Here is a 57,187-nt window from a genome sequence, read left to right on the forward strand (position 1 = left end):
GACGACGCTGACCGCCAGCATGTTGAGCGGCACGATCCCGTCGAACGCGAAATCCTGCGCGCGGGTCTCGCGAATGCGCTCCTTCGGGCCGCCCAGCGCTTCCAGCACCGTCAGCGAACTCGCGCCGAGGCCGCGTTCCGACAGAAGCGCAGCGACCGCGGCCGGGGTCGATTCATCCCAGGAGAGTGCCAGGATGCGCGCGCCCGGCTGCAGCAGCGGGATGATGCGTTGCAGAGCCCGCCCGTGCAGGGAGACAAGCGCACATTCCTCCTGCGGCCAGCGCATCCGCGTGCAAGCCATCGAAAACGCTGACAATTGCGGGATAACCCGCATTTCCTCCGGGGCGAGCGCCTTGGTCAGCCCGGCGCCGATGCCGTAATGGAAAGGGTCGCTGGTCGCCAGCACGCAGACCGCGCGGCCGCGCTCCGCCAGGATCGCCGGCAGCGCATTCCGGAAGGGTTGGGGCCATGCTCTGGCCTCTCCGGGCACGTCGCCGATCAGTTTGAGATGGCGCTCTCCACCGAAGACTATCTCCGCTTGCTTCAGGGCGGCGAGCGCATCGGCACATAGCCCGGAAGGGCCATCCTCGCCGAGTCCGACCAGGGAGAGCCATGGGCCGGCCGGTCCCGTGCTCGACAGTTCACCGGTTTCGCGCGAAAACTGATTCATGACGGTCCTCATCCTAGGCGGCACGAGCGAAGCGGCTGCACTTGATCAGCTTCTGGCTGAGCAGGTCCCCGAAATCCGTGCCGTGATCTCCCTGGCCGGCCACACTTCCGACCCCAGGCCGCTTTCGCTGCCGAGCCGCATCGGCGGCTTCGGGGGCATTGCCGGCCTGCGTGAATATCTCGTCGATGAAGGCGTCGTCGCGGTCATCGATGCGACTCACCCCTTCGCCGCCATCATGCCCTACCACGCCGAAGCCGCCTGCAAGGCCGAGGGCGTGCCGCTGCTGGCGATCCGGCGCGAAAGCTGGCGGCCTCAGGCCGGCGATCGCTGGCGCAGCGTGCCCGACATCGGGGCCGCCGTCGAGGCGCTGGGCGCGGAGCCGCAGCGCGTCTTCCTGACCATCGGCCGGCTCGAGCTGCCGCAATTCTTTGCCGCCCCGCAGCATCGCTATCTGATCCGGGTGATCGAGCCGGTTGGCGAGCTGCCCTTGCCGCATGCCAAGGTCCTGCAGCAGCGCGGCCCCTTCGAGGCCGAGGCCGAGGAGAGGCTGATGCATCGGGAGGGCACGCAGATCCTGGTCAGCAAGAATGCCGGCGGCCCGATGACACTCGGCAAGCTCGTCGCGGCGCGCAGGCTCGGCCTGCCCGTCGTCATGATCGAGCGGCCGCCCAAGCCCGATGTCGAATACGTCACCCATATCGATCAGGTTCTGCCCTGGCTGGTGGCGCAGGGGCTCTTCGTCACCGAACGCGGCGTATAGACGAACGGCGCCTTTCCCTGGCGTGCGATCAGCCGCGTTGTGCTCGCCCCGATCATCACCAGCGTCGCCATGTCGGCCGAGCCGGCAGCCGCATGGGCTTCGGTCAGGGTCAGGATGCGCAGCGCCTCGTCGGCCCGCCCGATGGCGCGCGCGAACAGCACCGGCGTTTCCGGCGGCCGCGCGGAGAGAGCGAGTTCCAGTGCCTTGCCGAGCTGCCAGGGGCGCGCCTTCGAGATCGGATTGTAGAGGCAGATCACCAGATCGGCGCGCAGCACCGCCTCCAGCCGGGCGGTGACGACCTCCCAGGGCTTCAAATTGTCGGACAGCGAGATCGCGCAGAAATCGCCGCCGAGCGGGGCGCCGGCCGCCGCCGCCGCCGCCAGCATCGCGGTGATGCCGGGCTCGACGCTGATCGCGAGCTCACGCCAGCCGGGCTCTCCAGCCTCGACGGCCTCGAATACGGCCGCCGCCATGGCGAAGACGCCGGGATCGCCGCCGGAGACCACCGCGACGCGCTTACCCGCAGCGGCCAGTTCCAGCGCGTGCCGCGCCCGGTCGATCTCGACGCGGTTGTCGCTGGCATGCTTGCTCTGGCCGGTCCGAGCGGGGATGCGGTCGAGATAGGGGCCGTAGCCGATGAGATCGCTGGCCTGATCGAGCGCCGCCTGCGCCGCCGGTGTCAGATAACGCGCTTCCCCGGGCCCAAGGCCGACGACGGTGAGCGAGCCGCTCACAGCCGCCGCCCTTCGCCGGGCACCAGGATCATCGAGAAGTAAGGCGCCTCGTCATCGGGCTTCTCGGCCAGCCGCACCACGCGCTGGTCGGCCATGGTGGCGCGCTCGACATAGATGGCGCGGTTGATCAGCCCGGACGCCTTCAGGGCACGCCGGACCTTCGGCAGGTTGCGGCCGAGCTTCATGATCACCGCCGCATCGGTGTCGACGAGGCGGCGCGTCAGCTCGCCCTCGGCGAGCGTGCCCGGCAGCACGGTCATTACGTCGTCGCCCCAGGTGATCGGAGCGGCTGCGCGCGCCCAGGCGCCGGCCATGCCGGTGACGCCCGGCACCACCTCGGTCGGGAAGCGCTGGGCGAGGCGCCGCCAGAGATGCATGAAGGAGCCGTAGAAGAACGGATCGCCGTCGCAGAGCACCGCGATGGTGCGGCCGGCCTGCATCTCGTTCGCGAGCCTTTCGGCGGCGGCGTCGTAGAAGGCGGCGATCGGGCCGCTATAGCCTTCATCCTCGACCGGCACCTCGGTCGTCACCGGGAAGGCGAGCTCGATCTCGCGGGCGGCGTCGGGCGCGATGATCGCATCCGCCGTGACGCGGGCATTGCCGCGCCGGCCGCGCTTGCAGAAATGCACGAGACGGTCGGCCTTCAGGATGATGTCCCGGGCGCGCACGGTCATGTAGTCGGGGTCGCCCGGGCCGAGGCCGACGCCGAAAAGCAGGGTGCGGGGGGCTTGTTCGCTCACCCTCTCACTCCTTCACTTGCGCCAGCGCATTGACCGCCGCCGCCGCCATCGCCGAGCCGCCGCGCCGGCCATGCACCACGAGGAAAGGCACGCGCCCGTCCAGCGCCAGCGCCTCCTTCGATTCCGCCGCGCCGACGAAGCCGACGGGGATGCCGATCACGGCTGCCGGCTTCGGCGCGCCGGCATCGAGCATGTCGAGCAGGCGGAAGAGGGAAGTCGGTGCGTTGCCGATCACGACGATGCTGCCCTCCAGATGCGGCCGCCACAGCTCCATAGCCGCCGCCGAGCGGGTCGTGCCCATCTCCTCAGCCAGCTTCGCCACGGCGGGATCGGCGAGCGTGCAGATCACCTCATTCCCCGCGGGAAGGCGGGCGCGGGTGACGCCGTCGGCGACCATGCGGGCATCGCAAAGGATCGGCGCGCCCTTGGCCAGGGCGGCTTCTGCGGTCGCCGCGAAATCCGGCGACATCGCCACGTCCTTCGGCAGGTCGGTCATGCCGCAGGCATGGATCATCCGCACGACGACGCGTTCGGCCGTGCCGGAAAAGCCGGACAGGTCGGATTCGGCCCTGATGATGGCGAAGGAGCGCTCGTAGATCGCGGCTCCGTCGCGGAGATAGGCGTGACGCGTATTCAAGCTTTCATTCCTGGTGGTGCGGCGCGGCCATGAGCTGCGCGCGGATGTCCTGACCCGGTTCGAGCCGGCGCACAAGTTCCGGCAGCGTCAGATGTGCGATCGGCCTGTCACGGGTGCCGCCGGCGAGGATGACGTCGTAGCCGGTCTCGCCGGCCAGGAGGGTGAGATCGGCGGCCCCCTGGCGAGCACAGGATTTGACGCAGCCCGAGACATGCAGCGTCAGCCCGTCCGCCAGCAGGGGCGCGAGCACTTCCGACAAAGTCGCGGCATCGGCGAGCGTTGCCGCGGCCGCGCGGTCGCAGGCTGGTGCGCCGGCACAGGCCGAAACGGGCAGGCGCGGATCGCGTGGGGAGAGCACGAGACCTTCCTTCGCGAGGGCTACGGCGAGCTCCCCGGCGACAGCGCGCGAAAGTCCGCAGAAGCCGAGACCGCGCCAGGGAGAGAGCCGTATCTCTTCGACCGCGAAACGCTCGGCGAGACCCGCGAGCGGCGAAAAGCCTGTGGCATCGCTGCGGCCGAAGGGCAGGGCGGCGAGGACGGCGAAACGCCCGTCCCGCTCGGCCATGATCCCGACTGGGGCAGGGGATGGGCGTGGCGCCGGGGCCGGCATCGGCGTGAGGCCGCTGGCGAGCGCACTCAGCGCCATGTCGTCGAGCTCGCGCATCCGCCGGACCTCGCCGCGCTTTACGCGCTCCTCGGCAGCGAAGCCGGCGAGCAGCATCGCGGCGATCGCAGGCGCGCTATCCGGGGCGATCGGCCCGAACCAGAGCCCGCCCGGTAGGCCGAAGACAACGGCGTCGGTAGCGACGGCGCGCAAGCGCAGATCGGCCGAAAAATTGTCGAGGGCGAGCGCGCCGCCGCCATCGACCACGATCGAGAACTTGGCCGGCAGTCCCGCGACGCCGCGGCCGGCGCCTTCGATAGCTGCGGCGAGACCGGCAGCATCGAGCAGTTCGCCTGCTTCGCGGCCGGCGAGCGGCGAAGCGAGCACCAGCCTGTGCGGCCCGTCCCCCATCGCTTCGTCGACCAGCCCGGCGTTCAGCAGCTCTGCGACCAGAACCGGATGCGCTTCTTCGCGCACGCCGCGCAGCTGGAGATTGCCGCGTCCCGAAATCTCGATCTGGCCGTTGCCATGGCGGGCCGCCAGCGCCCCGACGAATGCGAGCTGTGTCGGTGAAAGCGCTCCCCGCGGCGGGTGGAGCCGCACCAGCCAGCCATCGCCGGTCTGCATCGGCCGCAAGGTGCCGGGGCACCAGCCGCGTCGCATGGTTTCGGGGGCGGGCAGGCTCATTCTGCGGCCTCCTGCTCGGCTGCGAGCAGCGCCGCGGAATTCAGACGGCTGCGCCAGAGCCCGCGCGCCTGCGCCTCGGCGAGGCGCGAGCGGATCGAGGCGGCGGCCGGCGCATTGGCCTCCTCCAGGGCTCGCCAAACGGCCGGATCGCCGCAATAGGCCTGGAACACCGCATCGAACAGGGCGTCGGAGACGGCGTCCGTGCTCGCCGCGTAGACGAAGAGCGCATCGACCGCCTCGGCGAGTTCGGCCGCGCCGCGCCAGCCATGGGCGAGATGGCCCCCGATCCAGCGGGGATGGCAGAGCCTGCCATGGACGATGCGCGAGACATCCTCGGCGAGCGTCCGCGTCTTCGGCGCCTGCGGATCGGAGGTGTCGAGGCTGTAGGTCACGGCCTCCCCGCCGAGCGCCTGCATCGCCGCGACGAAGCCGCCGATCGCATCGGCAGCGCTCGTCGCCTCCAGTATGTCGCGCCCGGCCGTGTCGCTGGCATGGATGAAGGCATCGGCGCCCGTGACCCGCGCCGCGAAGCCGGCATCGGGCCGCCCGGCTCCGTCCGCGCCGCCATAGGCATGGCCGCTGGCGGCGAGATAGGCCTTGCCGAGTTCGTCGCGCGAACGCCAGTCGCCATCGAGCGCCCGGTCGGCCATGGCGGCGCCATAGCGGCCGGGCGCTGCGCCGAAGATTCGGGCGCCGGCCTCGCCGCGCCGGCGCGCGGCGGCGGGCTCGTTCCACTCGTCGGGCTCGTCGAGCGCCGCGACAGCCCTGGCGGCGGCGTCGAGCAAGGCGATCTGCGCCGGAAACGTATCCCGGAAGGCGCCGGAAATGCGGATCGTCACGTCGAGCCGCGGCTGCGCGAGCTTGGCCTGCGGTGTGATCGCAAACCCGGTTACGCGGGTCGAGCCATGGTCCCAGATCGGCGCCACGCCCATCAGATGGAGCGCATGCGCGATGTCTTCACCGCCGGAACGCAGGGTAGGCGAGGCCCAGAGATCCATGACGATGCGGCGCGGATAGTCGCCCTGCTCCTGCAGATGGCGTGCGACCACGGCCTCGGCCGCCAGCGTTCCCAATCTGGCGGCGGCGCGTGTCGGCACGGCGCGTGGATCGAGCGTCGAGAGGTTGCGTCCGGTCGGCAGTACGTCCGGCCGGCCACGCTGCGGCGCCCCGGCCGGGCCGGGCGGCACGAAGCGGGCAGCGAGCGCCTTCAGCAGGTTGCGACGCTCGTTCGCAGCCGATTCCGGATCGGCTTCCGAGCTGCCGAAGACGTGTAGACCGTCGCGGAACTGCATCTCGGCGAGGTCGCAGAGATGCGCGTCGAGCGCCGCGAGCGCGCTCGGCATGTCCTGGTCGGCCGTGACGCCGCAGGCGGCGGCGAGCCCGCTCGCCTGCGCCCGGTCGAGGATCTCGCGCGCCACGATAGCGGCGCGGCGCGGATCGAGCACCTGCGCCTGTGCATATTCCTCGACAAGGTCGCGCAGCAGGGCCGCCTCGCCGGAGGCCTCGCTCGCCGCGAGCGGCGGCGGCAGATGGCCGAGCGTCAGGGCCGAAAGCCGGCGCTTGGCCGGTGCGGCTTCGCCGGGATCGTCGACGACATAAGGGTAGATCACCGGCAGCGCGCCGATGGCGAGGCGGGGCCAGCAGGAGCGAGAGAGCGCCACCGCCTTGCCGGGCAGCCATTCCGTCGTGCCGTGGGTGCCGAGATGGATCAGGGCATCGGCCCGCTCGACCTCCCGCAATCCGAGATAGAAGGCGAGATAGGCGTGGCTCGGCGGCGCATCCGGGTCGTGATAGCGCGCCTTGCGGTCGGGCGTCGTGTCGCGGGCCGGCTGCAGCGCAATGGAAAGCTTGCCGAAGCGCAGCATGCAGAAGCGGAAGGCGTCGCCGTCGCAGGATGGGTCGGCCTCGGGTGCGCCATGGCTGGCGAGAACGGCGTCGCGGGCGGCCGCCGGAATGGCGACCAGCCAGGCGCGATAAGCGGCGAGCGGAACGGAGAAGTCGGCGGGGCCTTCGGTGAGGGCGGACATCAACCGCCAGCCCTCGTCCTGAGGAGCGGCCGATGGCCGTGTCTCTAAGGATGTGCCAGAGGGGACTGGACCTTCCTTCGAGACGCCGCTGCGCGGCTCCTCAGGAAGAGGGCTGAGGGCAGTAAGCACGTCGCGGGCGACGTCATAGCCCGCCCCCGCCAGCAATTCCCGGATCGCCAGAGCGCTCGCCGGCGTGTCGAGGCCGACGGCGAAGCCGGCGCGGCCGCCGCGTGCGGGATAGTCCGACATCACCAAAGCGAGCCGCCGCTCGCCGGCCGGCTTGCTTCCGAGTGCAGCCCAGTTGGCGGCGAGATCAGCGAGCGCGGCGACGCCGTCCGCATCGGGCGCGAGGCGGCGCAGGCTGAGGCCGGTCGCGGGATCGGCGATCTCCTGCTTGAAGGCGACAGGGATCGCGCCGAGCCTGCCGTCGAATTCCGGCAGCGCCGCCTGCATGGCGAGGTCGGCGGCGGAAAGCCCGCGCGGCGAGGCTTCCCAGGCTTCGCGCGCGCTGCCGACCGGGACAGCCTGCAGGATCGGGCAATCGGCCGCGTCGAGCACGAAGCCTTCGCCTTCGCGGGCCGAGAAGGCGGTGGTGGTGACGATCAGCGCCGGCTTGCGTGCCGAGATCAGTTCGGCGAGCTCGGCCGCGACGGCCTCGTCCTTGAGGCTGGTCAGGGCGAGCGGAAGCGGGGCGAGGCCGCGCGCGGCGAGGGCCGCCACGATCGCCTCGACCATGGCGGTGTCGCCGGCGGCGACGCCGGAGCGATAGACGAGCACGGGGACGAGAGGCGCGTCGGCCGGCAAGGCGGCGAGCGCCTCGCGGCAGGGCAGGGGGGCGGCGTTGGGGCCGAGGGCGAAGATCGGCGGGAGCGGGACGGGGGAGGCATTGGATGTGTCGCGTGACCCCTCATCCGTCCCGGCTTCGCCGAGCCACCTTCTCCCGCAAGGGGAGAAGGACGAGGCGGCGGCATCAGCTCCCTTCTCCCCTTGCGGGAGAAGGTCCCGGCAGGGGGATGAGGGGTCGCGCTGCGCTTGCAGATAATCGTTGATGCGCCTCAGCAGCCGCCGCATGTTCTCGGAGCCGCCACCGGCCCGGAAATAGCCGAGCAGCGTGGCTGCGAAATCCGGCGGCACCGTGCCGTATCCGGAAAGCCGTTCATCCTCGCGGTCGTCGCCGGGCAGCACGGCGAGCGCCACGCCCTTCTGCCGGCAGGTGGTGCCGACCTGCTCGATCCCGTAGCGCCAGCTGTCGAGTCCGCCAAGGCAGCGCAGCAGCACGAAACGCGAGCGCTTCAGCGTCTTTTCGATCAGCAGGTCGATCGAGAGCGGATGCTTGAAGCGCCGCAGCGGCACGAGGCGAAGCGTGAGTGCCGCGCCTTCTCCGTCATGCTCGCCCTTGCGGCGAGCATCCACGTCTTGAGCACTGGTCTCGCCAAAGGAAGACGTGGATGGTCGGGACAAGCCCGACCATGACGAACAGGCCGTCACTACCGCCGATAGATCGCTGTCGCTGAAGGAAAGCAGGACGACATCGCCCGACGGCAGGGCCAGGTCGACGGCGTCCTCGCCGTCGTCGAGCCTCACCTCGCTGGTCGGAAGCAGATGCATCGCATCACTTTCTGAACACGCTGGCCGGAAGGCTCAAGGAAGCCTGCCGGCCAGCGTCGATATCAGCCCTTGAGGGCGGCTTCCACGGCCTGCCGGTCGAACCCCTTGAGGCCGATGACGACGAGCCGGCCGTCACGGGCCTCGTCAGCCTCCCAGGCCCGGTCGTAATGGTGGCCGATGCGCCGGCCGACACCTTGCACCACGAGCCGCATCCGCTTGCCGGGGACGGCGGCAAATCCCTTCAGGCGTAGCACGCCCTCGGCCTCGGCGGCCTTGGCGAGGCGGGCGACCAGCTCCTCCGGCGAGGCGGCCTCCGCTAGCGGCAGGGCGACGCTGTCGAAATCGTCATGGTCGTGGTCCTCGCCCTCGCCATGATGCGAGGGACGCGCCGCAAGATCGGCTTCGGCGGCGGCGCCCAGGCCGATGATCAGGGCGGGCTCGACCTTGCCATGGGCGGTCTCGACCACCTTGATCGCCTTGGGCAGATGCTCGGCGATCTCGGCCTTGACGCGCTCGCGCCCTTCCGCATCGACGAGGTCGCTCTTGTTGAGCAAGATCAGGTCGGCGCAGAGGATCTGGTCCTCGAAGACCTCTTCCAGCGGGTTGTCGTGGTCGACTGACTGGTCCTGAGCCGCCTGGGCCTTCAGGGCTTCGGGATCATCGGCGAACTGGCCTTCGGCGACCGCCGGCCCGTCGACCACGGCGATCACGCCATCGACGGTGACGCGGCTGCGGATCGCCGGCCAGTTGAAGGCTTGGACCAGCGGCTTCGGCAGAGCCAGGCCCGAGGTCTCGATCAGGATGTGCTGTGGCGGGTTCGGCCGGTCGAGCAGCTTCTCCAGCGCCGGCACGAAATCATCGGCGACGGTGCAGCAGATGCAGCCATTCGGCAGTTCGACGATGTCCTCCTCCGAGCAGCCCTCGATGCCGCAGCCGGCGATGAAGGAGCCGTCGAAGCCGAGATCGCCGAATTCGTTGACGAGCACGGCGAGGCGCTTGCCGCCGGCATTCTCGAGGAGATGGCGGACGAGGGTTGTCTTCCCGGCGCCGAGGAAGCCGGTGATGATCGTGCACGGCACCTTGCCGAGCGCGGGGTTCTGCGGAGCGTTCATTCGCTTGATCCTTGTTGGCGCGGCAGAGGTGGCACGCGCGCGACCACGCCCTTGCGGAACGAGGCGGGTCTTTCTTTCCAGGGAACGATACCGTTGGCGCTGGCGGCAAAGCTCTCCGCCGCGCCGGCGATCTCGTCGAGATGGCTGTCGGTGTCGAGGTCACCGATCAGATAGGTCCATTTGCCATCGGCCGCGAGCGCGATGGTGCAGGGCCGCTTGCAGACGGCGAGGCATTCGACCGGGATGACGGCGATGCCGCTCCCGGCCATGCGTTCGCCGAGCGCCGCCGCGAGCGCGATACCGGGCTGGTCGTAGCCCTCCGGCAAATCCTCGCGCTGGCGCCGGCAGACGGTGCAGACATGGATGGTGCAGCCCGGCTCTTGCCGGGCATCCGTCGCGAGGGCGAGATCGCCTTCGAGCATGAGAATACTTCCTTGGGCTGGCGCGGCCGCTTCCGGCCGCGCGAGGCGTCAGGCTGCCGCGGTGGCGGCGCTGCGGCGCGCGGCCCAGGGCCAGAGCACGCCGACGGCGAAGCCGGTGGCGAGCCAGAGCGCGGCCTGGATGGCGAGCGAGAGCGCCGCGAAATGCGCCGCGATCTCGGCCGGGACCCTGCTCTCCGGCGCGGCCGGATGCGGCGCACCGATCAGATGCGGCAGCAGCAAGGCGAGCACGGCGAGCGCCCTTGCCCAGGAGGCCTCGACCCGCAGGAAGACGAAAAGTGCTCCCGCGGTGACGGCGGCGGTCATCAGCCACCAGAGCTGCCGGTGCTGCAATTCGGCAGCGGCGGCGCCAGGCAGTTCCGGCGCGAGCCCCATCGCCGGGGCGAGCCCGAAGGCGAGGAAGCCGCAGACGGCCCAGGCCAGTGCCCGGCGTTCATCGATCCGCTCATTGACCGCGATCATGCCAGCGAGCAGCAAGGCGGCGAAACCGATCGCGGTGCCGATCGTCACCAGGCTGGTGAAGGCGGTGCGCTGGAAGCCGTCCTGCGGCTTCCATTCATGCTCGTCTCCAACTCCCTTGTCGCCATGCGCGGCCGGGCCGTGCGCGAGATGGATGCGGGCTTCGCCGTTGAAGGCGGCTTGCATCGGCGCCGGCTGCGCGCGGAGCGCCGCCTCATAGGTTTCCGCCTTGAGGATCAGCGGCGTCGTGGTGACGTGCTGGAGCGCCGAGATCAGCAGCCCAGCCAGAAGCCCGGCCAGAAGACTGACCGTGAGAACACGTGTGACCATGATGCTTCCCCGTCAGTGGCAGGGGAAGGCGAGGCCGTGGCGGGCGTCATGCGCCGCGTTGTGGACATTCGCGGAGGCCGCGAAGCCGACGGTGTAGACCAGGACGAAGCCGAGGATCAGCGCGGCGGCGACGGCTTTCGCGCGCTCGGAGACGCTGGCCTGGCTGGTGACGGTAGCCGTATTCATCTTGCTTCACTTCCTGGCCACCCCACCGGCAGCCTGTTGGACGACATCGAAAGACGGCAGGTCTCCTGGCTCGCGGCTTGATGTCCTGCTCCGCCTTCCCGGGGAAACCCAGTGGCCGATGGCACAGGACGCGCCGCTTACAGTTGCGGGGGCAGCCGCGGTATCGCACCGCGTTCCCTTTTCACCTCGTCTCCGAGGCACCGTCGCCACGATCATTAGCCATCCGGCCGGCGCTGTGCAATGCAGGGCAGCGTCATTCACGGCCGGAGCTAATGCGGAGAGCCGGGAAACTCCTGAACGAGATGCTCGGGGCGAGCCTGAGCATGATGCGGAGACCGCAAGCATGACTCTTCTTCCGCTCACCCTCGTCCTCGGCGGCGCCCGCTCCGGCAAGAGCCGGCATGCCGAGGCGCTGGTCGAGGCCCTGCCGGCGCCCTGGGTCTACATCGCCACCGCCCAGGCCTATGACGACGAGATGCGCGCCCGCATCGCCGAGCATCGCGCCCGCCGCTCGCAGGACTGGCGGACGGTCGATGCGCCGATGGCGCTCCCGGAGGCGCTGCGTGCGGCCCCGCCGGGGCAGCCCGTGCTGGTCGATTGCCTGACGCTCTGGCTGACCAATCTCATCCTGGCCGAGCGCGACGTCTCCATCGCGACCGGCGAGCTCATGGCTGCCTGCCGTGAGGCGCAGGGGCCGATCGTGCTGGTGTCGAACGAGGTCGGCCTCGGCATCGTGCCGGAGAATGCGCTCGCCCGTCGTTTCCGCGACGAGGCGGGGCGGTTGCACCAGCGGCTTGCGGCGCAGGCCGACCGCGTGGTCTTCATGGTCGCCGGTCTGCCGATGCAGGTGAAGTAGCAGAGAAAAGCCATGACGATCGATGACGGCGACGCCGCCCGCCACAAGGCGAAGATGGAGAAGCGCAAGGCGGTCCAGGATGCCGAGGTCGCCGGCAAGACGCTGGAGAAGGGCCTGCTGATCGTCAATACGGGCCCCGGCAAGGGCAAGTCGACCGCCGCCTTCGGCCTGATCCTGCGCGCACTCGGCCATGGCTGGCGCATCGGCGTCGTCCAGTTCATCAAGGGCGCCTGGTCGACCGGCGAGCGCAAGGCGCTCGACGCCTTCGGCGATCAGGTCTCCTGGCATTCCATGGGCGAAGGCTTCACCTGGGAGACGCAGGACAAGGCCCGCGACATCGCCGCCGCGACCCGTGCCTTCGAGAAGGCCAGGGAGCTGATGGCCGACGAGAGCATCCGGCTGCTGGTGCTGGACGAGCTCAACATCGCGCTGCGCTACGATTATCTGCCGCTCGCCGAGGTCGTGGCGATCCTTCAGGCGCGCCGACCCGATCTCCACATCGTCGTCACCGGCCGCAACGCCAAACCCGAACTGATCGAGGCCGCCGACCTCGTAACCGAAATGACGCTGGTGAAGCACCATTTCGCCGCCGGCGTGAAGGCGCAGGAAGGGATCGAGTTCTGAGCGCCGCTCAGGCAGCCAGCACTGCGAGGCTGCCGAGCCCCGCCAGCCCCCAGAGCAGCAGGCAAGACTTCCGGTAGAGCCCGAGCGCCCGCCTGATATCGGCTGCCGTCGCCTCGGCCCGTCCATCGCCCATCCAGCCATCCTCGACCCTGACGGCGCCATAGACGCGCGGCCCGGCGAGCCTGAGGCCGAGCGCTCCGGCCATCGCCGCCTCCGGCCAGCCGGCATTGGGCGAGCGGTGTCGCCTCGCATCGCGGCGCACGGCGCGCCAGGCGGCGGAGGCATCGGCCTGCCGGTCGAGCGCCGCCGCTCCGACTAGCATTAGGGCGGTCAGCCGCGAGGCCGGCAGGTTGACGAGATCGTCGAGCCGGGCCGCCGCCCAGCCGAAGGCGAGATGACGCGGCGATTTATGCCCGATCATCGAATCCGCGGTGTTGATCGCTTTGTAGAGCACCGCGCCCGTCAGGCCGCCCATGCCGAGCCAGAAGGCCGGCGCGACGATCCCATCGGAGAAATTTTCGGACAGGCTCTCGATCGCGGCGCGCGCCACGCCGGCCTCGTCGAGGCTTTCCGGATCGCGCCCGACGATCATCGAAACCGCCTTGCGTCCGCCCGGCAGTCCACCGTTTTCAAGGCCTTCGGCAACGGCGGCGACATGTTCGTGCAGGCTGCGCTGCGCCAGCAAGGTCGAGGCGAGCAAAGCGAGCGGCAGCAGCGCGAAGGCGCCCGCGAGGCTGCAGAGCCAGAGCAAAGCGAGGCTCGCCGCCAGCGTCACGCAGAGCAGGATAGCGAGCGCGAAGAGGCCGGCGAGGCGCCTTGCGGCAAAGGCGGCGCTCTCGCGGTTCAGCCCGCGGTCGAGGCGCGCGATCAGCGCGCCGATCCAGGTGACGGGATGGCCGATCCATGCGTACAAGCGCGCGGGATAGCCCAGCGCCGCTTCGATCAGCAGGGCGGCGAGCAGCAGCGGCAAGGTGTCGGGGAAGATCATGGCGGATGGGCTTGGAGCGGGAGAGGCGATCTGGCATGGCGGCGATCTCGCCACGGCCAAGGCGCTGTTTCCCGATGCGCCGGAGCCCTGGATCGATCTCTCGACCGGTATCAACCCCTTCCCCTATCCGCTTCCGGAGCTGCCGTTAAGCCTGTGGCAGCGCCTGCCGGGTGCGCGCGCGGAGGCGGCGTTGCTGACGGCCGCACGCGCCGCCTATCGCGTTCGGCCGGAAAGCGGCGTGGTCGCGGCCCCCGGCACGCAGATCCTGATCGAGCTCTTGCCGCGCCTCGTCCCGCAGGCACGCGTCGCGGTGCTCGGCCCGACCTATGGCGAGCATGCGCTGGCCTGGCGCAAGGCCGGCTGCGAGGTCCGCGAGATCGCCGATCTCGCCGAGGCCGGTGCGGCCGATGTCGTGGTCGTGGTCAATCCCAACAATCCCGACGGCCGCGCCATCGGCCTTGCGGCGCTGACGGCCCTGGCGGCGGAGCTTGCGGCTTGCGGCGGCCTGCTGGTGATCGACGAGGCCTTCGCCGATTTCCAGCCCGGCTTCAGCCTCGTCCCGGCGCTGCCGCCGGCAGCGCTGGTGCTGCGTTCATTCGGCAAGGCCTATGGGCTGGCGGGCCTACGGCTCGGCTTCGCGATCGGCGAGGCGAGGCATGTCGAGGCGCTGTGCGGCATGCTCGGCCCCTGGGCCGTGGCGGGCCCCGCACTCGAAATCGGTGCGCAGGCGCTCGGCGATGCCGGCTGGCTCACAGCGCAGGAGCGGGCGCGCGGCGAGGATGCGCGCCGGCTCGACGCTTTGCTCGCCAGGCGTGGGCGGGTCGTCGGTGGCACCGCGCTCTATCGCTTGCTGGAGACCCCGGATGCACCGGAGCTGTTTGCGCGGCTCGGGCGGGCCGGCATCTATGTCAGGCGTTTCCAGTCCGATCCGTCCCGCCTGCGCTTCGGTCTGCCGGGCGATGAGGCGGGCTGGGCGCGGCTGACCGAGGTGCTTGCCTGATTCAGGCCGGCTTCGCCGCTGGCGGTCGCGTCACGATCACTATGCCGACGACGACGAGCGCGAAGCCGAGCGCGTGATAGAGCGCGAGCCTCTCGCCGAGGAAGAGCGTGGCGAGAATGGCGCTGAAGATCGGCAAGAGATGCATGAACATGCCGGTCCGGCCGGGGCCGAGCACCGCGACCGAACGGTTCCAGAAGATATAGGCCAGGATCGAGGGGAAGATCGCGAGATAGAGGATCGTCCCGGCGCTGGCGGCGTCCAGCGTGAAGCCGCCGAGGCTCCGGTACTCCCAGGCGACGAGCGGCAGGTGGAACAGGACGCCGAAGGCGACGGTGACGCCGAGCAGCGCCATCGGCTCGAGCCCGAGCGGCCGCCAGCGGATCAGCACCGTGTAGAGTGCCCAGAAGCTCATGCCTGCAAGCACGAGCAGGTCGCCGGGATTGGGCGAGAAGCTGCGCAGCGCCGTAACATCGCCGCGAGCGATCACCACAGCCGCGCCTGCGAGCGAGACCGCGATGCCGAGGATCTGCCTGGGTGCCAGCTTTTGCTTCAGGATCAGGAAGGCGAGCAGGAAGGTCGCGATCGGCAGGAGCGAGTTGACCAGCGCGGCGTTGACCACGGTGGTGTGATGCAGCGCCGCGTAGACGAAGCAGTTGAAGGCGGTGACGCCGACCGCGCCGAGCAGAGCGAGGAAGGGCAGGTTCGTCCGGATGCGCGGCCATTGCGCCCGGATCGCCGGCAGGCAGAAGGGCAGCAGGATCACGAGCGCCACCGCCCAGCGCCAGAACGACATCTGGAACGGCGGGATCGCGTCCCGCATCGCCCGGGCGAACAGGAAGTTGCCGGAAAAGAACAGCGGCGGCAGCGCCGCCAGCCACCAGGCCGAGGCCGGGATCGCCGGGCTCCCGGCAGGGACGGTCCCTGCAGTAGCGGTCTTGGCCGATGTCGTGGTCAAGCCTTCACCGTCCGCAGTTCCGTATAGCGGCCGAGCCAGACATTGATGCCGACGGCCAGCATGAAGACGATCAGCAGCAGTGCGTACATCTTCGGCATGTTGAAGGTCGCATAGGTCTGGATCACGGCATAGCCGAGGCCCTGATTGGCGAGCTTGGTCTCGGCCAGCAAGGTGCCGATGATGGCGACGCCGAGGCCGATCCTGATGCCGTTGATCACCGGCGCCCGCATCGCCGGGAGATAGACCTTCGAGACCATCTGCAGGGAGGTCAGGCGGAAGCTCAGTCCGACGCGGATCAGCACCTTGTCGATCTCGCGCATGCCGCCGGCGACGCTGATGGCGACCGGGAAGAAGCAGGAGAGCGCGCCCATCGCCACCTTCGAGCCGGGACCGACGCCGAACCACATGATCAGGATCGGGAAGAAGATGATCTTCGGGGTCGGCCCGAGATAGTGCAGGAAGGGCTCATAGGCCTGCGCCAGGAAGCGGCTGCGCCCGAGCGCCATGCCGGTCAGGATGCCGGCCCCTCCGCCGATCAGGGTCGCCAGCGCGACCTCGCCGGCGGTGACGCCAAGATCGGCATAGAAGCGCCGGTCGAGCAGGACGAGGCCGAGCTCGCGCAGGATACGGGTCAGCGAGGGCACGACGTCCTTGTAGAGCAGGCCGGACTGCGCCATCGCCTCCCAGAGCAGCAGCACGGTTCCGATGATGGCGAGGCGCGTCATCAGCACGGCGCGCGCTTCGCTGTTGGCGGCGTTCGCGGGCGAGATTGGCGTCGTGGCCGTCATCGTCATGGGGAGCCCAATCTCCAGTCTTCCTGCTGTCGGATCGGTTCGATCGACATCTCCGTCATTCCGGCGCTGCGCTGTTTCGCAGCGGTCGGAATGACGCAGAAGGCTTGCTGCCGCCGGGACCTCATCAGCGCGGCGGGATCTGGATCAGCTCGGACAGCTGTTCCTTGGTCAGCGGCTGCGCGGTGTATTTCAGTGTCACCGCGTCGGGAACGATGGTTTCCAGGCCGACGATCTTGTCGGGGTCGATCGCCGCCTTCGGGAAGAAATCGTCGCGGACGCGCTTGGCGATGGTCTCGGGGATGCCGACGAAATCGGCATAGTGCTTCAGCGCCGCCGGGTCGGAATACATGGCGTCGACGGTCTCACGATAGGCCTTCATGAAGCGCTCGATCACCGGCTTCTTCGCCTGCATCGTCGCGGTGTTGGTGACGAGCAGCCGCACCGTCTGGCTCTTGAAGGCCTGGGTGTCGTTGCCGGTAGCGATGACGCGGATCTCGCCCTTGTCGAGCTGCTGCAGGCCGAAGGGCGGCGCCGACCAGCCGACATCGATCTGGCCGGACATCACCTGCGTCAGCGTCGCCGCCGGGCCGCCGGTCGCGGTCGGGCGCGGCTTGATGTTGTTTTCCTTGATGTAGGCGTTGACCACGCCATGGGTCGACGAGCCGTTCGTCGAGTAGGCGACGGTCTTGCCCTCGAAATCCTTCAACGTCTTGATCGGCGAATCCGCCTTCACGTACCAGAACAGGTCCTGGCCGCCGGTGGTCTCGGCACCGATGATCCGGATCGGCGCGCCCTTCGAATAGGCGCCGAGCGCGCCCATGATGCCGACCGCGACGCCGATGTCGACGCTGTTGGAGAGCACCGCCTGCTGGGTCTCGCCGCCGCCCTGAGTGTAGAGCATTTCGAGCTCGAGCCCGTGCTTCTTGAAGATGCCGAGCCTGGTGCCGACCTCGGAGACCGAGGTGTCCCAGTTGCCGCGCTGGCCGATGGCGAGCTTGAGCTTGTCCTGCGCCGCAGCCGGCAGGGCCATGCCGGCCACGAGGCCGAAGGCGGCCAATGCCAGCCCTAATTGCCTGATCTTGGTCATGTCGTCCTCCCTCTGTCGCACCGTCGGGCGGTGCTCTTTATTTGGATCGGCTCTCGCGCTCACCGCTCTGTCGGCGGCCTGCGAGCGCGAGCGCCGCATGCGAAATCAGATCTTGAACCCCTCCAGCGTTGCGGGATGGAACAGCTCCTCGATGCGAAGCTGCCGCGCAGACAGGCCTTGCCGGTGGTGGGCCTTGAGGAAAGCATCCAGCACATGCCGGTTCGGCGCAACGCCATAGGACCAGAAGTCCTCTCCGAGCAGCGCGCGCGCGCCTTGCAGCTGCTCCTCGACGAAGGGCAGGGTGATCTTGGTCGCCGAGGTGTCGGAGAGCCTGACCAGCGCCAGCTTCTTGGATTGCTCGAAGGCCTTGAGTAGGGCCGCCGGCAGCCAGGGCTGCGCCTCGGCGATGGTCTTGCGCACCCCGAGCACGTGCATGATCGGGAAGATGCCGGTGCGGCGGTAATAGTCGCCGGCGGCAGCCGTCGGATCGGGGAACAGGCGCCCGACCTGCGGGTGGCCCTCGTCGAAGCAGGACGGCGCGCGCGGCCCGATGAAGCCGTCGATCTCGCCGGCCATCAGCATGGCATTGAGCGAGCGGTCCTCCGGCGCCTGCTCGACGCGGATATCGGCCGGCAGCTCGACCTTGATCTTCTCGGGCCGGCCCGGCTGCTCGATGCCGCCGCGCACCCAGATCACGTCGGAGGGCTTCACGCCATAGTCCTGCTCCAGCATGTCGCGGATCCAGACGCAGGCGGTCAGTTGGTATTCCGGGCAGCCGATGCGCCGTCCCTTCAGGTCTTCGGGCTTCTCGATGCCGCGGTCCTTGCGCACGAGGATGCCGGTATGCCGGAAGGCCCGGGAAAGGAAGGCCGGCACGCCGACATAAGGGTTGGTGCCCTGCGCCGTCTTGACCGTGAAGCTCGACAGCGAGGCCTCGCAGACATCGAACTCGGCATGGCGGAAGGCACGGAAGAAGATTTCCTCCGGCGCCAGCGTCATGAACACGGGGTCGACGCCGTCGATCTGCACCGCGCCGTCGATCAGCGGGCGGTTGCGGTCATAGTCGCCGATGGCGACGGAGAGGCACAGTTTCGACAATCCATCCTCCCGGGCGGGCGACGCGAGCGCCCCGCCATTTTCGCCAGAATGCCGCCGGGCACCGGGGCCGACAAAGACTTCCGCTGGCTGTCTGGGAGACGCTGCCGATATGGCAGGGAGCGAAGGCGACGGGTGCGGCATCGCAGGCTATCGTCGCAGCCTGTTCCCGATTCTGATTCCCGGAGAAGACGCCATGCAGCCCTGGCCGAAGCAGAATGCCCTGACCATCGGCTTCGCCCATGCCGCTTATCAGCTCCGCGACGAATATCTGGCACGGAACGGGCAGGCGACGAGCTTCGAGGTCCGCACCGTCGACGAGCTGAAGGCGAGGGCGCATGAGGCCGATGTGCTTGTCGTCTCCGGGCTCTGGCGCAACGAGATGCTCGATCTTGCCGGCAAGCTGCGCTTCATCCAGTCGGTCAGCGCCGGCACCGACCAGTTCGACAAGCAGCGCCTAACCGCCGGCGGCATCCGGCTCGCCAGCGGCCAGGGCAGCAATGAGCGCGCCGTCGCCGAGCACGCAATGTCGCTGATCCTGGCGCTGGCGCGCCAGCTCCATCTCGCGCGCGACAACCAGGCCCAGCGCTTCTGGCGGCCGATGATCGGCGACCGGTCGCGCCGCGAGGACGAGCTCGGCGGCAAGACGCTGGTCGTGGTCGGCCTCGGCCGCATCGGCCTGCGGCTCTCTGCCCTCGCCGGTGCCTTCGGCATGCGCGTCATCGGCGTGCGTCGGCGTGGCGGTAGCGAACCGGGCATCGAGAAGATCGTGCCGCCTGCCGAGCTCGCGAGCGTGCTCGCTGCGGCGGACATCGTCGCGCTGACCTGCCCGCTGACGCCGGAAACAGAGGGGCTGATCGATGCCACCGCGCTCGCGGCAATGAAGCCCTCGGCCTTCCTGATCAATGTCGCGCGCGGCCGCGTCGTCGACGAGGCTGCGCTGATCGCGGCTCTGGCTTCGGGCCGCATCGCGGGCGCCGGCATCGATTGCGTTTACGAGGAGCCACTGCCGGCGGAGTCGCCGCTCTGGGCCCTACCCAATGCGCTGGTCACGCCGCACAGCGCCGGCGAGACGCGCGCCTATGAGCGCAATATCGTCGACATGCTGCTCGACAATCTCGGCCGGCTCGAACGCGGCGAGGCGCAGCTTTTCAATCAGGTCGTCTAAGGGAAGGCGCCCGGATCAGCCGATGCGCCTCGCGAGCGGCCCGAGCGACTCCAGCAGGTGCTCGGTCACCGTGCCGAGGAAGCGCTCCATCGCCTCGTTCTGGCGCGAGGCCTGGCCGCCGGCGGCGCGTACGAGGTAGAGGGTGCGCTTGATCGGCTGGTCGACGATGCGCCGGCCGATCAGCTTGCCCGCCTTGAGTTCCTCGATCGCGGTGCCATAGGGCATGATGCTGGCGGCCGCGCCGCGCACCACCAGCGTGCGCATCGCCGGTATCGATTGCGCCTCGTAGAGGATGCTCAGAGGCAGCGCGAAGCGCTCGGCCGCCTGCTTCAGCAGCTTCTGGACCTGATCGCGCTCGCCCGCCTGGACGAGCTCGTGGCTCAGCGCCTCGGCGAGTGTGATCGTCTCCGGCATCGGCTCGGGGCCGGGCGCGGTGGCGAAGAGCAGCTCCTCCTCCAGGATCGGACGGCGCTCGATGCCCGGCCGTTCCTCGACGCCATAGGCGAAGGCGATGTTGACCTCGCCGCGCTCCAGTTCCTGGACGAGGACATGGCTCAGTTCCTCGACGAGGCTGAGCGAGACGGCCGGAATCTCGTTCTTGGCGTCGACCAGAAGATCGGGTCCGATCTGCAGCATGATGCTCGGAGTCAGACCGAGGACCAGCGTTTCCTGCTCGCTGCCGGATAGCGCGCGCACGTCGCGGCGCGCCTCCTCGACATCCTGCAGGATGCGTGTCGCCCGTTCGAGCAGGAGCTTTCCGGCCGCAGTCAGCACGACGCCGCGCGAATGCCGCAGCAGCAGCTCCGTCTTCAGGTCCTGTTCGAGCTGGCGGATCTGCAGGCCCAGCGCCGGCTGCGCGACATTGAGCTGTTCTGCCGCCCGCGTGATGTTGCCGACCTCGGCGATCCTGACGAAGTAGCGGAGCTGGCGGAGATTGATCGGGACCTCCCGGATAGCGTTGGCGGCGCAGGCACTATGCTGCCTGCAACAGGCGCCAACAAGCCCGTGCCGGCGCGGCTATTGCACCGGCCGGAACCAGCGCTCCATCCGCTCCAGCCCGGCGAAGATCACGACGCTGACCAGGATCACGAAGATGATCGTCGCGAACATGCCGGGCAGGTCGTAACGCTCGGCGAGATCGTTGATCAGCTGGCCGAGTCCGCCGAAATTGATCAGGAACTCGACGCCGATCAGGTTGATCAGCGCGAAGATAAGTCCGAGCCGCACACCAACGAAGATGGTCGGCACCGCCGCCGGCAGCAGGATCATGCGGAATTGCTGCGCGGGCGTCAGGTTATAGCTGCGCCCGACATTGATCAGGCTCTTTCTGACGCCGTTCAGCCCTTCCAGCGTCTTCAGGATCACCGGGCCGAGGCCGGCGACGAAGCCCATGGCGACGATGGTCGCGGCGCTGCGCCCGAAGATCACCAGGAAGAGCGGATAGGCGAGCACGATCGGCGCCGCGGCCACGGCCGCGACCCAGGGCTCGGTCGCCAGCCTCAAGGTTCGGAAGCGGTAGAGCAGCATGCCGAGGCCGATGCCGACGATCGCGACCAGCACGCTCGCGGTCAGTGCTTCCGCGCCGGTGAGCAGCAGCCGCCGCGCCAGTTCCTCCTCGCTGAACAGGCGCCCGAAGCTGCCGAACACCGCCGAGGGCAGCGGTATGACGAATTGGTTCAGGATCTGCAGGCGCAGCAGAATCTCGACCGCGCCGAGGACGAGGCCGAGCGTGGCGAGGCCGAAGGCGATGGGCGGGATGCGGGTCAGGAACACGGCGTCAGCGCTCTGCGCGCCCGAGCGCGCCCTTTTCCGATTCCGCCATGCCGCGGGAGGCTTCCTCGCGCAGATCGTTCCAGATCTCGGCGACATAGCGGCCGAAGGCATCGCTGCCGACGACGTCGCCGCGCCGCGGCCGTGGCAGCCGGATGTCGACGATGCGCTTCACCTTGCCCGGCCGGAAGCTCATGATCACCACCCGGTCGGAGAGCTGCACAGCTTCGGTGATGTTATGGGTGATCAGCAGGGTGGTCTGCTTGAGGTCCTGCTGAATGTTCAGAACCTTGTCGCCGAGCAGGAGCCTCGTCTGCTCGTCGAGTGCCGCGAAGGGCTCGTCCATCAGCAGGATCTTCGGCTCGAACACCAGGGTGCGGGCAATGGCGACGCGCTGGCGCATGCCGCCCGAAAGCTCGGCTGGGTAGCGCTGCTCGAAGCCGGCGAGCCCGACCATGTCGATGAATTTGCGCGCGGTCGCGTAACGTTGGGCTTTGGCGACGCCCTTCACCTCGAGCGGAAAGGCGACATTGTCGATCACCGTGCGCCAGGGAAAGGTCGATTCCTCCTGGAACACCATACCGATCGCCGGATGCGGGCCGCTGACCGTTTCGCCGGCGACCGAGACCGTGCCGTCATAGCCGCTGACCAAGCCTCCAAGGATGTTGAACAGGGTCGACTTGCCGCAGCCGGACGGGCCGATGATCGAGACGAACTCGCCGCGCTCGATCGACAACGAGACGCGGTCGACCGCTGTGATCGTGCCTTCCCGGGTCTGGAAGCGCATGGTGACGTCGTCGAGGACGAGGTCGTTGGTCGTCTGGCTCGAGGCCAGTCGCAGCCTGGCAGTCGAGGCAGCCATCTCCGTCCCGTCTCCTTGCGTTTCGCCGGTCATCGCGGCGCCAGTCGCCTGCACCGATGCGGACGGCTCCGGAGCGGCATGGCGGCAGTGGCCGTCGGCAGCGGCGGCATCGTTTCATCCCCTCGTGGCCGCTCGTGGCGAATGGCGGCCGATCTTGAAAGGAGCCTAGCGAGCGTGGGGCCTGCGGGTCCAAGACTATCTTGGTTGACCTCGCCAAACTTTTGACGAGGGGCTGGCCAGATGGGCGCTCGCCGGCGCATCGGCTATAGTTGGGTGGCGCAATGTCGCGCGCGGGGACGATTCGCGCATGGCCGAACCGAATGACGGCGCCGGGGACGAGCCGGAGCTGCCTCTTGCGACCAGCGTTGGCTACCAGCTGCGCATGGCGCACCGCGCCTCACAGCGTTACCTGCAGGAGCGGATCGAGCCGCACGGCGTCACCCTCGGCATGTGGTACTTCCTGCGCGTGCTCTGGCAGGAGGATGGGCTGACCCAGCGCGAGCTCTCGCGCCGGATCGGCACGATGGAGCCGACGACGCTGAGCGCCATCGCCAGCATGGAGAAGAGCGGCCTCGTCGTGCGCGAGCGCAACGCCGTCGACCGCCGCAAGCTGCATGTCTGGCTGACACCGAAGGGCCGTGCGCTGAAGGCGCAGCTCCTGCCGCTAGCGGTCGGCGTCGTCGAAAAGGCGACGGAGGGCTTCTCCCCCGAGGATCGCGAGCGCTTCCTGGCCTATCTCGGCATGGTCCAGCGCAATCTCGCCGAAACCCGGACCGACCAGGCTTCGGCCGAGGAGTGAAAGCGGCGGCCCTTAGCTACCGCGATCTCATTCACCAGCGCGGGCGCGGGCCATAGGAGCCGTCGCAGCCGACCAGCGGACCGCCCGGATAATAGTCGTCGATGATGATGTCCGGCAGCGGGCAGCCGGCGCGGCCGCGCATGGCCCGGCGCTTCGGCGCCTGGTAGCTGTCGCGCTCGACCATCGCGGTACGGGCGAGCGGACGCGACGGAGCGGCAGGCATCGCGAGGGCGGGAGCTTCGGGGCGGGCGGCGCGGGCACGCTGCGGCGCCGGGGCAGGAGCCGCGGCGGGCCGGTCCTCGCTCAGGCGGGGCCGGGGCGCCGGAAGCGGCACGGCGGTGACCTCGTTGCTCTGCTTGTCCGCGCTGTTCGGCGAGGAAGCCGCGACGATGACATCCTCGGAGGTGGCGCGAACCAGCTTGGAGACGCCGGTGTCGAGAGCGACGGTGCGGAACGGCGTGTTGCCGCAGCCGCCGCAGCGGCTGGGGTCGAGTGGCACGAGGTCGACGCGGGCCTTGCCGTCATCGGCGCTCTGGCCTTCGCCGGCGGCGCGCGCGGCGATCATGATCTGGGCGGCTTCCTCGAGCTGCTGCTCGATCAGCGCGGTGCGCAGGCCGCGGGCCCGGCGATAATTGACGACCTCGTCGCCGCCGGATACGAGGATGGCGAAGGGGGCGCCCTTCGGCACATTGCCGCGGAACTCGTTGCGCAGGCGGCCGATGGCGCGTTGCGCCTCGGAGGTGACCTCCCAGCTGCCCGACGCGAAGGGGATCGCGCCCGTCGTCATGATCTCGCGGGCCGCCTGGACGACGCCGACGGTGATGGTGCGGCCCGAGAATTCGAGGCGCAGCGACTGCGGCCGTTCCGCGATCTTCGGCGCGCCGGCGGGCGCCGTCTCCGTGAAGCTCGGCATCTGGCTGGCGGCGGCGCCGTCGCGGTCGGGTTGGGCCAGCGCCGCGCCGGCCGAAACGAGGATGGCGAGAGCGGCGACGGCGAGGCACTTGCGGCTCTCGCTGCGGATCGCGGTGACGATGTCGGTCTGGAAGCCCATTCCGGGTCTCCTCATGAAAGTGGCGAGCACGTTGCCGGGGCCTTGGCCGGCTTTGAGCTGCTTTCGCAGGCGCGGCCCGCGATCCCTCGATTCGAAACCTTCTTGCCTTGCCTCGTCGAGAAAAATCACGGCCTTCGCGAAAACGCAGCTGAAGCGTGCAAGGTTCGGGCAATGCCGTTGCAGCGCCGGGCCCTCCAAGGGCTGGCCGTGGCACTGGCGAGGCAATATGACTATACGGCAAGGCAACACGGGGGAACCGATCGTGAAGATCGCAGATAATGACCACGAGAGCATCGAGCTTCATCAGAACATGACGCGCCGGACACTGGGCGGATTGTTCGCGGCTCTGCCTTTGCTGGCCTCCGTGCCCGCGCTGGCGCAGACTGATCAGGCCGCCACCAATATTCTGCGCTCGCTCGCCCCCCATGACCGCAGCCCCGGCCGGCGCAGTGCGCCGGTCACCCGTCGCGTCCGTACCCGCTCCTCCGGCGTGGTGCAGGAGATCGAGATCGATCTGAGCCGTCGCGTCGAGGTCACGGTCTTCTTCGCCAACGATTCCGCCGCCCTGCGCCCGGGCGCACAGCAGGCCCTGGCGCGCCTGGCGGTGGCACTGCGCGATCCGATCCTGGCCGATCAGCGCTTCCTGATCGCCGGCCATACCAGCCAGGACGGTGACTATGATTACAATGTCGCCCTGTCGCAGGACCGTGCGGCTTCGGTCACCAACTGGCTGATGGGTTATGGCGGTGTCGACGGCAACCGGCTGCAGGCCCATGGCTTCGGTCCGGACATGCTGCGCAATCCGCGCAATCCCTTCTCGCCGGTCAATCGCCGCGTCGAAGTCATCGCCATCACCGGCTGATGCGCCGGTCGCCTTTCAGCTTCAACCGCCTGCCTCCAGGGGTAACCACCATGGCCTTCTTCAAGCGTCTCATGCTCGGCTTCGCCCTGCTGCTTTCCTTCGCAGCCGCCGCCAGCGCCCAGTCCACCAATTCCCGCATCAACCTCCTGGTGATGTCGGATGACGCCGATCCCGATACGGTTCCGCGCAACAACCGCATCTTCAACCGGGTGCAGCTCCAGCTCTCGGAGTATCTCAACACCCGCGGTTTCCAGGTCTATGACGAGACCAGCCTGGCGCTCGGCATCACGCCGACCGGCCGTGTCCGCCGCCGCGACGCCGAACTGATCGAGATCGCCCGTTCGGTCTCGACGCCGATCGACGCCATGGTGGTCTATCAGATCTATGCCTCGGCGCGTCGCTCGGTCGCCGCCGACATCCGCTTCCCAGAGATCCGCATCGCCGGCCGCGTGCTGAACGTGCGCAGCGGCCAGTTCATCGCGGCCTTCGAGGTCGGCGGCTTCCAGCTGCCGGCACTGCCCAATCCCTGCGGCGCCGAATGCCTGCTCGAGACCGTCGGCACCCATTCCCGTGTGCTGGCGACAGATCTCGGCGCCGCCATTGCCCTGAAGCTCGAGGGCTTCGCTCGCCAGCCCGGCATCGCCGCCGGTGGCGGCAAGGATGGTGTCGGCGGTGGCGTCGCCGTGGCCCAGGGCGATGGCTGCGCCAACCTGCCCACCGACTTCGAGATCCAGCTGCGCGAGTTCACGACCTCTGAAGTCGACCGGATCGAGAGCGAGTTCGTGCGCTGGGGTTGCTATCGCAGCCACCGCACCGTGCGGATGACCGGCAACTCGGCCGACTTCTTCTACAGCACCTCGTCGGACTCGGCGCGCCTGACCCGCAACTTCCGACTGATGATGGAACTGGTCGGCCTCAACGGGCAGATCACCTTCGCCGGCAATCGCCTGACCGTGAGCAAGGTCTCGACCCGCTGACAATTTGACTGAAAATAGCGGCCGGGTAACCATTATTGCCGGCGCGGCTATACGAAGATGCCACCCGGTCGACAGGTGCCGGGTGGCTTGTTATTTTAAATGTGGCAGAAATTAGCATTGTGGACGGCGCAGGCGGAAGGGCTGGGTTTCCGCTCCTGATGATCGTGTCCGATGCTGGATGCGGGCAATTTGCAAATGGATTGGGGCATCGACCCGGCACGGGTCGCGGAGATCGGCACCATTGCCTCTTCGCGCCGTTTCTCCGCCCGGGACACTGAGAAGTTCGTTCTTGCGATCACCGGCGGCGGCTCGGAAAATGCCGACCTGCCGCTCTGGGACATGCTGCAGGTACTGTTCGCGCTGGGGGCATTGACCGCTGGGCCGCGTATGCCGGCACGCGACGCCGCCATAGGCTGCCTGCTGGACGAGACCGGCATCCTGCTCCGGCCGCTGCGGCAGGAGAAGTCCGTCGGCGCCGAGCTGGCCGGCGCCTCGATCGAGGCCTCCGCCACCGAGGTCGTCCTGTCCTACGGCGCCGGCAAGACCCGCTCCTTCTCCTGGAGCCGGGTGCGGCGGGCGCTGGGGCTGGCGGACTTCCTGTTCGCGGCCGAGGCGGATGAGCGCTCGGAGGGGGGGCTCGCAGCACTGCGCAGCGCGCTCGACTCGGTCTTCGCCCTCGCGGTCTTCGACGAGGACGGGTTGAAGCGGGCGGTGCAGGAACCGGCGCGCTTCATGCGGGCTTGGCGCCGGCGGCATCTGCCGCTGCTCGCCTTCGCCGATCTGATCCGCCAGCGCGAGGCCTTCCTCAATGCCAGCGGACGGCGCGAGCGCCAGCGCGAATTCGATCCCGACGACCTCGTCTCGCTCTGGAGCTTCGCCCTGCTGCATGGCGAGACCTGGAGCTTTGCGCGCTTTGCCGAGCGCTTCAGCGCGCTGATGCGCGAGGAGCGTTCCAGCGTCGGCCGCCGCGACTTCATGGCGCCGGCTTCGATGGACAGCCTGATGGCGCGCCAGCCCTCCGAGAATCCGGAAGAGGCACTGATCGCCTGGCTCGATCACCAGGCGGTTCTCGGCGAGCTCGAACCGGAGGATCTCGACGAGGACGATGACGACGAGCCCGAGGAGGAGGACGAGGACGGCGTGGTGCGCGAGCGCGTCTACGCCGCACTGATGCGCCTGCCGGCCGATCCGAAATTCCTCAACAAGGAGGAGCGCGAATCCGTCGGCCGGGCGCTGGCTCTGCTGCCGATCGCTCACGAGCAGCCGTTGACCCTGGCGCGCTCGCGGGCGGTGGCGCCCTGGGAGAATCGGCTGGTCGAGGCCAGCCGCCGCGTCGCAGGCTCAAATCGCGGGCAGGTCGACCAGAACGCGGACCCGTTCGACTATCCCGGCATCGCCCAGGCTCTGGCCGCGCTCGGCAAGCGTTTCGACGAATTGCTGCTGATCGGCGTCGCGCTGGAGGCGCTCGAAGGGCCCGCCAATGCGGCGGTTCTCGCCGAGGGGCAGAAGGTTCTGCGGCGCTGGCGCCATGATCGCGCCAGTTTCCGGATCGACAATGCGAAACTGGCACTGATCTTCGCAAGGCATGGGGGAGCACTGAGAACCGTTGCAGGAGCCCTGCAGCGGATCGTCAGGCAACAAAGGCGCTTCGGAGAATCCGTGGACCTGGCAGCCCAGGCCGCACTCGACGAGGCGCGCTTCACCGAAGTGTTTTCGCAGCGCTATCAGGGGCGGTTGAAACGGCCATGACAGATTTCGCTACCCAGGGTCCGAGCGAGGAAGATCCGCGCATCGGACGTGCCGCCGCCCGGCTGGTTCTGGCCGCGCTTGCCAGCACCGAGGCGGAGGAGACTGCGGCTGCGAGCATCAGCCGTGCCGATCTCTGGGCGCATGCCCGCCGGGTCAAGGGCGATCCCGTCAACTTCGCCGCCGAGCGCGCCATCCGCACCGATCCCGAGGCGGCACGGCTCTATCGCCGCCTGCTGTCCTTCCAGGCCGTGGCGCGCAGCGAGCTCGCCGCCGCCGCCTATGACAGCAGCGCGACCCACCGGCGCATCGGCTCCTTCGAGCTCGACGTGGTCGAGGAGGACGATGCCCCGCCGGCGCTGATCATCCAGTGCCTGTCGGACTCGGTGCCGGCTCCGACCATGATCGAGGTGGTCTCGATCGAGGGCGTTGTCCGCCTCTCCCTGCCGGCGCCGGTCGACAAGCACATCGTCATCGACCTGCCGCGCCAGGACGCCGAGCGCGATCTGCTGCGATTGATGCTCGCCAACCCGCTCGCGGGCGTTTATCTGCTGTAACGTCAAGTATACGCCGCCTGGAGGCGGCGAGGATGGCTTGGCTTCCGCAGCGGCAGAGTCTGGCGAGAGAGGGAAATGGCTTCAGGAGATCAGAACGTCAGGCGTTCCGGCGTCTTCGTCGTCGTGCCCACCACCGACCAGCCCATCGTCCTGAAGAAGCTCGCCTGGTCGGCCCGCGTGCCGGTCTCGCGGGTCGTGCTCGCGACCGAGAGCTCGGAAGTGTGCGAGCCCTGGAGTACGCAGTATAGCAATCTGCTGCGACCCGGCGAACCCTTGCGCCAGATTCTCGGCCTGCCCGATGGCGGCAGCTATCGCCTTGCCGCGTCCGGTGGAATCGACCAGGGCAAAAGCTGGATGGTGCCGACGCTGGCCGCGCATTGCGCGCTCGCCCATGGCGAGGCGGTGACGCACAAGGCGTCCGAAGCGCGGCTGCTGATCTGGGGCACCGGCGCGATAGACCTCTCCGTCGCCGACACCGCCGCCGAGGCGCGGGTCACCCAGCAGGAATACCATCTCACCACGAAGATCGATCGCTCGCGGCACCTCTTCGCCGATGCCGAACATGGCGCGACCCCGGTTCTGGCGCTGGTGCCGCATGGCGACGAGGCCGAGCGCGCCGCCGGCATCCTCGGCAAGATCCTCGGCAACCAGCCGCATCACATCGCGATCGTCGCTTCGCTTGCCGACATTGTCGCCCCGATCGAGCTCTATCTGCGCTCGGGCTCGTTCCAGCCGCAGGTCGCGGCGCCGGAGCCGGAAAGGCCCACGGCCCCGGTCTCCGCCTCGATGGCGCTGAAGCCGTTCAAGCCTGAGCCGGCAGAGCAGCCTGCCGCGCAGCAGGCGCCGCGCTCAGCCGAGACCGTGCAGCAGACTGTCATGCAGTCGCAGCCCACAGGTGAGGCGCCTCCCATGGCCGATATGGCGCCGCGCTCGCGGCGTTCGGTGCTCGGCGAGGAAGCCTCGCGGCCTGCCTCGTCGCGTCTGCCAGTGATCGCGGCCGCTGCAGTCGTCCTGCTCGCGGGCGGTGCCGGCGCGGCTTGGTACGCGTTGCGCGATCCCGGGCCGCGTGGGTCCGACCAGGGGCCGCCGACTCTGACCCTGTCGACGCCTTCGACCGGCACGAGCGGGCAGAGCAGGCCGAGCCAGCCTCAGTCGCAGCCCGCACAGCAGCAGAGCGCAGCGGTCCAGAACAACGCACCTGCGGCTGCCTCCGGGCCGGCGCTGGCGCGACTGGTGACGCTGTCGCCTCCGTCCGGCAGCAGCTGCGATGCGCAGATCTACGAGCTGACCCCGCGCTATAGCGAGACGGCGGTCGATGTCGCAGAGGCGGCCAGCATCGAGGTCGACGCGCAAGAGATCTGCGGCCTGGCGCTGGAGCCGGTCGCTCCCGCCAAGGGCAAATTCCAGTCCGGAACCGGCCCTGCCGTCGTCGCCTCGAAATCGAGCGCCACGCGCCTCGTCTTCAACCCGACGGCGATCCGCAGCGGCATCTCGGCCTTCCCGGTCATCCGGATCGAGGAACCGAAGCCGCTCGCCATCGAGATCAAGCGCCGCTGACAGCACGGCCAGCGCTCTGTCCTAGGCTGTGCTGTCGCCTACCCATTTGGGTTAGGACGCGCGCTAGCCTCCGTGCCTACGGTGCCTCGCACCATCAGCGGAGGACGAGATGATCAAGGCATTTGCGCTGCTGGCAACTCTCGCCGGCATTGGTTTCTCCTCGGCGGCGTTCGCCCAGGATGGCTGCCAGACCGTCAGGCATTCGTGCAGTCAGATGATGAAGACCTGCGAATCGCGTTGTCAGGGATCGCCTCGATGTATGCCGGGGTGTCTGACCGGGCTTGAGGTCTGCAAGCAGACGGGGGTCTGGAAAGCCAGCACATCGCCCGCATGCTGGAGGACCACCAACCGCAGCTGACAGGGCAGCGGCGCCATCGCCGCAGTCAAGCGGCGCGCGCATCGTCCCAGCCATCCTCCGGCCGTTCCGAACACCAGCGCAAGCGGTTTGTGCTGCTCGTGCGCGCTTGTCTTGGCGGGGCCCTTGGCGCGCGAGCGGCTTCGCGGGCGATCCCCGCGGGCGGGCGCGGGTGCGGGCGAGTGCAGGGCGCTCTCGCCGCAGTTCCCGGTCGCTGCCGTTCCGCTCCGCCCGAAGGGCGTGCGCGGGGCTTATGCCTACAGCCCCGCCCGGGTCAGCCCGCGCCACAGGCCCCAGGGCGGCGGGTCGCTGGTCGGCGAGAGCTGGCGGATCGCGGCCAGGCGCCCGGCGATCAGCGCGATCGCGATCGAGGGCAGCGCCATCAGCATGTGATGCGAGGTCGCGGCCGCGATGAAGGTCATCGGCTGGCCCATCACAGGCAGGAGGCCGAGCGCATTGCCCCAGGAAATGCTCCAGTGCAGCGCGAAGATGGTGACGATGCCGACCAGCACGATCGCCATGCCCTTGTTCGCGCCTTCCTGAGCCGATCCCATGGCGCGCTCGCGCATCAGCCCGACGGCGAGCGCCAGCAGACCGAAGGCGGTGACGACCTGCGCTGCAAGCAGCGCCAGCCCGGCCGGAAGGCCGAAGCGGACCATCAGGAAGGTGGCGATGAAATCGTTCTGCACCACCGGCACGCGCACGAGGTCGCTGACGGTGAAGCGGCTCGCCGTCTCGTCGACGATCTCGCTCTTGCGCTCGGCGATCGGCGTCGCGCGTGCGCCGGGCAGCATGGCGCAGAGCGAGACCGGCGAGGGCGGCAGTTCGTCGAGCGCCCGGCGCACCTCCGGCGGCGTCTTGTCGAGGCCGAGATCGAGCCGCGCCAGCGTGCAGGGCATCTCGGCCAGCGCCACCTTCGACTGCAGGAGCTGGAAGCCGAGATCGCGGTGAATGACGTCGGGATTGCGAGCCTCCCCGGCAGCGGCGCTGCGCAGCTTGGCATGGTCGAGATCGTACCAGGTGAGCAGCCGCTCCGCCGGCACACGGAAGGCGCCGCCGCGTGCCTTCTCGAGGGTGTCGATCGCCGCGATCCGCTCCTTCGGCAGGCTCCACTGGCCGGAGATCGCGTAGGTGACGAGGCCGGGGAAGGCGTAGATCAGCGCAGCGTTGATACAGAGCAGGATCACCAGTACCAGCGCCAGCACGCCGCCGCGCGGCCAGCCGAGCTTGCGGACCTTCCGCTGCGGCGCATCGGCCCGGCGCAGGAAGACGCGCGTGATCTCGAACAGGCGTTTCAGCGTGCTCGGCAGCAGGAAGGCGAAGGCCAGCACCACGGTGGTGATGATGATGATCAGCGCCGGGGAATAGTCGCTCTTCAGGAACGGGATCGCGGTCAGGAACAGGATGAAGACCAAGACCGTCGCCAGGCTGACGCCGAGCCAGGAGATGTAGTGGCGCTGGTTGTAGAAGAAGTCGATCCGCGAAAAGCCGAGGAAGATATGGGCCAGCACCAGGACGAGCGCGATCTTGCCGAGTTCGACCGGCTGGAAGCCGGCGACGCCGGTCTCGGTGCCGAGCACGCCCCAGGCGACGAAGGCGACGAGGATCAGGAAGGCCGGGATCGCGCGCAGCAGCTGGTCCTTGAAACCGACGCCCATGAAGAAGGAGCGCGGCAGGGCGGCGATGGCACGCTGCGGCTGCAGGGCGACGACGACCGCGACGACCGGGATCAGGTCGAAGAACAGGAGCTTGTTCTTCTCGGCATGGATGGTGAAGTCGGTCTTCTCCGCGTCGATGCCGAGCGCCAGCAGGGTCAGGCTGCCGAGACAGCACAGGCCGAGCAGGCCGAGCCAGGCGACGCGCATCGGCGTGGTGAAGCGCGGCCCGACCATCAGCAGAAGGCAGGCGATCGCATAGGCCAGGATGGTGGCGTGAAGCGCGCCTTCATAGGAGATCGAGGCGCCGCCGAGCCGCGATAGTTCCGGCGCCAGCACCAGCATCGTCGTCGCGGCGATGAAGCCGGTGGCGCCGAGCGCGCCGACCAGCCTGACCAGGATGGCGCTACGGCGGAAGGCGCTGGCCTGATGCATCGCCGACAGGATGCCGAAGCCGGCAAGGCCCAGCGTCAGCAGAAGGCGCACGATCCGCTCGACGCCGTTGAGCGAACTCAGCGGATTGCCGAGTTCGGCGCCCGACATGGGCTGGCGCGGCGGTGTGATCACCGGCCGCACGCTTTCCGTCGTCGAGGCCTCGCGCAGCTGCTCGGCTTCAGCCGGATCGAAGCGGTGGGTCTTGCTGAGCGGGGTCAGCCGCAGCGGCAGGCGTCCGCCGGCCTCATCGCCGATCTCGACCGCATAGCGCGTGCGCCCGATGATCAGATGGCTGAGGCGCGCCGGTCCTTCGGGATCGAGCTCCCAGGCGATGTCGCCGAAATCGGTGACGCGCTGGTTGCCGCGGGCGAAGACCACGGGCGGGCGCGGCGCATCGACGGCGTCGCCCGGCGCCAGGAAGAAGCCGCCGCCGCGCGCCACGATGGTCAGCGCCTTGAAGGGCAGGGCGCCGGCGGCGACATGCGCCTCTTCCCTGACCGTGCAGGTCAGGCGCCCGCCGATCTGGACGATGCGGTCCTCGCCGCGCTCGTCGGTGGCGATCATGCCGGTGACGACCTCGCGGATGCGGTCGGCGGCGCTACGCGGCTGGCAGACCGGCAAGGCGTTGCCGTCGAGCCGCAGCGTCGAGACCGGGCCGGCGCGCTGCACTGTCAGCTTGCGGCCGGGCCCCGGCTTGCCTGCCTCGGTCAGGGTCAGCTGCAGATTGCCCGGGCTGGCCTCGTCGACGGTGATAGCGAGCGCTCCGGCGGCGATGCGGTCGCCGGGCTGGAAACGCCAGCGTGACGAGAAGCTGCCCGAGCCATTGGCATAGTCGAGCCAGAGCCGACGACTGTTGGCGACATTGCGGATGTTGACCCGCCCGTCGGGAAGGCGGGTGAAGGCCACATGGCGCGTCTCGGCGGAGTCGAAGCGCTGCGGCTGCAGCAGCTCGCGCCGGCCGATCGCGACGGTTTCACCGCGCGCCAAAGCGAGGTCGAGCCGCTCGAGGCTGACCACCGGCCGCGCCGTATCGATCAGGTAGCTCGTATTGTGCCACCAGAAGCCGAGCAAAGCGAGGCAGGCGGCGAGCAGGACGAGCCCGGTCACCGCGCCGCCGGTCGAACCGAGCCGGATGCGCGGCAGGCGGATGGGGCGGAATTGGAGCCAGCGGCCGAAGAGCTGGCGCAGCGCGGTCGTTTCGCTCACTTCTTGTCTCCGAGCGCGGCGACCTTGCCGAGCAGCCCGGCCATCAGCCGGCCGCAGGCGCGTCCGCCGGTCTCCCGCGTATGCGAGACCAGGCAGGTGAAGGCGACGCGCTTCCTGCCGGCGACATCGTTCATCCAGCCGGCGAACCAGGCCGAATTCATGCCGTCGGTGGTGTCGGCGGTGCCGGTTTTGCCGTAGATGCGGCGCCTTATCTCCGGCGGCAGGCTGGCCATCACGCCGGCGGCGGTGCCGCCCGGCGAGTTGACCACGCCGAACAGGCCGCGCTGGGCGCCGTCGAGGAAGGGTTCGGCCTGGCGCGGGTCCATGCCGGGGATCACCGGCTCGCCCTCGTTCGGCTGCGGCGTCTCGGCGACGTCGCCGACCGGCTTGAGCACGCGCGGGCGGATCACCTTGCGGGCGCCGAGCGAGCCGTAGATGGACGCCATCGCGATCGGGGTGGCGCGCACGCCCTGGCCGTAGGAGTTCGTCACGAGGTCGATGCGCCTGGCGTTGCGCTTGTCCTCGACGGCGAGGTCGAGCGCCTCGCCTGTCAGGCGCTGGGCGCCCGGCACGATGCCGCGCGTCAGGTCGACGCCGGGCTGGGCAAGCTGACCGGGCTGGGTGATCGGGTAGAGGTGCTCGGTCATGCGGGCGAGGACCGTGCCGGTGCGGGCCGGTGCCGTGCTCGGCCTGCCGCCGACCTTGCTGCCGTCCATGGTCAGCGCCACGCCGGCGAACCACAGGTTCGACGACTTGATCAGGGCCTCGCAGAAGCCGATCTGCGCGCCGCGTCCGCCGTCGGGGCAGCCGGTCTGCGACGGTGCCAGGATTCCGACATTGAAGCCCGCGCCGCCATAGTTGGCGATCTGCACGCCGTCGACGTTGAGCGTTCCGCCGCCGGGGATGCCGAAGATCTGGGCCTGCTGCGCCGGCGGGGTCCGGCCCATGATGATGTCGGCGAGGCGCGGCTGCTCCTTCAGGGCGAGGATGCCGGCGAGGCCGGTGACCAGCTTGAAGGTCGAGCCCGGCATGGTGTGGACGTCGCCGGCGCGCCAGCCATGGCCGGCGAGTGGGCTGTCGCTGTCGCGGCCCGTCGAGAGCGCCTGGATGTCCCAGCTATGCATGCCCGGCACGAAATCGGGCCAGCTCGCCATGCCGAGCACGGCGCCGGGCTCGTCGCCGGCATCCATCAGCAGCACGACGGCGCGGCCGTCGCCCTGGTCCGGCGGCTCCTGCTCCGGCGCGAGGTTGACCGGCAGCGGGCCGGGCTTGCGCGGGCGCTTGCCGCGGGCGATGCGCTCGCCCATCTGCGTGTAGACCGCTTCCTGCACCAGCTTCTGCAGGCGCGGCTCGATGGTCAGGACGAGGTTTTCGCGGGTGCGGGCGCGGCCGAGCGCGGCCGAGAGCGAGCCGACATCGCCGGCGCCATAGCCGATCATCGCGGTCAGGCCGAGCTCGTCGACGATCGGCAGTGGCACGCCATTGGCGTCGAGCGCCGGCGTGCCGTCGGCGAAGGCGAGCGCCCGGCCGGCGCCGCTGCGCCGCTGGGTGACGGCGCCGCGCCAGCCGAGCTCGCAGACCAGCTTGGCCTTGGCCCGTTCGCAATCGGCCTCGATATGTGAGGAGCGCCAGAGCTTGACCTTGCCGTCCTCGGCCTGCGCCGTCGTGCCGCCGAGGATTTCGCGGGCCCGCGGCGGCACGGCGCGCACCGGCGAGCCCTCGACCGTGATCTCGGTCTCGCGCCGGCGCTGGCCGGTGATCACGAAGCGCCAGCCATGTGGCAGGCCCTGCGCTGCTTCCTCGGCGCAGCTGGCGAAATCGTCGCTGTCGGAGCAGATCCGCTCGGCCGCAATGCTCATCCCGGCGAGGCGCACGGTCTGCTGGTCGCGCTTGGGGTCGAGATTGGCCCGCTCGTTGCCGACGACGATGCGGCTCGGCTCCAGGATCATGTCGACGGTGATGCGTCGGCTGCCCGCCGGCAGGCGGGAGGACAGGGCGAGGCGGTCGTCACGCTCGCGCAACGGGCCGAAGAGTGCCCAGTCCGAGAGCTGGTTGGCGCGACGGGTGGCGAAGTCGGAGAAGTCGCGCGGCGGCGGCACCGCATTGGGCATCACGTTGAGCGGCGCGGCGAGATCGGTGGTCTGCGCGACGCGGGCCGTCCAGCTCGAAGGCCGGCAGCCGGCCGGCACGACCGGTAGGGTCAGTGGCGTGCCGTCGGCGCAGCGCCGGTCCGGCGCGCGGTCGTCGCGGGCGGCGGCGATCAGGAAGGAGTTGTTCCAGGCCAGCATTTCGGAGCGGATCTGCTGGCCGGCAGGCAGGTTGCAGAGCCGGTCGAGCAGGGTGCGCGAGAATTCCTTGGTGCCCTGCGGTGTCGGCACGGTCAGGGAGGCGTCGTAGAGCGCTTCGCAGGGCTGCGAGCGGATCGTCGGCCCGGCCGGGTCGAGCCAGATCAGCCCGGTCGAGACGGCCTGGGTGAACAGATCCTCGTTCGAGCGGCTGGTCTCGGTGAAATCGGGCTGCTTGATCCAGGCCCGGCTGGCGGCGAGCTCGCCGATCAGCCCGCCCGAAAGCCAGAGGAAGCCGGCGATGGTGACGAGCCCGACGGCGATCGCGACCAGGCTGCGCTTGAGGCCGCGGAAGAGCGGATGACTCATGGCGTCGCCCCCCGAAGCTCCACCACCAGCGGCCCGAGCACGAAGGGCCCGTTTGCGGGGATTGTGCAGGTTCCGGCCGGCTGCGCCTTGCGCTCGCCGAGGATCCAGATGTCGCCGGCCGATTGCACGGCGACGCCGCCTGGCACCGCGGCGATGAAGCCGACCGGGTTGTGATCATAGAGATTGTCGAGGCGCTCGACCACGCCGGAGCCGAACTGCACCCGCACGGCCTCGCCGAGCCAGTCGAAGCTGCCATAGCCGCGCGAGGACTGGTCGGGACCGAAGGAGATCGCTGTCTGCTCGCGGGGCAGGGCGATATAGCCGAACTCGCCTTCCTCCAGCATCAGCACCGAGCGGCGGCGATTGTCGAAGCCGATGCTCTCGGCCCGGAACTCGCCGCCGGCGCGGGTGTAGCGCAGCTCGCGGCGGTCATAGCGGCGGGCATCGCGCCCCTGCACCACGATGCTGTCGCGCGCAGCGAGCATGGCCGAGGACATCAGGCGCCCGCCATGGCTGCGCTCGACCCAGTAGCGCGCCATCCGCCGGCCGCCGAAATTCTCGGGGATGGCGAGGCCGAGCACGGCGAGGTGCGGGCCCTTGGGCGGCTGCTGGTGCAGGCGGCAGGGCCGGCGGTCGAGGATGACGTCGACCATGCCGAGCGAGACGCGGCCGGTCTGCGGGCGGATGCCGAGGATCTCGAAGCGGGCATCGATGCCGCCTTGCGTCGGTGTCGCCAGCGTCTCGACCTGGATCGCCTGGGCCCGTGCCTCCGGCGTCTGCGGCAGGGCGGTGAGCAGCGGCAGCCCGCCGGCATCGCGGGCTGAGGAATCGACCGGGTAGCGACCGAGGAAGAAGATCGTCCCGGCTGGCAGGTCGGGGTGGACGGCCGGGGTCAGCATTTCGCTGCGCGAGAAGGCGAAGCGCGACTGGCCGGGATAGAGCCCGCCGGCGGTGTTGGCGCCGATGATCGGCTGGCCGATGGCGACATCGGCATTCTGCTTGATGATCACCTCGCCACGCGGCGGCAGCCCGCCCTGCGGCGGCGCGTGCACGCCATGGCCGAAATAGACCGCGACCGGGGCGGCCGCATGCATGCTCTGCTCGACATGGATGGTGACGCCGACATCCGGGTCGATCACGTCGCGGAAGCGCTGCTCGATCCGGTCGGCGAGGAAGCGGCCGAGCTCCTGTGCGCCGGGCAGGGCCTCGGCGGTCAGCACCACGATCGAGGTGAAGGGTATGTCGATCGGCTGCGGCCCGCTGCCGCCATCGATCAGGGCGATACCGCGATTGCGGTCGATCAGGTCTTCGAGCGAAAGCCGGGCATCCTTGGTCGGCTGCCCCGCCTGGGTCAGGGCAAAGACCGGCTTGCGCCAGAGGTTCTCGATGCCGGGCATCGGCTCGCCCGCCTCGCCGGCGACGGCGCGCAGGCAGGTCAGCCTGCGCGGATCATGCATCACCAGGTCCATCAGGTCGGGCAGGGCCATGGCGTCAGCTCACTCGGCGTAGGAAGGGCTGGAAACAGGTGGAAGCGCAGCGCGGGAGCGAGGCCAGCTTGCTCTTGCTGCGGTCAGAGCGGCTTTCGCGGCAAGGTCCGTCACGATCTTGCTCGCCTCAGTAGATGCGCGAGACGCGGTCATGCTCGATCCGCCAGCAGGCTTCCCAGCCTTCATTGGCGGCGAGCACCGTGACCTTGCGGCTGGTCGGCGAGAGCACTTCCGAGACGATCTCGCAGATGCCGAAGCCGTCCAGCCCCTCGCGATGCGCCTCGACGATCGAATCGCCTTCGAGCAGCACCATCGGGTCCTGTCCGGCGAGCAGCGGGCGCAGCCGCGACAAGGACTTGCCCTGCGGGTCGAGCCCGGGGATCGTGCGCACGAACTGGAAGCGCCGGCCGAGATTGGCTCGCCCGCCGAGGCTGGGGGCGACCTCGTCATGCTCGGCATGGAGCCGGTCGCCCGAGCCCATATCGTACCCGAGATAATGGATGCGCTCGGCGGCGAACTCGGTGCGCAGGCCGGTGGCGCCGAGGTCGCGCATCTGCACCGCCATCGCGGCGATGCCGAGCGGGTTTTTGTGCAGCACGGCGCTGCCGGCCATGTCGCCCTCGATGCCGAGGATCGCGGCGCCCGCAATCACCGCCTTCTTCATCGCCGCCGGCGAGAACGGCCGCTCGAACGGCAGCGCGGCGTGGCTGAGCTTCGCTTCCTGGGCGATGGCCTCGAAGATCGGCGGCCAGAGCGCGGCGCGGCCGGTCGGCACCATCACCACGGTCGGCCGCTGCTGCGGGTTCGGGCCGGCGGCCCGCGCCATGCGCGGCAGCATGCCGCCGAGCACGGCGGCGATCTCGGCGAGGCGCTCGGACGCTGCGCCGGCTCCTTTTTCGAGAGCCGTGCGCGGCAGCTTCAGGATGAGGCGCCGCGTTCCCGCGCGGTCGGCCGGGTCGAGCGCGAGGCGCATGCCGGACGGCAGGGCCGCCTCAGCCAGTGCCGGTTCGCCCTGGGCGACGAACAGGCCAGCGGTCTCGCCATTCCCCCGCAACTCGGCGAGGACGAGGTCGAGGCTTTCATCCGGGGCGTCCAGATACCAGCGATAGGGCGCCTGGGCAGCCTCTGATTTGGCCGTGAGCCGGGCGGCGAGGTTTGCCTTGCCCCGTTTGACGGCACTGCGCAGCCAGGCTTTCGCGGCGAGCGCCGCTGCATCCTGGCGCTGCACGGCGCGCGCCAGCGAGGCCTCGGCGAAGGCCGGCTGCCAATGTGCCTCTTGGCCCTCCATCGCCTTGTCGATCAGCAAGGCGGCGGCCTCGGCCAGCGCCTCGTCCATCATGTCGCCGCCGACCGGCAGGCCGAAGGTCGCGAGCGTCTGGTTGGTCAGCCGGTCGCCGTCCCGCCGCAGACGGGCGAGCGCGACGTCGCTGGTGCCGCCGCCGATGTCGAGCGTCACCAGCAGCGCCTCACCCTGGTCCGGCACCGCGGCGCGGACCTCGGGCAGACTCGCGACATAGCGCGCCGCAGCGACCGCCTCGGGCACGGTGACGGCGGCGTCCGCAAAGCTCGTCGCACCGGGAAAAAGACGCTCCAGCCGCTGCGAGAACAGTTCGAGCGCCGCCCGGTAGCGCGAGGCGATCTCGTCGCCGATACCGCTCGGGCAGGAGATCAGGATGCGTGGCACGATCGGCGCCGGCGCGTGGTCCTCGACCCGTAGGCGGTCCTCGCCGAGGCGCAGCACATAAAGGTCGACCAGCTCGTCGAGCACGTCGGCGACGAGTGGCGCGATCTCGACCGTATTGGTTGCGACGACCCGCTCCGCCGCCGCGTCGTAGCGGTGGACCTGCTCGGGCAGCGTCAGCGAGACGGCGCCTGAGGTCAGGGCATGCTTCAGGGAATCCACGCGCTTGCCGCCTTCCGGCAAGCCTCCTTGGGCCGGCGGCGCCGGCGCGGAGACGTCGTAGCGCCGTGAAAAGGCCTTGAGGCGCCGCGCCACGGTCGCCCGGTCGGAGCCGATCAGCGAGAGGTCGGGCAAAGCGTGCGGAGCATGGTCGGCGCGCAGATTATTGCCGGAATCGAGCCCGACATGGCTTGGGATCAACGGTGCGGCGCCGGCGTCCTGCAAGGCGGCCTCGCCATGGCGCGGATCGACATGCCGCGCCAGCCAACTGCCGAGCGCCAGCGGCCTGATCTCGGTAGCGCGGCCGGCTGCACGCGGCGCGCCCGACCAGATCGAGGTCGCCGAGGCGCCGAGATCGATGCAGATAGGCAGCCTGTGGACGCGGCGGCTGTAGCGCACCGGCAGGCGCGCGCGCACCAGCGGGCGGCCGCCATCGTCCCCCGCCGTGATGGTGAGCTCGACCGTGATCGGCCCGCGCAGGATATTGGGCCCGCTCGTCCGCACGGCGCGCGAGAGCGTCGTGGTCAGGGCCTGCATCGGCACGACGGCGCGGCCGCGCCGGCCGAAATCGCCCTCGCGGACGATCTCGAGCGGGAAGGGCGTCGTCGCCTCGGCGACCTCGTTGTCGCCCATCCGGCTGACCACCTCGACGGTCAGCGGCGCGGTGCGGGTCAGCGGCCAGCGCCGAAGGTCGATCACCAGCCCGTCGCAGCGCACGATCGAGGTCTCGTCGTCCGGGTCGACCTCGGCGTTTAGGCCGCCTTCGATCTCAAGATCGGAGGTCGTTCCGAGTGGGCAGCTGAGATGCGAACCGGCAATCGTCAGCGCGACGTCGCCGCGGTTCTGGCTGCGGATCGGTACGGAACGTGCCTCGAGCGCGCTCGACCAGGGCCTCGCCGGCCCGTCGGGATCATGGCCCGAGCCGTCCTGGGCGACCCAGCCGCCGAGCTTGGCCGTCAGGCGGATCTGGAGCGCTGCCTTGGGATTGGCCTGGATCGTCTCGTCGACGAAGTCGAGCACGGCGTCGCGCGTCAGCGTGACGTCGAGCCTCACCTCCTGCCCGGCGAGGGCCGGTGCATCGGCGAGCCAGAGCAAATGGCGGCAGGTGCTGGCGCCGGCATCGGGATAGCGCCGCAGCGAGACCGAATGATCCATCGGCGCGGCGATGGCGAGCGACAGGTTCTGCGCCTTCAGGCCAAAGCAGCTCGCCTCGATGGTCAGGCCGCGCCGGCCCTCCAGCACGATGTCCTTGGGAATGTCGATGGCGATCTGGCTGACGCCGAGCGTCTTGCCCGTCGCGAGTGAATCGAGATCGATCTCGACCGGCTCGATCCGCCATTCCGGTTGCGAGGCGCCGGCCAGCACCGCAATCTTGACGACGCGGCGCGGCGAGGCGCGCGCGCCGCCGGGCGTTTCGACGATGGTCGAGAATGCGATTTCGAGGCTGGCGTCGCTCTCGATGTCGGCCTGCTGGCGATGGGCCGCGACCGCGCGCATCACCGCCTCGCGCCGCAGGCCGAGCATCAGGCGCTCGCCGGCGCGAACCGCCGCCTTGTCGAGCAGGGCGCCGCCCTGCAGCCAGCCGATGTCGAGACCGCTGGGCAAGCCGGGCGCGTGCGAGATCAGCGAGACCGTCACCGCCTTGACCATGTCCTCGGGTGCCTCGAAGGCGAGGATGTCGATCAGGGCGTCGCTGCGGTCGAGCGCGATGGTGGCGCTGAAGCTCGCGAGCCTGGTCTCGAGATTATAGCAGGACGCGGCGCTCATCCGTTCTCTCTTCCGGTTTCGGCCGGTACCGTTTCATATGCGGTGGCGCGGCGAAGAGCGCCGCCCCATTCGTGGTCTATCCCCGAGACGGCGACAGCGGCGGCGAGATACCGGGCGAGCGTATCGCTGGCGCCGGCCCTCAGCCGCCGATAGGCAGCGCCGAAGCCTGGGTCGCCGGTGTCGGCGAGCGCCTTGGCCGCGAAGGGCGTGCTGGCTAAAGCGGTGTCCGCCTCGCGCAGGGCGAGGTCGGCGAGCAGTAGCCTAGCGTAACCGCCGAGGATCCGGCGCAGGCCCAGAGCGTGCGGGGCTGCGGCATCCTCCTCGCCGAGCACCTGGCCGATCTGTGCCTCGATCGTGCCGAGCGCCGGTGCCAGGCCTTCGATGGCGTCGATCGTGGCGACGAAGCCCTCTGTGGTCGCCGCCAGGCGCGAGGCGCCGCGCAGCGCATCGCCGCTGCGGTCGTTGCGTGCCGCCAGCCCGGCGAGGCCGGCGGCCTTCTCCCAGCTGAGAATCAGTTCGCCCGCCGCGGCGCTTTGCGCGGCCGCGCGGCGCAGCCCGGCGAAATGTTCGTGCAGCAGTATGATCTCGCCGGGGGTCAGTTCGCCCAGCCGCTTGGTCAGTTCCGCCAGCAGCCCTTGCGACTGGCCCGATTGCGCGCCGGCCTCGACGAGTTCGCTGCGCCGGCGCGCCACTTCCTCAAGTGCGGGTGCTGAAGGCGGCCGGCGCTGCGCAGTGCGGCGCAGCGCGAGCAGAAGGCCGTCGAGATTGCTCAGCGGGCGCTGGCCGCGACGCTTGCGGGCCTCGGCGATCGTCTGCTCGACCTCGGCGACAACATCCGCATCGAGCCAACTCTGGTGAGCGCAGGCCGCGATGTCGTGCAGCAGTCGCATCGCCCGGCGGTCCTGTCCGGCCAGCGTCATCGCTTCGCGGCCGAGGAGATGCGGCAGCGCCGGATCCTCGTACCAACCGAGCAGGCGCTCGGTTTCCGCCGGCGGGGTCTTGGCCCCCGGGGCGGGCAGAAGCAGGCGCGCCGCACAGGCACGCGCCGCAACCTTCGGCTGCTCCACGGCCCAGAGCAGCATGGCGGTCTGCTCGCCGAGCGCGCGCTCGCCGAGCTCGTCGGCGCGCGACGGATCGAGGCCCGTCAAGGCGGCCGCCGCCTCCAGCAGGTTGCTGCCGGCCTCCGGGGTTTTGGCGCGCGCGTCGATCCGGGCGAAGGGACCCGCATCGGCCGGCGCCTGCGCCCGTGCCACCGCGATCTCGGCCAGGATCAGGCTCAGCCGGGCGGTTCGTGCCGGTGTGGCCTGCCAGAGGCCGTCGGCGAGCCGACCGGCAGCGAGTGCAAGATCGTCGCGCAGAGGTGCTGCTGTGCCGGGCGTCGCCACCACAAGTGCCTGGCCGGGGCCACCGCCGAGCGTGAGCCCGGTCGAGACCGAAGCCGCATAGCTTTCGCGGTGCGAGACCGCGCCGAACTCTCCGTCCTGCCAGCGGATCGTCATCGGCGCGCCGTTCGCGGCATCACCGGCACCGGTCCAGACGAGCAGGCGGCGCGGCTCGGCAAAGACGAGGATCTCGTCCTCTTCCAGCCAGTCGGCAAGGCTCACGCGGCAGGACCCGTCCGCATTGGCGACAGGCCGCAGCAGGCGAAAGCCCCGCCGCAGGGCGGCAACGCGCCCGAGGCCGGTGGCGTCGCTATCGCGCAAATCGGCGGGTGTCGCGCCGAGCGAGTCGAGTTCCTCCTCGACGGCGAGCCGCAGGTCCTGATCGAGCTGCGCCAGCGTCTGCCGGGCCTGCCGCATCGCGGCCGGAAAATGCGCGACCAGGATGCCGGCGCCACTGCCTTCGCCGCGGAATTCGAGCGTCAACCCATCGTCTCGGCTGGCGCTGACGCGCGTCAGGGTGGCGCGCTCATCCGCAGGGTGCATGAACGGGCCGGCGAGCAGGCGTAAAGTGCCCGCTCCGGTTTCTGCGACCTGATTCAGGCCGCTGGCAATGAGCGTCTCCGGCGTGTCCTGTGGCCGCTCAGCGAGGGAGTGGCGTTCGATCGCCAAGGTGCCGGCGGCGCCATCTGAATGCGCTCGCAGCAGGGCAAGACCGGTGCCGAGCGGGTTGGCCTCGTCAGGCGTCAGCCGCTCGTCGAGCTGGATCGAGACGATGCGGCTCTCGCCTTCGGTCGGCACGGTGACGGCATGAAGCACGCGGCTGCCGGGCGGCAGCTTGCCGGAGAGCGGCGCGTCGTCGCCATCGCCGGCCGCGATCAGCGTGATACGGCCACCAGTCTCTTCAGCTGCGAGAAAGCGGGCTCGGGCGTTTTCGCTCCAGATCGCGGCGACATGACGTGAGCCGTCCCAGATGATGGCGACGGGCGCCACGGAAAGATGCACGGGGGCGGGCTCCGGAAAGACTGGCGCGAGAGGAGGTCAGAGGCGGACCTTGCGCGATGGTCCGTCGACTTGCAAGACGTTGCGGCATGTCGGGCAGCGAAGCTTCCGTATTGCTGGCGGAAGCTCTCGCTTGCGAGGTCGAGCGGTCCCGCCCTAATCTTGCCGAGATGGACGCGTGACTTTGTGGGACGGGCTTGCTCCGTCCTGCTCGTCAGGGCCGGACAGGTCGATAAGCGTAGAGAGCGGAGAGCGGTTTCATGGCGGCAGCGCCGGTTTGTTTCGCGGCCTTGCCCGCAGCCTTGCCCGCGCAATGGGGCGCTTCCGCCATCGACGCGCCGACGGGCGACGAAGTCGTCCGGCGCCGTCTGGTCCTGACCGGCCTCGACGATTCCGAGGTCGCCCAAGAGACACAGGCGAGCTTCCTCGCGCCGCGGCTCCTGCCGCGCCTTTTCCGCGAGCCGGCACAGGCCGGGGCCGAAGCGCGTGCCGCGCTCGAAGGCGCGGGCCGCCTCGTCATCCTGCTGCCGATCGGCCGCTATGATGACGGCGTCTGGGCGCCGATCATCGAGCGCATCCTGCTCGGTGCCGGCGAAGGCACAGCAAGGCCGCGCGAGACGATCCTGGCGTGGAGCGGCATCGAGCCCTTCCTCGCGCCTTTCGGCCGGCGCGCTTCGGAAATCTGGCGCGATCCGCGCCTGGCGGAGTCCATGCTCGGCGTGTTCGAGCGTTCCGCCCGCTCCCTCGCCGCAGTTCTGCGCGAACTCGGCGAGGGCGCGAGGCTCAGGCGCGGTCTGGTCCGGTTCGAGCCTGGCCCGGCCGAGTCGCCGGCGCGCGTGGCGCTGGCGCTCGCCTGAGCGCAGGGCTACTTCCAGACGAGGGCGTTGGCGAGGTCGCGTCGGCCGCATTCGAGCGACATGGCGTTGACGGCGGCGCGGTAGCCCTGCAGCGAATAGACCACATGGGCTGGCCGGCCGTCGGGCGTAGTGCCGTTGAGTTCGAGTGTCGTGCCTTTGTTGTAGCCGGCGACCGCGTCCATATCGAGGATCGGCTGGCCGTTGGAACCTTCCTTCATCGGGCGGATGAAGTTGCCGGGCGCGCTGGCGTTGAGCAGCCGCACATCGCCGCCTTCCGTCACCGATGCCTCGATCGGCGAGCCCGGGCGGTAGTAGCGCTTGTCGTCGAGCAGATGCTGGATCGCGCCGCTGCCCTCGCTCTCGGCCGAGAGCAGGATGAAGGGCGCCTGCTCGCGCCAGTTCGTCGGCCCGGCCTCGGTCGCGGCGGTGTAGGCGTAGCAGGTGCGCTTGCCGCTGGCCGGATCCTCGACGACGCTCGCATACCAATTCTGGAAGCGGCGGATCAGGCGGCCGGGCGCTTCCGGCAGCAGCATGTCGCTGGTGTCGACCGCACGGGCACGCAGCTGGTATTCCTGCCGGGTGGGGCCCGAATTGGCGACACGGATGGTGTATTGGCCCGCGCCCAGCCGGTAGCGGCGCAGATTCGGCCGGCTCGGATTGGCGATGTGGATCGTCCGCAGCGGCGGATGACCTGGCGCGAACACCTCGACGAGCAGCTTGCCGGGGCCACGCAGGCTCGGCAGCGGGATATCGACCTCGACATAGGATTCGCGGGCGATCGAGAAGGCGTATTGCTGCAGGCCACGTCCGCCCTCGACCCGCCCGTCGATGCGCAGCGGTGTTTCCGTCAGGCGCGGCGCCGAGACGGCGTTCTGGTTGCGCGAGGAGCCGAGCGCCGCCCATTGCGTCGCGGTCGGCAGGTCGTCGAAGGCGACGAGGCCACCGCTGAACACCGGGGTAGTATCCTTGCGGTTGGCACTGACGGCGATGCGATACCCGTTATGCCGCTGCTCGACTGAGACCGAGGCGCTCCAGCGCCGCGCCTCGTCCGAGGAAGGATCGTGCAGCATGGCGAAGGAGACATGGCGCGGCGCGCGGATGCGCGACTTCTTTTCCTCGTCGGCCTGCTTGCTCAGCGCCCGGCGCATGCGGTCGGAAAAGAACTCGAGCCAGCCCGGGTTGACCGGCGCGCCGTTCAGCATATGCGCCGACAGCGCCAGGGTGTTGGAGGTCTCGGTCGACTGCTCCCAGATCGCCTCTGCCACCTCGTCGAAAATGTTCTCGTTCCGGCGATAGATCTCGCCGATGAACTCCTCGGAGACGGTGAACGGGTCGAGGCTGGGGGAGCAGCTCTCATAGCCGTTCCAGCCATGGGCCGAGAGCAGCAGCCGCGTCGAGGGGCCGATGCGCTGCCCGGTCGCCCGGATCTCGATCTCGATCTTGCTGAGCTGTTCCTTGGCGTTGCCGGCGAGGGCACTGTCGAGAATGCCGGTGTCGCTGATGTTCAGCACCGGTCCGATGTCGAGGAAGGGCGCCATCCTGACCCCGTCCAGCCGCGAGAATGCGGCATGGACCTGCTGCATCACATTGTTGCCCTGGTCTCGGGAAAAGGCGTTCTCCGGCTGCGGGCGCGAGGCGGTGCCGATCCTGACCGGAAGCCGCAGCGGTCCGCACTGCTTCTCGATGCGCTGCCACAAGGCCTGCGCGGCCGAACCGATCGGGTCCTGCGGATTGTATCCCGGGAAGGTCTGGGTCTGCGCCGCCGTCACGGTCGGCGACGCGGCTGCCAGCCAAACCGTCGCCATCCAGCTCGCCAACTTCGGCAACGCTCTGCCCGTCATCCTCGTCCCCATGGAGCCCTCCCTCGCGTGGCGAGGGAGGGCCGTTCTTCTCGACTAGACCCGGCTCAGATGCCGGAGGCTTCGTTGGTCGCCAGATTGACCTCGACCGTGTCGGTGCCGGCGGCCTGACCGTTGCGGGTCACGGTACGCTCGACGACGCGGACGCGCTGGCCCGCGCTGTTGTTGTAGGTCTTCACCGTGCGCGCCTTCACGACCACGTCCTGGCCGCTCGAATTGCGGAAGCGCTGGGTGTTCGCGCCGGAACGCGCGGCGATGTAGGCGGCCTCGCGAGCCCGCTCACGCTCGATCGCGTCGGCGATGACGAGGCCGGTAAGGCCGCCAATCGCGGCGCCGATCGCCGCCCCGCGCCAGCCACCGACCGCACCGCCGATCAGGGCGCCGGCGCCGGCGCCGAGAGCGCCGCCGGTGGCGACACGTTCCTGGGACGCGGTGCAGCCGCCCAGCGCAAGGGCGCCGGCGACGAGGATGGTTCCGACTTTCATGGTCTTGGCATGCATTACGTCACCCCACTGCAAAGTTGCTTCTTGAAACATGGCGCTTGCAGCTGTCACAGCATTTGCGGCCGGCAGGGCGCCTTTCGCCAAGCCGACCAAAAATTACGCAGCACCACACACGCCATCTGTCCCATATCGGCCAATTCCGGGCAAGTGGTGCAAAATGTGGCAGTCACTTGTGCCAATAGTGGCGGAGCCGCTCTTGAAAACCGGGCTCCGACGAAGCAGAGCCCGTGCTGGGCGGCGTCGCCGCGGAAGCCTGCTGCCTCTATGCCCGGCTCAGAACAGGGCGAAATCTTGTCTGTGGAATGTCTTTTTCTTGGCGTACGTGGTTAATTGGCCGCGCTCGACCTATTGAAATTACGCAAGGTAATGAAGCGCCTTAAGCTACGCTTCCTGCCGCTTTCCCTTTCGCGATATCACCCGCATCGGCATGCCTTGGCGCGGCCGCAGTGTGACGTGGTGCACTGGCGCCGGTTCCTCGCCGGCATGCTCGAAGCGTAGCGAGCGAACCAGCGCCGCCAGCACGATCGTGGCTTCGACCATGGCGAATTGCTGCCCGATGCAGATGCGCGGCCCGGCGCCGAAGGGCAGATAGGCGTAGCGCTCGATCGTCTCGCGCGCGCCGGGCAGGAAGCGCTCGGGGCGGAAGCGATCCGGCTCACTCCACAGCGTCTCATGGCGGTGCAGCAGATAGGGTGAGATCACCACCAGCGCGCCCTTGGGGATGAAGCAGCGCCCGCCGACCGCATCGTCCGCCAGCGCCGTGCGCGACAGCGAGGGCACCGGCGGATAAAGCCGCATCGCTTCTTCGATCACAGCGCGTGTCAGGGCAAGGCCATTGCCGGAAAGGGCGGCGGCCGCTAGGTCCTCGCCGGCGGCGTCGACCTCGACCTCCAGGGCCTCCCGGATCTCGGGGGCCTGCGACAGCAGATAAAGCGACCAGGTCAGAGCATTGGCGGTGGTCTCGTGCCCGGCGCCGATGAAGGTGATGACGTTGGCGCCGACCTCTGCCTCCGAGAGGCCGGTCCCGGTCTCGGGGTCGCGCGCGTCGAGCAGCGCGTCGAGCAGGTCTGGTCCGCCGCTGGCCACGGGTCTTTGTGCCCGCAGCATCTGCCGCTCGGCGATGATCGCGGTGACCTGCGTCTCGAAGAAGGCGACGGCAGGGCGGGCCATCCAGCGGCCGAGACGCGGCAGCCAGGCTGGCGCGCCGAGAATGTCGAGCGGATCGATCTTCCCTTGCGTCTCGAAATAGCGCGTCAGCGCCTTGCCAAAAGCGTCGGCGCCGCCGGCGATCGCATTGGAGAACATGGTCTCGGCGAGGATGTCGTAGGTCACGCGGGTCATGTCCTGCGCGATGTCGACGACGCGCCCGGGCCGCCTGCGCGCCATGCGCCGGGCGGCCGCCTCGGCCGGGCCTTCCATCCTGCGGGCGAGGGCGGTGACGGCGCGTGGCGTGAACAGCGGCGCCAGCGTCCGGCGGGCCCGCTTCCAGGCCTCTCCTTCCGCCGTCAGCAGGCCTTCGCCGAGACCCGGAGCGAGAATGGTGCGTTGGAGATCGTCCTTGCGGTAGTTCGCGGCGTTCTCGACCAGGACATGGCGTATGGCCACGGGGTCGGACAGGACGACGCCATAGCCGAAAATGCCTTCGCCCGCGACGATCGGTTCACGGAAATGCCGCTGGCGCCAGATCGTCAGCGGGTTCTGGCGCAGGCGCAGCAGCAATTCCAGTCGGCTGAGTTCGCGATCTCCGGGCACCGGAGCCGGCGGGCGCCGGCGATGCGCGGTTCTGGTGGCGTTTGCAGCGGTCATCGGTGACGATTCTCCCGCGGGGACGTTGCACAGCCTGTCGCGGCTTTCGGGCCGGATGAAGGCGCGATGACATGTCACGGCGCGTTTTTGCTCGCCGTCATGCAAACGGTGCAGGGCTGCTCGCTTTGCTGCGCTGCGGCCAAACTCCGACATAATCTTGTGCGATGCACAATGGATGCCTATCTTCGCCCCTAAGGAGCGACCCGAATGCCTGCTTACAAGAACCCCCCGCCGCGCATCTTGCGGCCCCGCGTCGAACTGCCGACCCTGGACGAGGCGATCACCGCCGCGCAGGGTTTGAGCGATTTGCCGGAGGAGCAGGCCGAGATCGCCGCCAATCTGATGGGCGTGCCGGTCTCCGACGTCGTGCCGCTGGTTCGCAAGGCCGCCAACCGCACCATGGTGACGACGCCGAATCGCGCGGTCGTCGTGGTCCGTCGGCCGGTCCGCACCTTCTCGCCGCGCCTCGCCGAGGCGATGCGGCGCTGAGCTGGGCCGCGACTGCTCGCCGGGCGACGCTGGATCGCGCCTAGCCCAAGAGTTCAGTTCTCTGCGCGACCCCAGAATGCGAGCAGTGCCGGCCCCGAAAGGCCGGCACTGCTTTTTTGGTCGCCGCGCTGAAAGGCGGCGTTCGGAAGTTTCACGCCGATTGCTGCGCGCTGCCCCGGCTGCTGATCTCGTCCAGGATCGGGCAGTCCGGCCGGTCGTCGCCATGGCAATGGCTGGCGAGATGGCGTAGCGTCTTCGCCATCGCTTTCAGCGCTGCGGCCTTCTCCTCGAGTTCGGCGACATGCTTCAGCGCCATCGCCTTGACGTCGGCGCTGGCGCGCGAGCGGTCGCGCCAGAGCGCCAGCAATGCCCCGGTCTCCTCAATCGAGAAGCCGAGGCTGCGGGCCCGGCGCACGAAGCGCAGCGTGTGGACATCGTCCTCGCCGTAGACGCGATAGCCCGATTGCGAGCGCGCTGGCGGCGGGATCAGCGCGATCTCCTCATAGTAGCGGATCATCTTGGCGCTGACGCCCGACGCTTCGGCCGCTTGTCCGATGTTCATTGCGTCCTCCTTCAGGCCGTGGCCGGTACGCTGGCGCGGCCGGCATCTTCATTCCGGCGTTCTGCGGCAAAGCGCTTCAGCCGCAGTGCATTGGCGAGAACGCTGACGCTCGAGAACGCCATGGCGAAGCTGGCGAAGACCGGCGACATCAGCACGCCCCAGAGCGGATAGAGCAGGCCGGCTGCAACCGGGATCAGCAGCACATTGTAGCCGAAGGCCCAGCCGAGATTCTGCCGGATGTTGGTCATCGTCGCCTTGGACAGCGCGATCGCCTCCGGGACATGGCGCAGATCGCCCGAGATCAGCACGATATCGGCGCTTTCGATGGCGATATCGGTGCCTGCACCCATGGCGATGCCGACATCGGCCTGGGCCAGCGCCGGCGCGTCGTTGATGCCGTCGCCGACGAAGGCGACGCGCCTGCCGCTTTCGCCCTGGAGATCGGCGACGATCCTGGCCTTCTCGGTCGGCAGCACCTCGGCCCGCACCTCGTCGATGCCGAGCCGGCGGGCTATGGCCTCGGCGGTGCCGCGATTGTCACCGGTCACCATCACGATGCGCAAGCCAAGACGGCGCAGGCTCTCGACCGCCGCCGGCGTGCCGGGCTTGATCTGGTCGGCGACCGCGATCAGGCCGGCGAGCTTGCCGTCGATCGCCGTATAGAGCGGCGACTGGCCTTCGCGGGCCAAAGCTTCGGCGCGCGCGGCGAAGCCGGCAGGGTCGATGCCGAGCCGGCGCATCAGCCGCTGCGAGCCGACGGCGACGCGCCGCCCCTCGACCATGGCCTCGATGCCCATGCCGGGCTCGGCCTGGAATTCGCTGGTCGCGGCGAGCGCAAGGCCGCGCCGACCTGCCTCGTCGACGATCGCTTCCGCCGAGGGGTGCTCGGAGGCGCTCTCCGCGGAGGCTGCGAGGCGCAGCGTCTCGGTTTCGTCGAAACCGGCGGCAGCCACGACCTGCGTCACCTCGGGCGTGCCCTTGGTCAGCGTGCCGGTCTTGTCGAAGGCGATGGTGGAAATGCCGCTGAGGCTCTGCAGGGCAGCGCCCTGGCGGAACAGGATGCCGAGCTCGGCCGCCTTGCCGGTGCCGACCATGATCGAGGTCGGGGTGGCGAGGCCCATCGCGCAGGGGCAGGCGACGATCAGCACCGCGACCGCATTGACCAGCGCATAGGTCAGGGCCGGCGAGGGGCCGAAATAGAGCCAGGCTGCGAAGGTGATGGCCGAGACAAGGATCACCGCCGGCACGAACCAGTTGGTGACGCGGTCGACCAGGGCCTGGATCGGCAGCTTGGCGCCCTGCGCGGCCTCGACCATGCGCAGGATCTGCGCCAGCAGCGTATCGGCACCGACCTTCTCGGCCCGGAAGCGCAAGGCGCCATTGCGGTTGATCGTGCCGCCGATGACGCTGGCTCCGGCGCTCTTATGGGCTGGAGCCGGCTCGCCGGTGACCATGGATTCGTCGACATAGGACGAGCCTTCGACAACCTCGCCATCGACCGGGACCTTCTCGCCCGGCCGGACCAGCACGAGGTCGCCGACGCGCACCTCCTCGACGGCGATCTCGCTTTCGATGCCGTCGCGGAGCACGCGGGCGGTGCGGGCCTGCAGGGTTACGAGCCGGCTGATCGCCGCGCTGGTACGGCCCTTGGCGCGTGCCTCGAACCAGCGGCCGAGCAGGATCAGGGTGACGATGACCGCGCCGGTCTCGAAATAGGTGTGGGCGGTGCCTTCAGGCAGCCATCCCGGCCGGAAGGTCGCGACCGCCGAATAGAGATAGGCTGCGCCGGCGCCGATCATCACGAGCGCGTTCATGTCGGGGGCGCCGCGCAGCAGCGCCGGCCCGCCCTTCAGGAAGAAGCGCAGCCCGGGCCAGAACAGGACGATGCTGGCGAGCGCGAAGGCGGTGACCTTCAGCGTGAAGAGGTCGGCGATGCCGAGCAGCCAGTGGTGGAAGGTCTCGCTCAGATGCGGGCCCATCTCGATGACCATCAGCGGCAGCGTCGCCAGCGCCGCGATGACGACCGCGTGGCCGAGCTCGCTCTGCTCCGCCTCGCGCCTCTCTTGAATATCGGCGCGCGGGTTCGCGTTCGTGCCGAGGGGTTCGGCCTCATAGCCGGCAGCGGCGATGGCGGCGATCAGCGCCGGCACGGCGGCGGGGGCGGCGAGCTGGACGGTCGCGCGCTCCGTCGCGAGGTTGACGCTCGCCGCCAGCACGCCCGGCACGCCGCGCAGGGCCTTCTCGACCCGGCCGACGCAGGAGGCGCAGGCAGGAGGCGCAGGTCATGCCGGCGACCGACAGGTTCACTTCGGTTTCGACCGGCTCGTAGCCGGCACCGCGGATCGCCGCAGCGATGGCAGCGGCCTCGCCGCCCGCGACCTGCGCTCGCCCGGTGGCGAGGTTGACCTGCGCGCTGGTCACGCCGGGCACCGCCGCGATCGCCTTTTCGACCCTGCCGACGCAGGAGGCGCAGGTCATGCCGTCGACCGGAATGTCGAGCATGGAGGCCTGACCTCCGCGCGGTTCGAGGGATGCTTGCATAGTCATGATATCCACTTTCCCATTCAACGTACCGAGATGGCTACTCCTTCCCATCATTGGAAGGTCAAGCGGTGATTTCGGATGTGCTGCAAGGGTAGGCGCGACGGCAAAAATCGCAGGAACCGGGTGGCGCGCCGGCCAGCTTGAGCGCGAGTTTCGGAGCTGACCGGCTCGAAAGGAAACGCCATGCCCGCACCGCACCGCAACAGCATGACAGCCACCGGAGAGGACTTCGAGTCGCTGGTCGCGACGCTCGACTGGGCAAGGATCGAGGCCGAGCTCGACGCGTACGGGGTTGGCCTTACCGGTCGGATTCTTGATGCCGGGGCCTGTGCTGACTTGCGCGGGCTCTACGCCGAGCCGAAGCATTTCCGCAGCCGGATCGTGATGGCGCGGCACGGTTTCGGGCGCGGCGAGTATCAGTACTTCGCCCATCCGCTGCCGGAGCCGATCGCGGCCTTGCGTCCGCTGGTCTATGCCCGGCTGGCGCCGATCGCCAATCGCTGGAACGAGACGCTCGGCATCGCCCAACGCTATCCCGAAAGCCTCGACGCGTTCCTGGCGCTCTGCCATCAGGCCGGCCAGCAGCGCCCGACCCCGCTGCTGCTGAAATACGAGGCCGGCGACTACAACTGCCTGCACCAGGATCTTTACGGCGACCTGTTCTTCCCCTTCCAGATGGTGATCCTGCTTTCGCAGCCCGGTCGCGATTTCACCGGCGGCGAGTTCACCTTGGTCGAGCAGCGGCCGCGCATGCAGTCGCGGCCGGAGGTCGTGCCGCTGGCTCTGGGGGAGGCGGCGATCTTCGCCGTGCAGCACCGGCCCGTCGAAGGCACGCGCGGCGCCTATCGAGTCAATCTGCGTCATGGCGTCAGTCGGGTCCGCAGCGGCGAGCGCTTCACCACCGGGCTGATCTTCCACGATGCCCGCTGACCGGGCTTCGCGGTCGGTCAGGCGGCCTTGATGTCGAGCCCAGCGACGATGGAGCCGAGTGCCGGCTCGTCGATCAGGTCGGCGGCATCGGCCTGGGTGAACCAGCGGCAGCTGCGTTGCGCCTGTTCCGGCCAGGTCGGCAATTGCTGTTTGACCTCGAGCAGATAGAGCCGGACCTTGCAGAGGATGAAATGGTCGGTCTTGCGCTTCCAGTAGGTGTAACGGCCGACCGGCTTCTTGGTGATCTCGCCGATCAGGCCGGCTTCTTCCATCGCTTCGCGCGCCGCTGCCTCATGGCCCTTGAGGCCACGGATCGGCCAGCCCTTCGGCACGATCCAGCGCTGGGTCTCGCGCGTCGTCACCAGCATGATCTCGATCGCGCCGTCGGCGCGCCGCCGGAACGGGATGGCGCCGATCTGGACTTTCGGCTCGGCCGGCCGTTTGCCGGCTGTCGTCTTTGCCACCCTTGTCGACCTTCGCGCGCTCTTTTTGCCCCGTGACAACATAGGGTGATTCGTCGCCAGAACCGCGAGGAAATTTGTAGCCGGCAATCTTTCTTGGCGATGTTGCCGTTGCGTCATCTTTCCTACTGGCAACGGCCGTTGGCTTCGCTCGGGCGGCTGCCAGGAAGGGGGGCGGCTAGGAGTTCGCCGCGCCGTTGGAACTCCTGGTAGGCGTCGACCAAGTGGTCTCTTGCGCACGGCTCGGGGCGCGCCCGAGCCGTGCGCTACGGGAATCAGCTCTTCTTGCCGTCCTTGCCGAACTGCTTGAGGAAGGCCGTCAGGTCGGCGATTTCCTTGTCGTTCTTGATGCCGGCGAAGATCATCTTGGTGCCGGGGATCTTGGCGCGCGGATCCTTGATGTACTCGGCGAAGATCGCCTCGTCCCAGGTGATGTCGGCGCCCTTGTTGGCGGCGGAATAGCTGTAGCCCTCGACGGCGCCGGTATGGCGGCCGAACAGCCCGTTGAGCTGCGGGCCGACCAGATTCTTCGCGCCTTCGCCGATCTGGTGGCAGGCGCGGCACTTGTTCCAGGATCGCTCGCCGGCGGAGATGTCCTGGGCCGATGCCGCGGTGGCGGCAAGAGTGGCGAAGCCGAGGGTGAGAAGGGCGGCGCTGGCGATGGCTTTCATGGTCGATCCTTCTTGAAGCTGGGTGCGTGGCACGGGACCGGGCAGGCAGGTCGTCACGACCCGTTCGCTCGCGGCGTCCGGCCGGCATCGCACATGTCGTCGACGCAGGCCGGACTCCAGCGACCATGGGATAGCGAATTAGAGGAATTCTGAAACTGGTCAGTTCGCCGCGGATGGACGTCGCCTGTGCGGCCGCCCGCGGTGTTTGGCTTCACGATCCCGTGGGGGCGGAGCGCGCTGCGATTTCGCTGATCCATTCCGCGACATTGGCGGTGAAAGCATCAGGCCGAGAAACCGGGAAGTAATGCCCGCCGGTGTCGAGCATGGTCTTGCGTGCGCCGGGCAGGCCGGCGGCGAGCTCGTCCTGCAGGAAAGCGGGAACGACCATGTCGTCGCGCGCGCCGAGGATCAGCACGGGTAGGGCCAGGCTGGTGCTCCAGGCCGAGCCGTCGAAGGAACGCAGTGCGTCGATGCGCTCGCGCATGATCTGCCTCTCCTCGTTAGTCGCCGGCGCGCTGGCGACGGCGCCTTCGTAGACGTTCCAGTGCGCCTCGAGCCAGGTCGGGGGATAGGCCATCAGCGTCGCGCTCGCGGCGTAGGCACGCGGGTGCTGGTCGAGAATGGCGAGGCGCGTCTCGAACAGGGCCGACATGTAGCGGTTCTGCTTCAGCCAACTGCCGCTCAGGATCAGCCCGGCGAGCCGGTGGGGCGCCTGGCGCGCCAGCGACAGGCCGATGCAGCCGCCGGTCGAATGCCCGAGCAGCACGGCGCGTTCGACACCGGCAGCGTCGAGGACGGCAAGGCAGTCCTGCGCCAGCTGGTCGATCGTCGAGCGCGCGGTACCGCGCGTGCTGGCGCCCATGCCGCGCTGGTCAAAACGCAGCACCCGGAAGGAACGGGCGAGGGTCGCGGCATTGTCGTCCCAGAAAGCGGCGGTGCCGTTGATACCGCTCACCAGCAGCAGCACCGGTCCCTCGCCCTGCGAGCAGCCGCGCAGCACGGCGCCATCGGCGGTGTGCGCCTCGAATTCGCCGCTCACGGCACGCTGGGCGACGGCGCTCATCGGGCCTCGCCGATGAAGGGGCGGCTGATCGCGCGGATATAAGTCATTGCTGCGTCTCCTTCGGCGCCAGGGCGCCTTTCACTTATGCTGGTTGAAGCTCGCATCGGTCCAGCCGAACACGGTGCGCGCCTCGATCTCGGCGACGTTCTCCGGCCGCGGGAACGGCTCGGGCGCCGGTTCGCCTGGCCTGCGCGGCCGGCCGATCTGCGCGAAGAATTCGTCGAGCCCGCCCGGCATGATCAGCCACAGGAAGGTCAGCGGCTCGTCATGCGGATTGAGGAAATGGTGCTTGCGGTCGCGGCCGACGAAGACGCAGGAGCCTTCCTCGAGCGGGTGGTCGACGCCGTCTATACGGGCGATGCCGCGGCCCCTAACCACGAAGATGATCTCCTCGTTGCGGTCATGGGTGTGCTCGCGGATGAAGGAGCGCGGCGCCACGGTCTGCGTCCCCATGGCGAAACGGTTCTCGCTGGCGACGGCCTTGTCGTTGAGCAGGTTGCGCACGAAGCCGTTAGCCGGGACCGGCTGCCAGAAGCTCTCGCCGTCCTGCGCGCCAAGCACCTTGATCTCGCCGGCCGGTCGCGTCGCCATTCCGATTCCCTCCCGCCCGATGGGATTGTGGTCGGATCGTGACGCCGGGCGCGGCATAGTTGTAGCCGCGTTTGATCATGGCCGGGTAGGCCGTCACGCAGAACGGGACGCTAGGTAAGGCCGGGCTTTTCCGGCAGGATGGCGGGCGGTCAGCGGGCAGCAGGTGGCCTTGTGCGAGCTAGCCTGGCGTCGCGGCCTTGACCTTCGCGCGCGCCTTCCGCGCCAACGGCGACAGGGCGCCGGTATCGCCTGCGAAGCCAGCGCGGAAGTCCTCGCGCATGCGCCGGGTCCAGAACTGGTTGATGTGGTCGGCGATCGCGTCGACCGCTTCGGCTTCTGGATAGGCCTGGAAGAACTCGGCGATCTGGTTGGCCATGCGCGCGAGCTTGGCGAGGTGATCGCTATGATGGGCGGCGGCATCCGCCGGGGCTGCGAGGGCTTCGGTCATCAGGATCTCGGTCATGGCGCCTCGGCCTCCACGGGGTTGGCCAGCGCGCCGGCGAAGATGCGTGCGGCGTCCTCGCGGGCGACGCAGACCAGGGTCAATCCGAGCACCTTGGCCCGCTCGATCGCCAGCGAGGTCGGCGCCGAAATCGTCACCAGAGTCCCGGCACCGAATATCGCCGCTTTCTCGACCATCTCGAAGGAAGCGCGGCTGGTGACCAGTACGAAGCCGTCACTGGCGGGGTGGCCGGCCCGCAGCCGCGCGCCGATCAGCTTGTCGAGCGCGTTGTGACGGCCGACATCCTCGCGCGCTGCCAGGATCGTCCCGTCGCGGTCGCACCAGGCGGCGGCGTGTACGGAACGGGTCAGCCGGTGCAGCGGCTGATGGCGCTCGAGCGTGGAAAGCGCGGTGGCGATCGCCGCAGGCGTGATCGGCATCGCCATGCCGGCACGCGCTTCCGCCGCCGGCAGGTCGGCGAGCGCCTCGACGCCGCAAAGGCCGCAGGAGGTACGCCCCGAAAGATTGCGCCGTCGCGCCAGATGCTCGCGGAAGCGCCCCGGTGCCAGCTCGACTGTGACGACGATGCCGTTGGCCTGCGGGCAGACCACGATATCCCTGATCTCGTCGCCGCTGCGGATAATGCCTTCGGTCAGGCTGAAGCCGACGACGAAATCCTCGAGATCGGACGGCGTCGCCATCATCACGGCATAGGGCAGGTTGCCGTAGACGATGTTGACTGCGGCCTCGACGGCGACTTCGGCGCTCGCGGTCTCCGACCGGCCGGAAGCGAAGCGCAACATCGCTGCCGGCGTCGCGACGCTCGCC

The 57,187-nt window shown here is 69.2% G+C and carries 49 protein-coding genes, 1 pseudogene and 1 riboswitch (2 of these 51 cut by a window edge); of the genes and pseudogenes, 15 read left to right on the forward strand and 35 right to left on the reverse strand.

Annotation, left to right across the window (positions count from 1 at the left end; genetic code table 11):
* Positions 1-669, reverse strand: the 5' portion of a protein-coding gene (locus DK26_RS25435) for a bifunctional cobalt-precorrin-7 (C(5))-methyltransferase/cobalt-precorrin-6B (C(15))-methyltransferase (RefSeq protein ID WP_066478829.1). Its footprint begins 585 nt before the window's first position; only the first 669 of its 1,254 coding nucleotides appear in the window; it begins with the start codon at positions 667-669; the stop codon falls past the left edge of the window.
* Between DK26_RS25435 and DK26_RS25440 the strand changes: the two genes are divergently transcribed.
* Entirely contained in the window at positions 668-1,429 is a 762-nt protein-coding gene (locus DK26_RS25440; protein WP_066478830.1) for a cobalt-precorrin-6A reductase, read from the forward strand. The two genes, DK26_RS25435 and DK26_RS25440, sit on opposite strands and share 2 nt — an antisense overlap.
* Here DK26_RS25440 and cobJ read toward each other — a convergent pair.
* The 9 genes from cobJ to DK26_RS25485 all read right to left on the reverse strand — a co-directional run bounded on the left by cobJ (position 1,372) and on the right by DK26_RS25485 (position 10,993).
* On the reverse strand, positions 1,372-2,163 hold the full coding sequence (gene cobJ / locus DK26_RS25445) for a precorrin-3B C(17)-methyltransferase (RefSeq protein ID WP_066478831.1): 792 nt from the start codon (positions 2,161-2,163) through the stop codon (positions 1,372-1,374). The genes DK26_RS25440 and cobJ overlap by 58 nt on opposite strands.
* A complete protein-coding gene (locus tag DK26_RS25450) occupies positions 2,160-2,903 on the reverse strand; it encodes a precorrin-2 C(20)-methyltransferase (RefSeq protein WP_066478833.1) in 744 nt (247 codons plus the stop codon). Before DK26_RS25450 ends, cobJ begins: the two co-directional genes overlap by 4 nt.
* A gap of 4 nt (positions 2,904-2,907) precedes the next feature.
* Positions 2,908-3,540 (reverse strand): precorrin-8X methylmutase, encoded by a 633-nt coding sequence (locus tag DK26_RS25455; RefSeq protein ID WP_066478837.1) that lies wholly within the window; start codon positions 3,538-3,540, stop codon positions 2,908-2,910.
* 4 nt (positions 3,541-3,544) lie between these two features.
* Positions 3,545-4,831: a precorrin-3B synthase gene (cobG, locus tag DK26_RS25460; protein ID WP_066478840.1), complete on the reverse strand. Its 1,287-nt coding sequence runs from the start codon at positions 4,829-4,831 to the stop codon at positions 3,545-3,547.
* Entirely contained in the window at positions 4,828-8,466 is a 3,639-nt protein-coding gene (gene cobN, locus DK26_RS25465; RefSeq protein ID WP_066478843.1) for a cobaltochelatase subunit CobN, read from the reverse strand. Before cobN ends, cobG begins: the two co-directional genes overlap by 4 nt.
* Before the next feature lie 62 nt (positions 8,467-8,528).
* The gene (gene cobW / locus DK26_RS25470) at positions 8,529-9,578 is read right to left on the reverse strand and encodes a cobalamin biosynthesis protein CobW (RefSeq protein WP_066478844.1); all 1,050 of its coding nucleotides are present in this window, start codon (positions 9,576-9,578) and stop codon (positions 8,529-8,531) included.
* On the reverse strand, positions 9,575-10,000 hold the full coding sequence (locus tag DK26_RS25475) for a DUF1636 domain-containing protein (protein ID WP_066478845.1): 426 nt from the start codon (positions 9,998-10,000) through the stop codon (positions 9,575-9,577). The genes cobW and DK26_RS25475 overlap by 4 nt, the downstream gene beginning before the upstream one ends.
* 48 nt (positions 10,001-10,048) lie before the next feature.
* Entirely contained in the window at positions 10,049-10,807 is a 759-nt protein-coding gene (locus DK26_RS25480; RefSeq protein WP_066478846.1) for a CbtA family protein, read from the reverse strand.
* A 12-nt stretch (positions 10,808-10,819) separates the two neighbouring features.
* On the reverse strand, positions 10,820-10,993 hold the full coding sequence (locus tag DK26_RS25485) for a CbtB domain-containing protein (RefSeq protein ID WP_066478848.1): 174 nt from the start codon (positions 10,991-10,993) through the stop codon (positions 10,820-10,822).
* 37 nt (positions 10,994-11,030) lie between these two features.
* A riboswitch (cobalamin riboswitch) is annotated at positions 11,031-11,213 on the reverse strand.
* A 123-nt stretch (positions 11,214-11,336) separates the two neighbouring features.
* Here DK26_RS25485 and cobU point away from each other — a divergent pair.
* Entirely contained in the window at positions 11,337-11,849 is a 513-nt protein-coding gene (cobU, locus tag DK26_RS25490; protein ID WP_066478849.1) for a bifunctional adenosylcobinamide kinase/adenosylcobinamide-phosphate guanylyltransferase, read from the forward strand.
* 12 nt (positions 11,850-11,861) lie between these two features.
* Positions 11,862-12,473: a cob(I)yrinic acid a,c-diamide adenosyltransferase gene (gene cobO, locus DK26_RS25495; protein ID WP_066478851.1), complete on the forward strand. Its 612-nt coding sequence runs from the start codon at positions 11,862-11,864 to the stop codon at positions 12,471-12,473.
* 7 nt (positions 12,474-12,480) lie between these two features.
* Here cobO and cbiB read toward each other — a convergent pair whose 3' ends face one another.
* On the reverse strand, positions 12,481-13,461 hold the full coding sequence (gene cbiB / locus DK26_RS25500; RefSeq protein WP_066478853.1) for an adenosylcobinamide-phosphate synthase CbiB: 981 nt from the start codon (positions 13,459-13,461) through the stop codon (positions 12,481-12,483).
* On the opposite strand from cbiB, the gene cobD reads away from it, so the two are divergent.
* Complete coding sequence (gene cobD, locus DK26_RS25505; protein ID WP_349236337.1) at positions 13,445-14,461, forward strand: threonine-phosphate decarboxylase CobD; 1,017 nt, start codon at positions 13,445-13,447, stop codon at positions 14,459-14,461. The genes cbiB and cobD overlap by 17 nt on opposite strands.
* Position 14,462: 1 nt before the next feature.
* Here cobD and DK26_RS25510 read toward each other — a convergent pair whose 3' ends face one another.
* The 4 genes from DK26_RS25510 to DK26_RS25525 form a co-directional block, all read right to left on the reverse strand.
* Complete coding sequence (locus DK26_RS25510; protein WP_066478857.1) at positions 14,463-15,416, reverse strand: DMT family transporter; 954 nt, start codon at positions 15,414-15,416, stop codon at positions 14,463-14,465.
* Entirely contained in the window at positions 15,413-16,210 is a 798-nt protein-coding gene (locus DK26_RS25515) for an ABC transporter permease subunit (protein WP_248310103.1), read from the reverse strand. The genes DK26_RS25510 and DK26_RS25515 overlap by 4 nt, the downstream gene beginning before the upstream one ends.
* A gap of 124 nt (positions 16,211-16,334) precedes the next feature.
* Positions 16,335-17,297, reverse strand: coding sequence for an ABC transporter substrate-binding protein (locus DK26_RS25520; RefSeq protein ID WP_066478859.1), 963 nt, complete (start codon positions 17,295-17,297; stop codon positions 16,335-16,337).
* A 105-nt stretch (positions 17,298-17,402) separates the two neighbouring features.
* Positions 17,403-18,395, reverse strand: coding sequence for an ABC transporter substrate-binding protein (locus DK26_RS25525; RefSeq protein ID WP_066478861.1), 993 nt, complete (start codon positions 18,393-18,395; stop codon positions 17,403-17,405).
* Between the two features lie 193 nt (positions 18,396-18,588).
* On the opposite strand from DK26_RS25525, the gene DK26_RS25530 reads away from it, so the two are divergent.
* Positions 18,589-19,560 (forward strand): D-2-hydroxyacid dehydrogenase, encoded by a 972-nt coding sequence (locus tag DK26_RS25530; protein WP_066479058.1) that lies wholly within the window; start codon positions 18,589-18,591, stop codon positions 19,558-19,560.
* A 15-nt stretch (positions 19,561-19,575) separates the two neighbouring features.
* On the opposite strand, the gene DK26_RS25535 is transcribed toward DK26_RS25530, so the two are convergent.
* The 3 genes from DK26_RS25535 to DK26_RS25545 form a co-directional block, all read right to left on the reverse strand.
* Positions 19,576-20,514 carry a LysR family transcriptional regulator gene (locus tag DK26_RS25535; RefSeq protein WP_349236338.1) on the reverse strand — a complete coding sequence of 313 codons (939 nt, stop codon included), beginning with the start codon at positions 20,512-20,514 and terminating at the stop codon, positions 19,576-19,578.
* 63 nt (positions 20,515-20,577) lie between these two features.
* Entirely contained in the window at positions 20,578-21,333 is a 756-nt protein-coding gene (locus DK26_RS25540; protein ID WP_066478864.1) for an ABC transporter permease subunit, read from the reverse strand.
* Positions 21,334-21,337: 4 nt separating this feature from the next.
* Positions 21,338-22,192, reverse strand: a complete 855-nt coding sequence (locus DK26_RS25545; RefSeq protein WP_066478865.1) for an ABC transporter ATP-binding protein — start codon at positions 22,190-22,192, stop codon at positions 21,338-21,340.
* Between the two features lie 307 nt (positions 22,193-22,499).
* On the opposite strand from DK26_RS25545, the gene DK26_RS25550 reads away from it, so the two are divergent.
* Complete coding sequence (locus tag DK26_RS25550) at positions 22,500-22,991, forward strand: MarR family winged helix-turn-helix transcriptional regulator (protein ID WP_066478867.1); 492 nt, start codon at positions 22,500-22,502, stop codon at positions 22,989-22,991.
* Positions 22,992-23,022: 31 nt separating this feature from the next.
* Here DK26_RS25550 and DK26_RS29465 read toward each other — a convergent pair whose 3' ends face one another.
* Entirely contained in the window at positions 23,023-24,042 is a 1,020-nt protein-coding gene (locus DK26_RS29465) for a hypothetical protein (protein WP_066478869.1), read from the reverse strand.
* A gap of 262 nt (positions 24,043-24,304) precedes the next feature.
* Between DK26_RS29465 and DK26_RS29470 the strand changes: the two genes are divergently transcribed.
* From DK26_RS29470 to DK26_RS29190, 6 genes are all read left to right on the forward strand, one after another.
* Positions 24,305-24,904, forward strand: coding sequence for an OmpA family protein (locus tag DK26_RS29470; RefSeq protein WP_066478872.1), 600 nt, complete (start codon positions 24,305-24,307; stop codon positions 24,902-24,904).
* A 50-nt stretch (positions 24,905-24,954) separates the two neighbouring features.
* Entirely contained in the window at positions 24,955-25,881 is a 927-nt protein-coding gene (locus tag DK26_RS25565) for a hypothetical protein (protein WP_157089845.1), read from the forward strand.
* Positions 25,882-26,076: 195 nt separating this feature from the next.
* Positions 26,077-27,630, forward strand: coding sequence for a hypothetical protein (locus tag DK26_RS25570; protein WP_157089846.1), 1,554 nt, complete (start codon positions 26,077-26,079; stop codon positions 27,628-27,630).
* Positions 27,627-28,184 carry a hypothetical protein gene (locus tag DK26_RS25575; RefSeq protein ID WP_066478882.1) on the forward strand — a complete coding sequence of 186 codons (558 nt, stop codon included), beginning with the start codon at positions 27,627-27,629 and terminating at the stop codon, positions 28,182-28,184. The genes DK26_RS25570 and DK26_RS25575 overlap by 4 nt, the downstream gene beginning before the upstream one ends.
* 75 nt (positions 28,185-28,259) lie before the next feature.
* Positions 28,260-29,741, forward strand: a complete 1,482-nt coding sequence (locus tag DK26_RS25580; RefSeq protein ID WP_066478883.1) for a hypothetical protein — start codon at positions 28,260-28,262, stop codon at positions 29,739-29,741.
* 109 nt (positions 29,742-29,850) lie between these two features.
* Positions 29,851-30,099 (forward strand): hypothetical protein, encoded by a 249-nt coding sequence (locus DK26_RS29190; RefSeq protein ID WP_157089847.1) that lies wholly within the window; start codon positions 29,851-29,853, stop codon positions 30,097-30,099.
* A 254-nt stretch (positions 30,100-30,353) separates the two neighbouring features.
* On the opposite strand, the gene DK26_RS25585 is transcribed toward DK26_RS29190, so the two are convergent.
* From DK26_RS25585 to DK26_RS25605, 5 genes are all read right to left on the reverse strand, one after another.
* The gene (locus tag DK26_RS25585) at positions 30,354-33,392 is read right to left on the reverse strand and encodes a hypothetical protein (protein ID WP_066478885.1); all 3,039 of its coding nucleotides are present in this window, start codon (positions 33,390-33,392) and stop codon (positions 30,354-30,356) included.
* A complete protein-coding gene (locus DK26_RS25590; protein WP_066478887.1) occupies positions 33,389-36,046 on the reverse strand; it encodes a penicillin-binding transpeptidase domain-containing protein in 2,658 nt (885 codons plus the stop codon). Before DK26_RS25590 ends, DK26_RS25585 begins: the two co-directional genes overlap by 4 nt.
* Positions 36,043-37,533: a hypothetical protein gene (locus DK26_RS25595; protein ID WP_066478888.1), complete on the reverse strand. Its 1,491-nt coding sequence runs from the start codon at positions 37,531-37,533 to the stop codon at positions 36,043-36,045. The genes DK26_RS25590 and DK26_RS25595 overlap by 4 nt, the downstream gene beginning before the upstream one ends.
* A 127-nt stretch (positions 37,534-37,660) precedes the next feature.
* A complete protein-coding gene (locus tag DK26_RS25600) occupies positions 37,661-41,200 on the reverse strand; it encodes a hypothetical protein (RefSeq protein WP_066478890.1) in 3,540 nt (1,179 codons plus the stop codon).
* Complete coding sequence (locus tag DK26_RS25605) at positions 41,197-43,584, reverse strand: hypothetical protein (protein WP_066478892.1); 2,388 nt, start codon at positions 43,582-43,584, stop codon at positions 41,197-41,199. The genes DK26_RS25600 and DK26_RS25605 overlap by 4 nt, the downstream gene beginning before the upstream one ends.
* 257 nt (positions 43,585-43,841) lie before the next feature.
* Between DK26_RS25605 and DK26_RS25610 the strand changes: the two genes are divergently transcribed.
* Positions 43,842-44,438, forward strand: coding sequence for a hypothetical protein (locus tag DK26_RS25610; protein WP_066478895.1), 597 nt, complete (start codon positions 43,842-43,844; stop codon positions 44,436-44,438).
* An 8-nt stretch (positions 44,439-44,446) separates the two neighbouring features.
* Here DK26_RS25610 and DK26_RS25615 read toward each other — a convergent pair whose 3' ends face one another.
* The 3 genes from DK26_RS25615 to DK26_RS25625 all read right to left on the reverse strand — a co-directional run bounded on the left by DK26_RS25615 (position 44,447) and on the right by DK26_RS25625 (position 48,606).
* Positions 44,447-46,243: a hypothetical protein gene (locus DK26_RS25615; protein ID WP_066478898.1), complete on the reverse strand. Its 1,797-nt coding sequence runs from the start codon at positions 46,241-46,243 to the stop codon at positions 44,447-44,449.
* 101 nt (positions 46,244-46,344) lie between these two features.
* Positions 46,345-46,782, reverse strand: a complete 438-nt coding sequence (locus DK26_RS25620; RefSeq protein ID WP_184231736.1) for a glycine zipper domain-containing protein — start codon at positions 46,780-46,782, stop codon at positions 46,345-46,347.
* A gap of 399 nt (positions 46,783-47,181) precedes the next feature.
* Complete coding sequence (locus tag DK26_RS25625; protein ID WP_066478901.1) at positions 47,182-48,606, reverse strand: cytochrome P450; 1,425 nt, start codon at positions 48,604-48,606, stop codon at positions 47,182-47,184.
* Positions 48,607-48,813: 207 nt separating this feature from the next.
* Here DK26_RS25625 and DK26_RS25630 point away from each other — a divergent pair, with 207 nt between their 5' ends.
* Positions 48,814-49,095 carry a hypothetical protein gene (locus DK26_RS25630; protein ID WP_066478902.1) on the forward strand — a complete coding sequence of 94 codons (282 nt, stop codon included), beginning with the start codon at positions 48,814-48,816 and terminating at the stop codon, positions 49,093-49,095.
* Between the two features lie 151 nt (positions 49,096-49,246).
* Here DK26_RS25630 and cueR read toward each other — a convergent pair whose 3' ends face one another.
* A complete protein-coding gene (gene cueR, locus DK26_RS25635; RefSeq protein ID WP_066478905.1) occupies positions 49,247-49,657 on the reverse strand; it encodes a Cu(I)-responsive transcriptional regulator in 411 nt (136 codons plus the stop codon).
* Positions 49,658-49,668: 11 nt separating this feature from the next.
* Positions 49,669-52,204, reverse strand: a pseudogene (locus DK26_RS25640) (heavy metal translocating P-type ATPase).
* A gap of 204 nt (positions 52,205-52,408) precedes the next feature.
* Here DK26_RS25640 and DK26_RS25645 point away from each other — a divergent pair.
* Positions 52,409-53,131: a 2OG-Fe(II) oxygenase gene (locus DK26_RS25645; protein ID WP_157089855.1), complete on the forward strand. Its 723-nt coding sequence runs from the start codon at positions 52,409-52,411 to the stop codon at positions 53,129-53,131.
* A gap of 17 nt (positions 53,132-53,148) precedes the next feature.
* On the opposite strand, the gene DK26_RS25650 is transcribed toward DK26_RS25645, so the two are convergent.
* The 6 genes from DK26_RS25650 to fdhD all read right to left on the reverse strand — a co-directional run.
* Complete coding sequence (locus tag DK26_RS25650) at positions 53,149-53,595, reverse strand: NUDIX hydrolase (RefSeq protein WP_066478907.1); 447 nt, start codon at positions 53,593-53,595, stop codon at positions 53,149-53,151.
* A gap of 272 nt (positions 53,596-53,867) precedes the next feature.
* Positions 53,868-54,263, reverse strand: coding sequence for a cytochrome c family protein (locus DK26_RS25655; RefSeq protein WP_066478909.1), 396 nt, complete (start codon positions 54,261-54,263; stop codon positions 53,868-53,870).
* A gap of 211 nt (positions 54,264-54,474) precedes the next feature.
* On the reverse strand, positions 54,475-55,326 hold the full coding sequence (locus DK26_RS25660) for an alpha/beta fold hydrolase (protein WP_066478911.1): 852 nt from the start codon (positions 55,324-55,326) through the stop codon (positions 54,475-54,477).
* Between the two features lie 78 nt (positions 55,327-55,404).
* Positions 55,405-55,917, reverse strand: coding sequence for a cupin domain-containing protein (locus DK26_RS25665; protein WP_066478919.1), 513 nt, complete (start codon positions 55,915-55,917; stop codon positions 55,405-55,407).
* Between the two features lie 178 nt (positions 55,918-56,095).
* Positions 56,096-56,380: a formate dehydrogenase subunit delta gene (locus DK26_RS25670; protein WP_248310104.1), complete on the reverse strand. Its 285-nt coding sequence runs from the start codon at positions 56,378-56,380 to the stop codon at positions 56,096-56,098.
* Positions 56,377-57,187: the 3' portion of a formate dehydrogenase accessory sulfurtransferase FdhD gene (gene fdhD, locus DK26_RS25675; protein ID WP_066479062.1), read on the reverse strand. Its footprint extends 32 nt past the window's final position; only the last 811 of its 843 coding nucleotides appear in the window; its start codon lies off the right edge, out of view; its stop codon occupies positions 56,377-56,379. Before fdhD ends, DK26_RS25670 begins: the two co-directional genes overlap by 4 nt.

The organism is Allobosea sp. WAO, from assembly GCF_001509835.1.
GTDB lineage: Bacteria > Pseudomonadota > Alphaproteobacteria > Rhizobiales > Beijerinckiaceae > Allobosea.

Bases quoted from the DNA above. Each gene is read 5' to 3' on its own strand.
- cobU (WP_066478849.1), top strand. From the start codon at position 11,337: ATGACTCTTCTTCCGCTCACCCTCGTCCTCGGCGGCGCCCGCTCCGGC.
- DK26_RS25630 (WP_066478902.1), top strand. From the start codon at position 48,814: ATGCCTGCTTACAAGAACCCCCCGCCGCGCATCTTGCGGCCCCGCGTC.
- DK26_RS25665 (WP_066478919.1), bottom strand. From the start codon at position 55,917: ATGGCGACGCGACCGGCCGGCGAGATCAAGGTGCTTGGCGCGCAGGAC.
- DK26_RS25610 (WP_066478895.1), top strand. From the start codon at position 43,842: ATGGCGGCAGCGCCGGTTTGTTTCGCGGCCTTGCCCGCAGCCTTGCCC.
- DK26_RS25550 (WP_066478867.1), top strand. From the start codon at position 22,500: ATGGCCGAACCGAATGACGGCGCCGGGGACGAGCCGGAGCTGCCTCTT.
- DK26_RS29190 (WP_157089847.1), top strand. From the start codon at position 29,851: ATGATCAAGGCATTTGCGCTGCTGGCAACTCTCGCCGGCATTGGTTTC.
- cbiB (WP_066478853.1), bottom strand. From the start codon at position 13,461: ATGATCTTCCCCGACACCTTGCCGCTGCTGCTCGCCGCCCTGCTGATC.
- DK26_RS25545 (WP_066478865.1), bottom strand. From the start codon at position 22,192: ATGGCTGCCTCGACTGCCAGGCTGCGACTGGCCTCGAGCCAGACGACC.
- DK26_RS25600 (WP_066478890.1), bottom strand. From the start codon at position 41,200: ATGAGCGCCGCGTCCTGCTATAATCTCGAGACCAGGCTCGCGAGCTTC.
- cobW (WP_066478844.1), bottom strand. From the start codon at position 9,578: ATGAACGCTCCGCAGAACCCCGCGCTCGGCAAGGTGCCGTGCACGATC.
- DK26_RS25670 (WP_248310104.1), bottom strand. From the start codon at position 56,380: ATGACCGAGATCCTGATGACCGAAGCCCTCGCAGCCCCGGCGGATGCC.
- cobO (WP_066478851.1), top strand. From the start codon at position 11,862: ATGACGATCGATGACGGCGACGCCGCCCGCCACAAGGCGAAGATGGAG.
- DK26_RS25660 (WP_066478911.1), bottom strand. From the start codon at position 55,326: ATGAGCGCCGTCGCCCAGCGTGCCGTGAGCGGCGAATTCGAGGCGCAC.
- DK26_RS25480 (WP_066478846.1), bottom strand. From the start codon at position 10,807: ATGGTCACACGTGTTCTCACGGTCAGTCTTCTGGCCGGGCTTCTGGCT.
- DK26_RS25440 (WP_066478830.1), top strand. From the start codon at position 668: ATGACGGTCCTCATCCTAGGCGGCACGAGCGAAGCGGCTGCACTTGAT.
- DK26_RS25615 (WP_066478898.1), bottom strand. From the start codon at position 46,243: ATGGCGACGGTTTGGCTGGCAGCCGCGTCGCCGACCGTGACGGCGGCG.
- DK26_RS25590 (WP_066478887.1), bottom strand. From the start codon at position 36,046: ATGAGTCATCCGCTCTTCCGCGGCCTCAAGCGCAGCCTGGTCGCGATC.
- DK26_RS25515 (WP_248310103.1), bottom strand. From the start codon at position 16,210: ATGACGATGACGGCCACGACGCCAATCTCGCCCGCGAACGCCGCCAAC.
- DK26_RS25620 (WP_184231736.1), bottom strand. From the start codon at position 46,782: ATGAAAGTCGGAACCATCCTCGTCGCCGGCGCCCTTGCGCTGGGCGGC.
- DK26_RS25595 (WP_066478888.1), bottom strand. From the start codon at position 37,533: ATGGCCCTGCCCGACCTGATGGACCTGGTGATGCATGATCCGCGCAGG.
- DK26_RS25520 (WP_066478859.1), bottom strand. From the start codon at position 17,297: ATGACCAAGATCAGGCAATTAGGGCTGGCATTGGCCGCCTTCGGCCTC.
- cobG (WP_066478840.1), bottom strand. From the start codon at position 4,831: ATGAGCCTGCCCGCCCCCGAAACCATGCGACGCGGCTGGTGCCCCGGC.
- cueR (WP_066478905.1), bottom strand. From the start codon at position 49,657: ATGAACATCGGACAAGCGGCCGAAGCGTCGGGCGTCAGCGCCAAGATG.
- DK26_RS25625 (WP_066478901.1), bottom strand. From the start codon at position 48,606: ATGACCGCTGCAAACGCCACCAGAACCGCGCATCGCCGGCGCCCGCCG.
- DK26_RS25570 (WP_157089846.1), top strand. From the start codon at position 26,077: ATGGATTGGGGCATCGACCCGGCACGGGTCGCGGAGATCGGCACCATT.
- DK26_RS25655 (WP_066478909.1), bottom strand. From the start codon at position 54,263: ATGAAAGCCATCGCCAGCGCCGCCCTTCTCACCCTCGGCTTCGCCACT.
- DK26_RS25575 (WP_066478882.1), top strand. From the start codon at position 27,627: ATGACAGATTTCGCTACCCAGGGTCCGAGCGAGGAAGATCCGCGCATC.
- DK26_RS25485 (WP_066478848.1), bottom strand. From the start codon at position 10,993: ATGAATACGGCTACCGTCACCAGCCAGGCCAGCGTCTCCGAGCGCGCG.
- DK26_RS25530 (WP_066479058.1), top strand. From the start codon at position 18,589: ATGCAGCCCTGGCCGAAGCAGAATGCCCTGACCATCGGCTTCGCCCAT.
- DK26_RS25475 (WP_066478845.1), bottom strand. From the start codon at position 10,000: ATGCTCGAAGGCGATCTCGCCCTCGCGACGGATGCCCGGCAAGAGCCG.
- cobN (WP_066478843.1), bottom strand. From the start codon at position 8,466: ATGCATCTGCTTCCGACCAGCGAGGTGAGGCTCGACGACGGCGAGGAC.
- DK26_RS25565 (WP_157089845.1), top strand. From the start codon at position 24,955: ATGGCCTTCTTCAAGCGTCTCATGCTCGGCTTCGCCCTGCTGCTTTCC.
- DK26_RS25580 (WP_066478883.1), top strand. From the start codon at position 28,260: ATGGCTTCAGGAGATCAGAACGTCAGGCGTTCCGGCGTCTTCGTCGTC.
- DK26_RS29465 (WP_066478869.1), bottom strand. From the start codon at position 24,042: ATGGGCTTCCAGACCGACATCGTCACCGCGATCCGCAGCGAGAGCCGC.
- DK26_RS25645 (WP_157089855.1), top strand. From the start codon at position 52,409: ATGACAGCCACCGGAGAGGACTTCGAGTCGCTGGTCGCGACGCTCGAC.